The organism is bacterium (assembly GCA_020444065.1).
Taxonomy (GTDB): domain Bacteria; phylum Sumerlaeota; class Sumerlaeia; order SLMS01; family JAHLLQ01; genus JAHLLQ01.
In genome coordinates this window covers 115,343-173,013 of the sequence record JAHLLQ010000004.1, presented here as the reverse complement: position 1 = coordinate 173,013, position 57,671 = coordinate 115,343, and the positions used below count along the sequence as shown (strand labels likewise).

Below are 57,671 nucleotides of genomic sequence, written 5' to 3'. Positions count from 1 at the left end.
ACGATGTGTATTGCGATCTGCGCGTGGACGATCACGAAGAGCCGATCAAAGAACTGCGCCGCATCTTTCACATCTGGAAGTACAACGCGCTCATCATGGAAGGCTATCGCCTCGCGGATGAGAAGGAATTCGATCGCGCTTTCGATATGGGCGACGAGATGATCGCTCTGCAGCCGAAGAATCCGGAAGGCTATTACCACTACGGGTGCTTCCTGTCGAAGGCAGGCAAGAAGTCCGGTGCGCTGGAATTGCTGGGCAAGGCCATTGCCCTGGATGAGCGCTATGGTCCGCGCGCCGCACAGGATCCAGATTACGAGTGGCTGTACAATGACCCCGAATTCAAGAAATTAGTGGGGACGGAGTGAGCAAGAGGCATGTTGCTGTACGATCAGGTTCGCGATGAGCTCAGGCGTCGGCTTCCTTCAGAAGTCCTGGTCGATCGTGTCCGACGTGGAATCTATGCCACGGATGCGAGCCTGTATCAGTTCGAGCCGATCGCCGTTGTAACGCCGCGCTCGGAAGCAGACATCGCGATCGCCCTGGAGATCGCCCGACGCCACCGCATAGCCGTTCTTCCACGCGGCGGCGGGACAAGCCTGGCCGGGCAGGCGACGAACAGCGGGATTGTGCTGGATGTTTCGAAGCACATGAACCGCGTCCTTGAGATCAATCCGTCGGAACGTTGGGCGCGCGTGCAGCCCGGCGTTGTACGCGACGAGTTGAACGCGCAACTGAAGCCTCATGGTCTCGAGTTCGCGCCGGAAACTTCGACGAGCAATCGCGCGAATATCGGCGGCATGATCGGCAACAACTCCAGCGGTATGCGAAGCATCCAGTATGGGCGCACGTCGGAACACGTCATTGCGTGTCGCGTTATGCTGGCATCGGGCGAGTTCGTCGAATTGCGCCAGCGATCGCCGCAGGAAGTTGCCGACTTAATCGCGGGAGATTCCATAGAAGGCCGTCTCTTGCGCGGTATTGGAACGGTGCTGGATCGCCATCGGGAGTTGATCGAAGCGCGTTTCCCGAAGGTCATGCGACGCGTCGGAGGGTACAGCCTGGACGAGTTTGCGCTCGGCCAACCGTGGAATCTTGCCAAGCTGATCTGCGGCGCCGAGGGAACGCTGGCGGTGATGCTGGAAGCCACCGTTGCGATCTCCGAGCCACCCGAGCACGTCGCCGCAGTGGCAATTCATTTTGTTTCGATGGACGAAGCGCTGCGCGCCGTACCTCAGTTGCTCGCGCACGATCCTCTCTCGGTCGAGTTGATGGATGGCGAGTTGATTCGCCTCTCTCAAAACAATCCGAGCACGCGCGATCTCTGCGGATTCATCGAAGGCCGGCCGGAGGCGATGCTGGTCGTCGAACTGAGCGCGGAGTCAGACGAGGCGCTGAAGGCGGTGACGAGTCGCCTGACACGAGACCTGAGCGGTAACGCGATCGGCTATGCGAACCCGGTGATTGTGGATGCAGTGGCGCGCGCCCGACTGACCGAACTACGTCGCAAGAGCCTCGGCGTGATGCTGGCCATGCCCGGCGACGAAAAGCCCGTGCCCTTTATCGAGGATGCGTGCGTTCCCCCGGAGCGGCTTGCGGAGTATCTGCCTCGTGTTGTCCAGATCTGTGCGCAGCGCGGCATCCGGACGCTGCTCTATGGACACGCCAGCGTCGGCGTCGTGCATGTGCGCCCGGTGATGAACATGAAGCGCACCGACCATCGCGAAATGCTCGAGCCAATTGCGCGCGAGACGATGCAGATGGTGAAGGAGTTCGGCGGCTCGTGGAGCGGCGAGCACGGCGATGGAATCTCGCGCGGTGCGTTGAACGAGGAGTTCTGGGGCCCTGAAATGATTGAGGCGTTTCGCGAAACGAAGCGCGTTTTCGATCCGGATGGTTTGATGAATCCCGGCCGAATCTTCGATACACCGGCAATCGGAGAGAATCAGCGCTTCGGTCCGCATTACAACGTGCGGTTGCCCGAGACGTTCTTCCGTTTCTCCGAGATGCGCGGCTTTGCGGGCGCCATTGAAATGTGCAACGGCGTTGGAGCCTGCCGTAAGACGGGCGAGGGAACGATGTGTCCGTCCTACATGGCAACGCGCGACGAAGAACACACGACGCGTGGTCGTGCGAATGCACTACGGCTAGCGATCTCTGGCCAACTTGGCCCGAAGGGACTCGGCGATAAGCGCTTGCACGAGGTGCTCGACCTTTGCCTTGAATGCAAGGCGTGCAAGACAGAGTGCCCCAGCAATGTCGACATGGCGCGACTGAAGAGCGAGTTCCTCGCGCACTGGCACGCGAAGTACGGAAAGACGTTGCGTGAGCGACTATTCGCCGAAGCTCCACGCTCAGGGGCCCTGTTCAGCGGCGGGCTGGCCCCGTTCGCGAATGCCGCGTTGAAGAGTTCCATCATCCGGCGGCAGGTTCTCGATCGCCTGGGCATCGCAACGGAACGCACGTTGCCGAAGTTCGCGCGCCAGCCCTTGCGCGATTGGTTCATGCGCCGGCGCGAACATCTTTCCTCCGACGCACCGCGCGTTGCATTGTTCGGCGATTGCTGGGCGAGCTATCACGAAACTGGCCCAGCGCGTCTGCTCGTGCGTGTACTCGCCGTGTTGGGCTATCGCGTGGAGTTGATTTCCGGGGCGTGCTGCCAGCGCACCCGCATCTCGAAGGGTTTCCTGGATGCCGCCCGGCGCGACGGCGCGCGCACGGTCGAGACCTTGGCGCCGTACGCGGAGGAGGGCGTGCCGGTGCTTGTGCTCGAACCGAGTTGCCTGTCCGCTTTGAAGGATGACTTGCCGGACCTGGTTCCGAATCGCATGACGGCGCAACAGGTGGCGCGCAATGCGTTCGGCGCAGACGACTTTCTGGTGCGCACACTGGAAGCAAGCCGACTCCGTCCCCGGTTTCAGCCCATCCTGCCGGAGTTTCTCATTCACGGGCATTGCCATCAGAAGGCGCTTGAGACGACGAACGCGACACGACGGCTGTTGGAACTCACCTCGCCGGGCAAGCCCCCCGTGATCCGAGAAGTCGATTCCGGGTGTTGCGGCATGGCAGGCTCGTTCGGTTACGAGGCGGAACACTACGAGATTTCAAACGCGATCGGAGAGCGTCGGCTCCTGCCCGCTGTTCGCGAGGCAAACGATCGGACAATCATTGTTGCGAACGGTTTCAGTTGCCGTCACCAGATCGCCGACGGCACGGGTCGCTACGCCATGCATGTCGTCGAAGCTTTCGGGCGCACTGTCTTCGGCCGCTGGCATCGTTAAGGACGGAGTGTGCGAATGAAATTGCACCAGAGAATTCTTGGGTTTCCACCTGTCCGATTGATTCTCATTCTGTTTTGGGCGGCGGTCTTTGGATGGCTGCTCGGCCTTATTCTGGGCTTCCTCCACTCCACGCTCGGGATCCGCTTCGCCCCGGGGGGCGGGCCGTTTCCCGAACTCGGCGCCGGGATCGTTCAAGAATGCGTCATGCTGCTGGCCCTGTTGGGCGCTGTCTGGCTTGTCGCGCGATTCGCCGCGCGGCGCGAGTTAGACGAGTTCAATCCCGACACGGCCACGTCGGAGACGTTCCTTGGAATCGGCATCGGTTTTGGGTTCATCACGACAATCATCCTGTTCGAGATGGCCGCCGGCTGGTACAGGGTAGTGGGGACGAACTTTGGCGACAGCAATGTGATGCCTTACGGGTTACTCGCCACCTTCCTGCTGTTCGTGCTGGTTGCGTTCTTCGAGGAACTCCTTTTTCGCGGCGTCCTCTTTCGGCTGATCGAGGAGATGTTCGGCTCTCCAGTGGCGCTGCTGATCAGCGGACTTCTTTTCGGCTTCGTGCATTATCACAATCCAGGTGCAACCGTCTGGTCGTCGGTGCTCATCGCGATCGAAGCGGGCGTGATGCTCGGCGCGATGTACATGGTCACGGGACGACTGTGGATGGTGATCGGAACGCACCTGGCTTGGAACTTCTGCCTCGGCAGCCTCTACGGTTCACCGGTTTCGGGGCTCAGTCATCTTCCCAAGCTCCTGGTCTCCGAAACGTCCGGCCCGGATTTGTGGACTGGCGGTTCCTTCGGTCCCGAGGCCGGCCTCCCAGCGTTCATCCTGGGGACGCTACTTAGTATAATCCTCCTGTCTGTCGCATGGCGCCGGGGCCGCGTGCACATCCTTCCCGTCTGGTGGACGCATTGGCGGGAACGCCGGCGCCAGAAGCTGTTCCTCGCCGCTCAGGCGGAGGTACTGGCAGAGATTCCCGAGGAACTCGATGAGTCCGAAGAGCCAGAACGGCCGGAATCCTCCCAACTCTGAATGATCGTTGATTCTCCTTGACTCCGCCGGACGGCTTTCGCTTTTATTTCGCCACTGGCAACAAACACATATTCCACCTCGCTTCACAAGGAGAATGCGATGAACTGGACTGAACTCTTGACCTCAGAGGTCAACGACGGCTTTGGCGGAACCAAGGCACTGATGGCGAAGGTGGAGGGGTTGTCGCTGGATTGGAAACCGGCGACGGGGAACAATTGGATGACGATGGGGCAGTTACTACTTCACCTCGCGACGGCTTGTGGAGAGCCGGCGAAGTGCTTCGTCACGAATGACTGGAGCATGCCCGATGGCGCGGACATGAGCGAAATGTCGATGGAGGAAATGATGCCGCCGGCAGAGAAATTCCCCGCCGTCGGCAGCGTGGCCGAAGCGCTGGAGAAACTGGCCGCAGACAAGGAAATGGCGCTGAAGGCGATCAACGATGCCGGCGAGGAGAAGTTGAATTCGCAGCCCGCCCCGGCGCCATGGGATCCGCGTCCGCTGCCCCTCGGCATGCGGGTCATGCAGATGATTCAGCACCAGCAGTCGCACAAGAGCCAGTTGTTCTACTATTTGAAGCTGCAAGGCGTGCCGGTGAATACCGGCGATCTTTGGGGCGGCGAACCCTGCTGAGACTGACTAGCCAGAGCGCGTAGTCAGCACATATCGGCGCGGCCAATCGGCGGCCTTTGTAATGCCGATTCGCGGCGTTGTGATGACGGTTTCTGAATCGTGGAGTGATCCGCGCATCAAGTAGATCGCATCGCCACGGATCGCGTCTGCGCCATTCAGAGACAGATCGACTTCGAGGGCCTGGCAGATCTTGCCAGGCCCATTCAGCATCTGCGCGGCGGGTTTGCCCTGCCAGTTCCGCGAGGCAATCATCAGTTCCGTTCCCTCGATTGCTTCGAGAGCGCGAATCAGCACCGCCTCGCCGCGGCCATCCGGACCGCAGACGATATTCATGCAGTGGTGCATTCCATAGGACAGGTAGACATACAGACGGCCAGGCGGCCCGAACATGATCTTGTTACGCGGGGTCTGTCTTCCAAAGGAGTGGGAAGCAGGATCGTCTTCATCGTAGGCTTCTGTCTCGATAATGCGCGCGACGCGTTTTCCGACGGGCGTCTGGCGCACGAGCAATGCCCCGAGCAGCGACGGCGCGGCTTCGATCGCGGGCAGTGCGATCTCGCGGAGCGTGAGCCGCCCTTTCCCGTTGCCGGCTGCCATCCTTCAGTAAAGCTCCCAATCTCGCACGGATGTGGCGCCCTCGTTCAAATAGCCGGTGAACGAGAGACTTGCGCCACCGTCGGTCTGCACGCCGAAGGTCGCGCCGGTTGCAGGCAGTGATTCCAGTTCCACTTCGATGAGCGAAGAACTCCAGCTCGCGACCGCAAAGGGAGGTGCGCCGTCGATCAGCACCGAACCGCTTCCCTGCGAGGCGCCGAAGTAGTAGCCCTTGATGCTGGCCACGTAGTTCGCGGCACGCGTGGTCGCCGGCCCGATGCGCACGCTCGAGATCGTGGGCGACGCGACGCTGCCGTAGAACTGATGGAACAGATCGTCCCCGCTCATGATGCCGTCGGCACCGAAGCTGACGATCGTGTACATGTCGAAATCGTCCTGATAGTCCTGCAGCACAACAGCGCTCTGCTTGGGGGCAATCAACCCGACCGGCGAATAGAAGTAGTATGGTGTTCCCCACGGATCGAGCGGCGTGCCTTCATCGTAATCGCTCATCACTCCATCCACTCGACCCTGTTGATAGGTGATGTATGGTCCCTGCCATTGCAAAGACGAAGGGCGATTCACGAGATCGACGCGACTGGCCTCGAAACGCCCCTCCGCCATGTCGATCACGAGCGCCCCGCCTTTGTCGTTGATCCAATCGAAATGATCGTCCGGATCGCCGGGCTCAATGGACAGGTCGTTCAGGTTCTCGAGCGTTGTGAAGTAGGTCGTGTCGACAGAGACAAGGACCATCTGCTGCGCCATGGTGTTCATCTCGTCGCGCGCTGCGACTTCGTTCGCGCTTTCGGCCGCGGCAGCACCGCACACGCCAGCAATCATTGATACAGCAAAGGCTCGACGAATGTTCATGACTCTCTCCAACCGAGTGAAACTCCACGCCTCTGCAAGGCGTGCCAAATCCCGCCGGATTACTCCGTAACCCAACCTGAGAAGTGTAGCCCATCCCGGCCGTCTCGCCAAATCGAAATGCTTGCCGTCTCGGGTCAGCGGGAGTCCACCTTGCAGTTCGGCATGGCTTCGCGGAGTTCGAAGATGCGCGCCATGCTCGCATGTCGCGACGTGACAATGAGCCGGCGGAGCGACTTGAATTTGCGAAGTTGCACCTGAACGCGATGGTTAATGGGCGTGTCGAACAGGCTCAACTCGCGCAGGTTCTTGAGGCTTACAAGCTCACCGATCCCATCCGCCGAGATGTCGTTTCCGTAGAGCGTCAGCTCCTCCAGCGCTGGGAATTGCGATAGCATCCGCATTCCGACGTCGTTCATTTCGACACCGGACAGGTCGAGGCGCTTCAAATGCGGCAATTGCGCCAAAGGTTCCAATCCATCCGGGCGAATGTCGGTGTACCCGAGGTCGAGCGATCGAAGTCCCGTCAGTACCGCCAACTGTGCAAGCCCCTCGTCGTTTAGTCGTGTGTGCGCCATACTCAGTTCCATCAGTCCTGGCATCTGTACCAGACTGGAGACTCCGTGATTGCTGACGAGGGTGTGCCCAAGACGGAGAATGCGCAGGCGAGGAAGCTGTGTCAGGGGCTTCAATCCAACATCCGTGTAGTTCGTATCGTCCAGGATGAGTGCTTCCAGGTTGGGCAATTGCGCGAGATGAGGAGCGGATTGCACACCCATGGGCGTATGTGAGAGATTGATCCAACGCAACGTTGTGATCTTCCCGAGGCTCTCGGCGCCGTCATCGCTGACATAGGTGGAATACAGGTTAATTGTCTCAAGCCGCGGCAGAGATGTCAGGTGCTCGACGAAATTGTCGCCGATTCTCGTGTCGGAAACATCGAGCGACTTCAGCGATGTTACGAAGGAGATCGCCGCCCCGTCGGGTTCACGCAATCGCGAGTTGCTCAGATCGAGTGACTGCAATCGCGGCAGACGTCCCAAGTGAATCAGACCCGTTCCAGACACACGCGTCAGCGACAAGTCCAGCGATCTCAGCGCGACCATATCCTTGCAGTAAACCAACCCTTCGTCCGTGACCTGCGTGGGCAGCGCGAGGTCCTCCAGCCGGGGGTGGCTCTTGAGCGATTCAAGGCCCGCATCCGTCACGCGCGTGGACTTCATGTTGAGTTTCTTCAGTGCAAGGAAGCGCCCGATCACGGGCATCGATTCATTGGTCACGTCGAGTGGAAGGTGCAGTTCCTCCAGGCGGTTCAACGAGGAGATCAACTGAATGCCCTCGTCGTCGACTCGCGTCTGCGAAAGATCGAGCCGACGCAGATTCCGCAATGCAACAAGGTGCCGCACGCCAACGCTGGTAATGGTACGCGGTAGGGCAAGCTCCTCCAGATTCTGTAACTGAACTAAGGCTTTCAGGTCGCGATCCGGCACATGCGACAGGATGAGATTCAGGCGGCGAAGATTCTTGAGATCCGAGAGGAACTGAAGCCCACCTTCGTGCAGATCGGTGGAACTGAGGTCGAGTTCCCACAAGCCGGCGAGACTTCGCAGGTTCGCCAGGTCCAGATCGGAGATTTGCGTTCCGGAAAGGTCGAGCGACTGGAGATCATTCGCACCCAACGCCGCCAGTGGCATCAGGTCCTCGGCTCCCTGCGTGTTCACAATGAGCTTCGCAGCCCACCCGGCGGGAATGTCGATATTACCACGCGCATCGCCGCGATCGACCCATCTGATCGTCTCACCGACGTGGTATTCCGCAGTCAGCAGCAGACCAATCGTCCGATCGCTCGGCAAGAGAAGCGTCCTGGTTGTCAGTTCATCCGCACTCTGTGCGTGGGCGCCGCCGACCAGCAACACCATCAAGAGTACAATGCTCCCCCACCACTCCAGACTGCATCGCCTCATGGTCTGTCTCCTTCGCCGTGACTAGCTCGGATTCTAAGCCTTCTCGCTCTCTGCCACGACATCGATCGCGATTCCGCCGCGGATGTTGAAGTGCCCGGTCACACGCATCCATTTGGGACTCAGGAACGATGAAAGATCATCCAGGATACGATGCACAACGTCCTCGTGGAATCCGCGGGTATCGCGGAAAGACCACAAGTAGTTGCGCAGCGACTTGCTTTCGAGCGCCTTCGCGTCCGGCTCGTACTCGATGTCGATCGTGGCGTAGTCCGGCTGGCCCGTCACCGGGCAGTAGCAGGAGAACTCCTGGCAGTGGAATGTCACACGGGTGGGTTGCTTGTGGTGAAACGGAAATGCTTCAAGCTTCCTCGCCGGAGCCCCCTGGGTAGGGTCCCCCAGAACCGTGATCCCGGTGGTATCGGAGATCTTCTCATTGCCTGCCATCTGTAGTTCCCCCTGGTCTGGAGAAGTATGGGACACCTGTGTATGGGTGTCAATAGCCTGCTCAAGATTTGGCCAATCAGATTTCACGCTGGGCAGATGGCCGTGCAAGATGATTGTTCGCGCAAATTGGGCAGGCCCGCGCGTTCCAAACCGTCATCAGAGGCGTTTCCACTTGTCCGAACTTGAATACGCAAGGCATACTGATCGTACAGGGACTGAAACTGGAAAAGCGCAAACAACCTGGGAACATTCAGAGTCCAATCGTTGTCTTGCATCCAGTCGCACCGCCAAGGGGGGAATGCAAAGGAAGTGCTCAGGGGATTCGGCAGATTCGGCTTCTGGCAGATCGCACCCATCGTGCTCGGCGTTTGCCTGCTTGCGGGCTGCGAGCAGGACGCGCATGAGCACGAGGCCGATCCGGAGCAAGTATATGCGCGACTGGCGCCGGCCGATCGCGAATGGCTGCAAGCCCACGACAGCACTCGGGAAGGCTATTTGGGATGGGTCGTGGATGAACTGCACATCCACGACGATGGCTATCGCTACTGGGTGTCCTCCGACGATCTCCTGCACATTGAGAACCCGGACAATGGCCGGAACCTGGAAGTCAACATTACCAAGATGTGGCGCCAGTCGAGGGATGTCCCCGGGCATGAAAAGGCAGAGGAACTCCTTGCGCAGGCACACCGCATGTTGGGGCCGCCGCCAAAGAACAGCGGGCAGCGGATGCTGGCTCATTCGCCGGTTCCCGATGGAGATCGCGCCCAGGAACTGCGCTATCCCGAGTTATACAAAGAACTGATGCGGCGAGATACGGAGAGGACGCTTCAGGATCTGCGGGGCTACATTTATCTCGCGGATGGCGATGAGTCGGTGCGCAGAGAGGTTTCGCAGGCGCTTCAGAGGATCTTCTGGGAACGCTCGCAGACTTTCGGTGCCGCACACCCATCGCTGCGCGAACCCAGCCAGTTGCACGAGATGATTACGAAGCATCCGCTGAGAATCGCCGAGGTTGACGGCGGAACGACGGTTGTCATGATCACTGTCGAAGAGGCGATCAACTGGCCCTTCGGCCAGATTCGACCATATTCAAGTACCAGCACGACGGATGAGGAGAGGGACGTCCAGACTGCGAGCAATCGGTAGGAGTCCTCATCCATGAAAGCAATTGTCACCGGCGCCTCCGGCACGGTCGGTACGGCGCTCTGTTCAGAACTCATCACCCAAGGCCACGAGGTCGTCCGCTACGATCGCGAAAAACTCGGCGTGACGGATTCTGGCGCGATCGAATCCTTCGTGCGCGAGACCGCGCCGGACGTGATCTTTCACCTGGCCACGGCAACGCGCCCGACGGGACTCGAGAACGAAGGCTACATCGTCAGCCAGGTCTGGACGGAGACGCTTGCGCGTGTTGCGAGAGCCGCCGGCGCCGTGTTCGTCTTCACGAGCAGCGTGATGGTGTACTCCGAGAAGACAAATGGCCCATATACACCCGATTCCCCGGCAAACGCGACCGAGGGCTTTGGCCCCGAGAAGATCGCCGCCGAGGCCCGTGCGCGGGATGCAAACGATGAGACCCGTGTCGCACGCCTGGGCTGGCAGATTGGAACGACGCCGGATTCGAACAACATGATCGCGTTCCTGCACGATCGAGCCGCCGGGGGCGCCATTCAGGCCAGTCGCCTTTGGATGCCGGCCTGCAGTTTCCTCGAGGAATCCGCCCGGGCACTCGTGCGAGTCGCCTCCATGCCTCCCGGCACGTACCTGGTAAATCAGAATCGCGAATGGAACTTCCACCAGATCGTGCAAGCTCTGAACAAGCGCCACGGCAAGCAGTGGCCGATCGAAGCCAACAACGACTTCGTCTACGATCAGCGCATGCTGGACGATCGAACGAACGTGCCTCCGTTGGAGGAGAGCCTGCCGGAATTGCGTGAGTTTGGAGGAGAATAAGATGGTGGGCGCACTAGGACTCGAACCTAGGACCAATGGCTTAAAAGGCCACTGCTCTACCGACTGAGCTATACGCCCACAGTGCCGAATTTGACGGCGGCGCCGCGAAAGGCCTTCCCGGCGCGCGGGTAATGCGGCACACAAAGCCGATGCCCGTCAACCCTGAAATCCCCGCGACGGATACGCGCTCCGCTCCAGCAAACTCCCCTTGTCCCCGGCGGCTGCCGTGACCAACCATGCCGCCACGCTGGACCGGGGTCGCTCCGGGACTGGTGGTTCTTTCTCTCGGAGGCTTGGTGGCGCCCATGCAGAAGGTGACAATCCGCACAAAGAAACTGGTCAAGGACTACGGCAAGAACCGTGTCGTGAACCAGGTGAGCCTGGAGGTTTCCACGGGCGAAATCGTGGGGCTGCTGGGACCGAATGGTGCCGGCAAGACGACGACCTTCAAAATGATGGTCGGCTTCACGCCGCCGACGTCCGGCAGGGTCTACTTCCAAAACGAGGACATCACCGGTCTGCCCATCCACCTGCGCGCCCGCAAAGGCATCAGCTATCTGGCCCAGGAAACCAGCGTCTTTCGCAAAATGACCGTGCGCGACAACCTGAAGGCCATCCTGGAAGCTCACGGCCATCCTCGCGCCGCCATCCGCGAACGCATCGACCAGCTCGAAGACGAGCTCGGCATCGGACACCTGAGGCGCCGGATCGCGGATTCCCTCTCCGGTGGCGAGAAGCGGCGTGTGGAGATCGCTCGCGCCCTGACGACTGACCCAAAGTTCATCTTCCTCGACGAGCCCTTCGCCGGCATCGACCCGCCGACAATCGAGGATATTCAGATGATCATCAGCCAGTTGCGCAACCGCGGCCTGGGGATCCTGATCACTGACCACAACGTGCGCGAGACGCTCCATGTGACCGATCGGTCCTACATGCTGCTCGATGGAATCGTCACGGCATCCGGTACGGTGGATGAAGTCTCTGCCGATCCGCAGGTGCGCGCAAAATACATCACCGAGCGCCTGGTCCGCGATCTGGAATCGGACAAGGAACTCCGCACGCGCAGAGAAAAAGAAGCGGCCAAAGACGAGTAGGCGTTATCGCGCAGCCGCTGCCTTTGCTTTTTCCGTAACCGCGATTTTGTTAACCAGCCCGTCGCGGATGTGAACGATGCGGTGGGCGTGCTCTCCGATTTCCGGCTCGTGAGTCACAAGGATCAGCGTGTTTCCGGCGGCATGCACTTCGTCGAAGAGCCGCATGATTTCTTCGCCGGTCTTCGTATCCAGGTTCCCTGTCGGTTCATCGGCGAGCAGAATCGCCGGATCGTTCACGAGAGCGCGCGCAATTGCGACGCGTTGGCGCTGGCCACCGCTGAGCTCGTTCGGCAGGTGCTTCGCACGGTCCTGCAGGCCAACGCGCTCAATCGCAATCGAGGCCTTCTCCTGGCGCTCGTGACGCGACATTCCGGCGTAAATCATCGGCAATTCAACATTCTGCTGCACGTTCATCTGGGGAAGCAGGTTGAAGGATTGGAACACGAAGCCGATCTCGCGATTGCGCGTGTGCGAAAGCTGCTGATCGTCGAGCGAATCGACGCGCCGTCCGCGCAGTTCGTAGGTGCCTTTCGATGGACGATCCAGGCAGCCGATAATGTGCATCAGCGTCGATTTGCCCGAGCCCGAAGGTCCCATGATGGCAATGTAATCGCCCTCTGGGACTTCCAGGTCCACGCCGCGCAACGCATGCACTTGGACGGTGCCCATGCTGTAGGTTTTCTCGAGTCCTGACAGGCGGATGATCATGATTCGCCGCCGCCCCGAGGACCATGAGGCATTCGGCCCTCGGATGGGCCGTTGTGTGGGGGTTCGGCGGCAACCTGCGGAGCCTCAGCGCCATCCATCTCCTGCGGATCGCGCAGCAGAACCTTGTCGCCGACGGATATTTTGCCTTCGACGGCCGCAAAGTTGTCATTCGTCATCTTGACACTCAGCGGAACGAAGTGCGCCCCACCATCGCCATTGCGGATGTACACGCCGCGCTGTCCGTCCTTCATGAACAGCCCATCCAAGGGGATGCGCAAGACATCGTCGGAGTGCTGGACGATGATCTTTGCGGAAGCAGTCATGCCCTGCCGGAACAACTCATTGGAATCCTCGAGACGAATGCGCACCTCGAACTCTCGCACGCCAGTGGACTCGTTTCCGCCCATCCATGGACGTGTCGCGGAATCGCTGATCGGAACGATGGACTTCGTGTCGACCACTCCGGGGAATGTCTGTCCGGGCAAGGCTTCAAGGGTCACTTCCGCCGGCTGGCCCTTTTCAACGCGCGAGATGTCGATTTCGTTGATCGGCACGATGGCAAGCATCTGACTCGTGTCCGGAACCTCTGCGATCGTGTTGCGGCGGTGGACTTCGTCACCTTCGGCGATCTTGCCGACCGTTCCGCTCTTCCAGATATTGAGGTAAGAAATGTCGCCGGGGCTCGGCGCCCGCAGGATGGCGGAATCGATTCGCTCCTGCGCTTCGTCAACGCGCCGCTGGCGATCCTCGAGGCGCAATCTCGCCTGATCGATGGATGTTTGCTTTACGCGAAGATTCGCAGCGAGATTCTCCCGCACCTTCGCAAGATTGATCTGCGCATTTCTCAGATTCAGCTCTTTCTGCAGCAGCGACAACCGCGCTTCCTCGACCTTCGTTTGCGGCGAAATGTCGCGATTGTAGAGGACCAGTTCCGCTTCGTACTTCTGCTTGGCGTCGTCATAGTCGTGGCGGGCGATTTCAACCTTGGTCTTCTCCGACTCAAGGGTCAGCTCATTCTTCTTCTCCTCAAGCTCGTAATCTCTCTTCGCCTGCTCGAGATCCGTCTCGGAAAGGGCCAGTTCTGCCTTCTCGTCCTTCAGGCTCTCTTCGTAGTCGGTGGTTTCGAACCACACGACCGGATCGCCTTCCTCGACGCGCGTGCCTTCCGGGATCAGCTTGACCACCTTGCCCTCAAAGGGGGCGCCAAGGGCAGCGGATTTTGAGGCCTGCAGAACGCCAATGCTTGAGAGTGTGACCTCGAAGGGGCCGCGCTGGACATCATAGGTCGGCGCATTGGCGACCTCCTGGTCCAGGAGGCTCAGTTTGCCCCTGGACATCCAGGCGGCAACTGCTCCGGCAGCGATCAGAATGAAAATGAATGCAATGACAAGGCGCTTCATGCTGGCACATCCCCCTGTTGACGCGACTCGATCCGTGGCGGCGAAGTTTGACCGACCGCCCGAGTCGTCAGTACAACGGCAACCCTAATGCCACATACAGGCGCGCGATGGCCACCTGATAATTCAGGATGGCGTTATTGTAGCGCGTTTCCGCCGCGAACAAGTCATCCTGGGCGAGTCGAACTTCCGTGATGGTCGAGAAGCCGACTTCGAAGCTGCCGTTGATCAGTTCCAGGTTACGGCGGGCCTGTTCGACGGTCTTCCGAAGAATGGTCAGATTCGCCTCGGTCGACAGCACCGAGCGATGGGTCGAGTAGACCTCCTGCATCAGAGAGCGCTCCAGCGAAAGGCGATCCGTCTCTGCCTGTTCGACGCGAAGCACGGCGCGCTTGTGAGCCTCGCGGCGCTGGATGTTCTGCAGCGGAATCCGCAGCGTCAGCCCCGCATCCAGAGTCGAATTGTCCCATTCGTTCGCGCCCCTCAGCGTCGTCTCCGAATCGTAACGACGATATCCGGCGTCGAAATCCAACTGCGGCAAGAGATCGTTGCGCGAAACGCGCTGATTAATCTCGGCCTGGGAGATCGAAATGTCCGACCGCATCAGTTCGTAGCGATTGTTCATCGCGACGGCCACGGCCCGGTCGACCTTCGGAATCTCGATGCGACCGCGATCGCGAAGCTCTTGCGTGATGTCGATCAATGAGATCGGCGTGTCGAGTGGCAGGCCCAGCAGGATGAGAAGACTCTCGCGGGCGTTGTCCAATGACTCCTGGCGATTGATGGCCGTTTCGACTTCCTGCAGGAACTGAATCTGGGCACGCAGAATTTCGGACTCCGCGACACGACCGACATCGAACTTCACGCGCGTTTCATCCAGGAAGCGGTAACGCTCTGTAATGGCGTCCCGGCTGACCATCAACTGCTGCTTGACGGAGAGAATGTCGAAGTACTGCCGAACGACCTGCAGGACCGTATCGCGATGAGAAAGCTGGCTGCCCAGAATCCGATCCATCTCCGAAAGACGGGCCGAGCGCAGGTCTGCGGTTCCGACGTCAAATCCACCGCCGCGCAGAAGAGGCTGCAGGAAACGGACTTCGGCGTCCGTTCCCCAGGGGGAGTTTTTCGTATTGGCGGCTCCGGAACGGGTGCGCGTCCGCGTGTGCGATTCCTCCACGTCAAAGGTCACGCTGCCGCCGCTCGGCAGGTTCACGCCCGCATCAAGGCCCGCGCTCTCCGTGTCCGTCACGGTCGTCACGGTGGCATCCTTGCCATTCGCCCCGACAGCATCTTCGTTACGGTTGTAAGTGATCCGCCCACTGCTGACGAAGTCGACGAAGGGAATGAACTCTGCCTCGGCGCTGCGTGTGTTGCTGCGTGAGATTTCGATGTCTCGTCGGTCGTTGATCAGATCGAAGTTATTGTTCAGGGCGATTTCGACAAGGTCGGGCAACGTCAGAAGTGCGTAGGGTCCATCGGCGGGGACATCGCTGAAGACGACCTGGCTGGTCGCCACATCGCCCTCTAGCAAAGGCACGGTCAGCAGGAAGCGCTCGCGGGCCTCGCGGGCCGTGTCCGCAGGCAACCGCAGATCCTCGTAGCTGGGGATCTTCTCGTCGCGAACAATCGCTTCCAGCCTGCTGACGACCTCATCCTCCTCGGATTCCTGCGCTTGCAGCGGGGAAACGGCCGCCGTCGCTGTTGTCAGGAAGATCGCAGCAGATAGAAATCCAACTCGCCAACTGCCGGTGCCTTTCATGGGAGCCTCTCGGGTGGAAATTCCAGAAAGCGTGCCCCGGAAAGGGGATCCAGGGCACGCCGGAGACAGAGTGGCATCTTGGCCGGTGAGCCGGGGGGAGGCGCCAGGAAATTCTCGCAGTCGCTCCCTCGATGTGCGGTTTCCGCCCCGTCTCATCGGGTAACCGGCCTTCTCTGCGCATTCTACGCGAAAGTCTCCTTGCCCTTCATTTCGCCGATGGGATTTCTGTGGAGTGTTCATGCAGCCACGGCCCGGGCTTACCGGCCGCTGGACTCTACCCCGGGGATCGAGACCGATGGAAGTCATCGAATCTGTCCAGAAAATGTGCGAATTGGGCGCCGCCTGGCGTCGCGACGACGAAATCACCGTCGCCCTTGTGCCCACAATGGGGGCGCTCCATGCCGGCCATGCCCGCCTGATCGAGAAGGCCAAATCCCTGGCAGACATCACGATCGTCAGCTCCTTCGTCAATCCGCTGCAGTTCACCGAGGAAAAGGACCTCGCGGACTATCCACGAACGCCGAAGGAAGACAAGAAGCTCTGCAAGGACCTGGGGGTGGAGTACTTCTTCGCGCCCTCCGGCGAGGACATGTTCCCCCCGGGATTCCTGACGACCGCCAACGTGTCCTACTTGTCGACAAAGCTGGAGGGTGAATCGCGCCAGGGGCACTTCCGTGGGGTCTGCACGGTGGTTTTGAAGCTCATCCACATCACGCAGCCCGACTACGCGATCTTCGGACACAAGGATGCCCAGCAGCTTGTCATCCTGAAACACATGGTCCGCGACCTGTGCATCGATGTGAACATCGAGGCAATCCCGACGGTCCGCGACAAGGATGGGCTGGCGCTAAGCAGCCGCAATGTGTTGCTGTCGGATGAGCAGCGCAAGCAGGCGCTCTGTCTGCACCGAGCATTGAAACGCGTGCATTTCCTCGTCTCGAAGCAAGGCATCCTCCATCGCGGCGAGTTGCTGCAGGCCGTACGTAGCCACATCAACAGTGCCGGCGATCAGATAGAGCTCGATTATGCGAATATTGTATCGCGCACGACGCTCGAGGAGATCGACCTCATCGAGAGTGGCAACACGCTCGTTCTCGTCGCCGCTCGCGTGGGTGGCGTGCGACTGATCGACAATACGCGGCTCTGATCGGAGCCCAACATTATGGTTAGTCGAACGGCCCGAACCAATCATCCGGTTCGGGCCGTTTCCTTTGCCTGGTACTCGATTTCTGCTACCGCTTCAGTTCCTTCGGCAAGTCATCCACCTTGCTGATGCCTGCTTCGCCGATCACCACCTTGCGGCCGCCAAGGTGAAGTGTCACCTGCTCGCCGAGAACCAGTGCGGCTTTCATCTTGGGGAACTTCTTCAGCAGTTCGAAGTATGCGTCGCTCAGGTACTCGACTTTCAGTTCCTTCGCGTCTTCCGGGATGTCCTGCTGAATCCACTGCTTGCCGTTGAAGACGAAGGTCTTGCCGGCGATCTGGCGGACCGTGGCCTTCTTGTCCGCTGCTGCGACCTGCCCCAGGCTCTCTGCCTGCTTCTTCTCGTTCAGCATCTCCGAGAGTTCCACGGCTCCTTCGCCGCTCACGTACGAATCCAATACGAATGCATCGGAAAAACGGAAGAGGTTAGTTGTCGTATCCGTGCTGAACTCGAACGTATCGTTGGTCATCTTGTCGGTCATAAATACAGTGGGATGGTCGGCGACCAAGGGACCGCCCCCACGTCCGCCTTGTGCCGGGGATCCTGCAGGGGCTGCGGGGAGAGTTCTCCGGGCGGGCGCCATGCCTGAAATCCTATGTTGCATGACGAGCGCGGGAGGGCGTTCTGCGAACTCGGAATCATCAGCCACCAGGAAGCTTGTGTATGGCGTGACAAGATTGTGTTCTTTGGCCAGTTCGATCACGGCTTCCTTCAGTTCCGGGTTTTCGCCATGGAGGCGAATCTGGTCCAGCAGGTAACCGACCTTGCGGTTCGCCCAGAGGTCTTCGATGTAGGCCGTCTCGTCGCCGGTCTCGTCGGGGAATTCAGTCTTGCGCTCGATCTCGTATCCATTGTCACCCGCCATGCCGGTCAGTTGGATCCGCGCCTTATCGCCTTCGCGATAACGGCCAAATACCGTCAAGTCCTGCCCCTTGAACAGATCGGGCAGTTCCAGCGGATAAACGTCGTAGGCCCCCACATGGTCGATCGTCAGTTGCAGGTTCGTGAGAACCGGATAAGCGACCGAATCAAAGAAGGTCGAGACCTTGACCTCGAGGTCTTCCTTCGGCTTCACGTAGGTCGAGAGAGCGCGGGTTTCCTCCGCCACGCGGTCCAGCAGGTGCGTATTCACATCGTAGCCGACGCCGAGCGTGAAGATACGCAAACCATTGGAATTATGGGACTTGATTGCTCGCATGATCTGATCGGGAGTCGTCACGCCGACGGTCGGGAGGCCATCGGTCAGGACGACGATCTGGTGCAGGCCGTCGACGTCTTTCTCGCCCAGGGCGTCCATCATGGCCTGGTGGAAGTTCGTCCCGCCGGAGGCGCGGATCTTGTCGATGTAGTCGACCGCGTCATCGATGTTTTCGCGCGTCGCCGCGGCAGGGTGCCGGGGATAGGAATCGACACCGGATTCGAACGTCAGGATTCGGAACTTGTCCTCCGGCCCGAGCGCCCCAAGACACTGGATGAGCGCTGCCTTGGCTTTATCAATCTTGCCCTGCTGGTTCATGGAGCCGCTGACATCGAGAACGAAGGTCACCAGCTTCGGCACCGGCTGGGCCAGGGCACCGACTGTCGGCGGGTGAATCATCAGCAGAAAGGTCCCCGGCTCGTCCTCATCGGGGCGGTTCGTCACCACGTGGATGCCCACGCCCTCTTCCTCCGGCGCGAACAGGATCGTCAGGTCGCGCCCCTCCTCGGGGTGGAAATCGAGCACATCCACGTCAGCCCGGTGGCCGGTCTCAGAGCGCTCGATGTCGATCTGGTGGGTCGGTGAGTAGATCGTACCCAATCTGCTATCCCAGTTGATCGTCGCAGAGAAGGCCGATTCGTCGACCTGGCGAGCGCCGGCGGCCATTTCGCTCCCGAAATCGAGCGCGTACATGTCGCCCTCGCGGCGAAGCGGCTGGGCATAGCTGAGTTCGATCGGCATGTCGCCATCTCCGGGAATCGGGAAAACGCGAACGCGGAAGGTCTGGTGATCGACGAACTCCAGCAGGCCGGGGTCCTTCATCCGGCGGACGATGCTGGTGTAGATCTCCCGAGCCTCGCCGCTCTCGAGGGCCTGCGCGTGAACCTCCTCGCCATTGATCGTCATCACGAAATCGGTGACCTGAGCGTCCTTCGGCAGCGAGATGACGAAGGTGCCTTCCAGATCGCGAGGATGGGGGTTGTGAAACACCTGATAAATATGGGTGCGCGCCACGGGGCCATCAACGCGGACATCGACCAGATTGCTCTTGATTGACAGGGGAGGATATTGATTGTCCGTCGGCATCAGGACGGAGACTGCGGACGCCGCGACCGGCCATGTCAGTGTAAGCGCCAGAATCATCAGCAGGCGGGTGATCTTCATCGTTCAGTCCTCGCTTCCTCGGGGTCGTTTGCTGCGAGGTGTGACAAGAGATAGACACCGATTGTTCCCGACAATCTTGAATGATTCCGCGTTGACAACCCCAGGGTTTAGAGCGTTTTCTAGCTTGGATTCTGACGTATCGTTCCCCGTTTTGCGCCTATGAGTGGCCGGGCGGGGGGATAGTTAGATATAAGCACCGTAGCATAACATCAGAAGGAGGTACCTTAGCCGAATGGAATACATCCCCTATGCCCTGGTGGGGCTCTTTCTCGGGGCCGTACTGGGATACGTAGGTCGAGGATTCTATTCACGGACTAAAGGCGAGAACACCCTGAGTAGGGCGCAGGAGGAAGCCTCCCGGATTCTAGAAACCGCTCAGAAGGACGTCGAGATTCGCCTCGAGAAGGCGGAGATCGAAGCCCAGAAGAAAGTCGAAGAGCGGACAAGGAAGCTGGAGAAGGACCTGGGCAAGCGGCGCTCGGAGATTGATCGCGACGAGAGCCGGCTGCGCAAACGGGAAGAGCAGCTCGACAAACGTGAAGAGCAGCTCGGGCGGCGGGAACAATCCGTCGGCGATAAGGAACGCAACCTCGATGCGAGGACCCAATCGGTCGAGGTGGCATTGGCTGAAGCGGAAGAACACAAGGCGGAACTGATCCGCAAGACCGAGGAAATCTCGGGTTTGACCGCAGAGGAAGCGAAGAAGCTTCTGCTCGAGTCACTGGAAAGCGAAGTCCGCCAGGAGGCGGCCGCGCTGGTCCGGCGAGTGGAAACGGAAACGCAGGACATCGCCGAGAAGAAATCCCGCCAGATTCTCACCCTCGCCGTGCAGCGATGCGCGACGGACCAGGTGAGTGAAACGACGGTCTCGGTGGTTCATCTGCCGAGTGATGAAATGAAGGGCCGTATCATCGGCAGGGAAGGACGCAACATCCGGGCTCTGGAGCAGGCGACGGGAGTTAACATCATCGTCGACGATACGCCGGAGGCCGTGGTGTTGTCCTGTTTCGATCCTATGCGACGGGAAATTGCCCGGTTAGTGTTGGAGAAACTCGTTGCCGATGGGCGGATTCATCCGGCCCGAATCGAGGAGGTGGTCGAGAAGACCGAGCGCCAGGTTCTGGAACAGGCGCGGGAAGCAGGCGAAGGTGCCTGCATCGAACTGGGAATTCACGACATGCACCCGGAACTGATCAAGCTGCTTGGGCGGCTGAGGTACCGGACCAGTTACGGGCAGAATGTCTTGAAGCACAGTGTCGAATGCGCGCATATCGCCGAAATCCTGGCCTCCGAGCTGGGGCTGGACGCCAAGCTGGCGAAGCGAGCGACCCTGCTGCATGACCTGGGCAAGGCCGTGTCTCATGAAATGGAAGGACCGCACGCCGCGATCGGTGCGGAACTCGCCAAGAAGTACCGTGAACGTCCCGAAGTGGTTCACGCAATCGAAGCGCACCACTTCGAGGTCAAGCCAAGAACCTTGACCGCAGTAATCACCCAGGCGGCAGATGCCATTTCCGCCGCCCGGCCAGGGGCTCGAAGAGAAACCCTGGAAAGCTACATCAAGAGACTGGAAAACCTGGAGGAAATCGCCTCCTCGTTTGACGGAGTGGACAAATCCTTCGCGATTCAGGCAGGCCGCGAGATTCGCATTATCGTCGAGCCCGATAAGCTCAATGACAACGAATGCAGTCTGCTGGCGCGAAACGTGACAAAACGCATCGAAGAGGAGTTGCAGTATCCGGGACAAATCAAGGTCGTCGTGGTCCGAGAAACGCGAAAGACCGAGTTCGCCCGCTAGACACAACGCCTCATCCAGACTCGAAAACAACCGCCCCGAGACTTTGGTCTCGGGGCGTTTTCTCTCTCAGAACTCCAACTGCGGACCCGGCGGCAAGGAAACGGGTTGCTCGCCACGGCGGATGCGCAGCGCGTCCAGCGCCGCACGCCACAGCCGATCGGGATGATCGGCCAGGGGTTGCTCGATCTCGGGGTCATAGGGCTCCCAGCCGGTCAGAATCTGCACAGGGTGGCCGGCCTGGAAGGACTCCCCTACCGCCAGTTGCCGGATCGGAACGCCCGCAGGCAAGTCTTCCAGCAGCACGATGTTGAGTCGCTCTGCGGCGTGCCGGAGAGCATCGGTTGTTTCCTCAGGCGCGATCATGTTGAAGCCCATCGCCTTGATCAGATCGAGATCTGTGGGGCCAATCCGGCCGGATAGGCCCACCAGAATAACGGGCCGCCAGCGAATGCCCCCGGGCGAGTGGATGGCACTTTCCAAACGGCCGCCTTGCCAGCGCAATCTCTGCGTCGGCGGATCCGGGATTCCTGTCCAAAACGCTGACTGGAACCGCGCCTGGGCGAGAACCTCCGACTCCGACTGCGCCATCGCGGCGAACCAGCCGAGCCAGCGATCGCGGGATTGGCGGTGTTGCTTCGCCAGGGGAACATAGATGGACCCAATCGCGATTAGCGCCCTGGTCTCGGGCCGCCGAACTCCGTAGTTGGCGGCGACATTCCAGTCTTCTTCCAATTCCCCAAGGAGTTCCTCCCCCGATCGATCATCTTCCATGGGATCGGCCGTGAACGCCCAGGCAGTGAGTTCCAGGTCATGGAGTCGCTCGAAGCGTAGAGCAACGGTCCCGGGTCCGGGCGGCGGACCGAGGGTGCTGAGCGGAAGGGTATGGTTCACTCTGAATTCCGTCAGAATCCGACCAGTTCGAGCCAGCAGACGCGTCGTCGCAGGGTCGGATGCGGATGTCCAGACGGCCTCGGCCTGCCAGGGGACGAGCGAGCGTGGTTCTGCGGGCGGAAGTTGCCCGGTCCATAGAATCTCGCCTGAATCAAGGCTCTCCAGGCGCCATTCGAGGCCCTCAGGAGTGGGCGGCTCAACGGCCGATGACATGCTGGCCAAAAAGAAGAAGGCGATCCCCCAAAGGAGGATCGCCACAGATTTCGAGCCGTTCCCAAGTCGTACGGAGGACGATCCCGGGAGCAGCATGATCACTCGATTCGTCACCAGCGCGTGGTTACCGAATGTTCAGCGTGCCCTCGTACTCGAATTCAGTGTCGGGGGGAATATCGGCGCCGCTATCAGTCACGGGGACCATGGTGGTACGGCCGTCTGCGCCAACCTGCGGGGTCACGCGAGAAGCGTTGCTGGAGGAGTCTTTGTCGTCACTGTTATTCACCGTGACGCTCATTTCAAGACCGCCGACGGCTCGAGCCAGGTTGTCAATCGCCCTGGCGATCTCGCGGTTGGAGTCCGCAACCTCGCGCGTTGCCGCGGCAACTTGCTGGATAGCGGCCGAGTCGGAAAGGTCGGTCCGATCGCCGGCAGGCAGCGTCCCCACGTCCAGCGTTCCGCGCTGAGCAAACAGGTTCAGAGCCAGCAGGACAACCATGGCTGCGAGCAGCAATATCGTATACGAACGTGCGTCGAGCTTTTTGCCAATCATTCTGAGCCTCCAATTGTTGGAAGAAGAGCAGTTCGATTTCGGTAAAGAGAGTGTTCTCTACCTTGTCAGGTGCGTCAAGTCCGTCGTCGCCTGTGAGCGGGTGTTTTGACGCGGTCCAGGTGCCCGGTGGTCTGGCAAATGCAGAATCCTGCTTGCGGCGCGGTATTGCCTTGCTCGTTTCTTGCTGACACCGCAAGATGACTAGAGAGAATAAAAAGCGCCGGCCAGATGCGAAACTGGGCGCGGGCTTCTGGGCGATTTATGGATGTTCAAATGCCACCAGGCCTCACGGCGGACTCGGTCATTGGCCGAGGAGCGATGGGTCGTGTCTATAAGGCGTGGCAGCCGAAGCTCCAGCGGTTCGTCGCCGTCAAGACCTGTAACCTCGCCGAATCGGAAGAACAGGGCATCGACCCGGGGCGCCTTGAGGACGAGGCGCTGACCATCGCGCGTCTCAGTCACCCGAACATTGTTACCCTCTTCGACGTCTATCGCGACGACATTGCAATCTATCTAATTATGGAACTGCTGGAGGGGCAGCCGCTTTCGCGCTTGCTCAGCCAGAAAGTGCCGAAGCAGAAGCTCGGCGCCCTGACCGACGTCGTGGAGACAATTCACGGGCGCACAATTAAGAGCGAGTGGATCTGCGAAATCGGGGCGGCCGTAGCCCGCGCGCTGGAGTATGGACACTCGCGCGGCATCCTGCATCGCGATATCAAGCCGGCCAACATCTTCGTCACACAAGATCGCCACGTTAAGCTGCTCGATTTCTCGATCGCGAAGTCCGAATCCGCCACCGGCAGAACAGCGACAGGCACTGTGTTTGGAACAGTGGCCTACATGTCGCCGGAACAGATTCTGAACCGCGAACTGGACGGACGAACGGATCTGTACGCATTGGGCTGCACGTTGTATCACATGGCGACAGGACAACCGCCCTTCAGCGATCCGAACGACATCACGGTGTGCATGAAGCACGTGAACGAGAAGGCGGAGTCGCCTTACGAGTTGAATCCAGGACTTCATCGTCCTCTCGGCGAAGTCATCATGCGCTGCCTGGCCAAGAAGCCCGGCGATCGATTTGCATCGGCCGGCGAACTGGCCGAGGCGCTATCGACGATTCAGCGCGCCGGGGACGCAGATCTCGTGCTGCTGCCGTCGGGCAAGATCATGCAGGCGGGATTGCCGACTCCGGTGCCCGAAGAAGACACGCCTGAGCCCGAAGATGATTCAGCGCCCGAGATCGAACCGATCCCCGAGGTGGAGTTCCACTGGTCGGCATCCGACCGGCCCGCGACGATTCCTGAAGAGGAACCGGCGGAAGAGAAGCCAGAAGAGAAGGCGGAAGAACGAACAGACAAATCGGATGACGGTCTGGATCCCATCTTTAAGCGGAACCTGATACCGACCGACGAGGAAGAAAAAGAGCCCGAGTCGGAGGAGACGCCAAAGACACCAGTGCCGTCCCCCGAATCGGAGCCGGAATCAGAACCGAAGGAGACGCTCGCAGACTCGGTGGCAGGATACTCGTCCTCGTCTTCGGCTGTCATGACAGGCAGTGTTTCCTCGGGCGTGACGGATTTCCCAACAAGCGGCGATGCAGATTCGGACTCGGGGTACGGTTCTGCAGAAGACTCGGCATTCCGCAATGCGGCGAAGCGCCGTCGCGCGCTGGAAGAGATGGCAGCGGAGGCGGAAGAAAGCAATGGGCTGGATGGCTTCCCGACGCTTAGCATGCCGGGTTCGGGAAGTGGTTCTTCTTCAGGAAGCAGTTCCACGAGTGCGCCGTTCTCGTCGTCGATGCCCGAAGCGATCTTCCCGACGGAGATGCGGGCGGCAGAAAAAGAAGACAACCGCGTGATGCGGTATCTCATCATTGTCGCCGTTGTCGTGATCGCCTTCTTGGTCACTGCGACGGTTGTGTCGGTGATGACGCTGACGAATAACCAAGATGGCGATTCATCCGGAGAAGAGATCGCTCAGGGGAACTCCACCCAGTTGCCCGGACCGCAACCAACGCCGACTCCAGAGCCCGCGCGGCCGACTCCGACGCCAACGCCGCCGCCGACCCCGCTGCCGCTCGAGCCGACGCCGACATTGGCGCCGACATACAATGTCTTCAAGGTCCCGCTGTCAGATAAGTTGGTCCTGAACATGGTTGAGATTCCCGCCGGCAAAGTCTTGATGGGATCGCAGCTTTCCGAAAAAGGTCGCGGGGATGATGAAGGTCCGCTGACCGCGGTGAATCTGACGCAACCGTTCTACGTCAGTGAGTCGGAGATCACGCTGGCCGAATGGCGCCATGTTATGGGCGGTGGATTGGGCGATGAACCCAATCTGGACCATCCCGTTACCGGCGTCTCGTGGAACGAAGCGCAGCAATTCTGTGGAATCCTATCGCGTGAAACAGGAATCACGTTCCGTCTGCCCACGGAGGCACAGTGGGAATATGTCTGCCGCGCGGGCCGCCAGTCGCCCTTCACTTACGGACCCATCATCTCCAGTGAGGTCGTCAATTTCGATGGAACGAAATCGTACCCCGGCGCCGCAAGTTCGACGTACCGAGGCATAACAGTGCCGGTGAAGAGCTTCCCGCCGAATGCCTGGGGATTGTACGACATTCATGGAAACGTCTGGGAGCTGACGCGCGATTACTATGCGCCCAGACTTCCGGGCGGTAACCTGGAGGATTGGACGGGACCGCCGAGCGGCAGCTATCGTGTGATCCGTGGCGGCGGATACAAGTCTTCCGCTGCAGCCTGCCGTTGTGCATCGCGAATGCAGATTCAGCCGGATCAGCAAGAAGCGGATGTGGGATTCCGCGTGGTTGTGGAGCTCTAAGGCTCGACGATATCCAAAGGAGAAGCGAATGTCGGACTCTGCCCGGAAGTTTGCACCGACACGACCGCCGAAACTCGGCCGTGTGACGGGCTCTGCCTTATTTTGGCCGAACGATGAGTCCGGCTGGAAGCATCCGCCGATCTGCCTACCGCGTCCCGTACTGGTGATGTACGTGGATGGGGGCGGCACGCGCGTGGAAACGCCGGAAGGCCAGGTAGTCGCATCGAATACCGACCGGGCGCTGATGCCGTTTCGCTGGACCGATGAGATCTTGAGCGTGCTGGCCGACTCCTGCCAGGGTACGGAACGCCGCCCGATCCTGCGACCGATTCTGCCGATGGCTGCGCTTTCCGTATCGTATGAGTACGGGCGCACGATCAATCCGTACGAACACTGTTTTCCCCATGCAGAGAAATTGGAGGTTCCCGAATTCTTTGCGGCATTCCACACGAGCGGATTCGTTTGGTCGGATGAACGGTGGCGCCTTGTCGGCCGGCCGTTGGGACGCCACACACGGTGGAAGGACTGGCGGCCTCAGCGGGCAGACCTTGAGTGGCCCGCTCCACCCGGGATGCCGCCGGCGATCATGGGGTTATTGGAAGACACGCCGCCTCCCGAAACAGACCGATTCTCCGATCCCATTCCCTGCCTTGATCGCGACGCTCACGCGGCGGCGGTCGAGTGCATTCACGATCATCTTACTGCAGGCGATATCTATCAGGCCAACCTGACGAGTCGCTTCGAATCGCAGACATCCGCAGATGCAGATTCGATCTTCGCCATGGGATTGTCGCAGGGCGGCAATCGCTTTGCGGCGAACTTGCGCGGCCCGTCCTGGTCTGCGATCTCGTTCTCGCCCGAGTTGTTCATCCGGAAGTGGGGTCCGCAGGTCATGACTCGCCCGATCAAGGGTACGCGTCGACGTACCGGACAGGAATCGAGCGATGCGGCGCTTGGATTTGAGTTGCTGGATTCTGAGAAAGACCGTGCCGAGCACATCATGATCGTGGATCTGGAACGCAACGATCTGGGACGAATCTGCGATTACGGAACGGTACGTGTCGAGAAGTTGATGGAGTTGACCTCCCACCCATCGATCCTCCATCTGGAATCGACCATCACCGGACGTGCACGGTCATCGGCTCGGCTTTCGGATTTGTTTGGCGCGTTGTTTCCCGGAGGATCGATTTCCGGAGCGCCCAAACGGCGTGCGCTGGAAATCATTGGGCAGTTGGAGAATCGACCGCGCGGAATCTACTGCGGCGCGTTGGGATGGGTGGATGCGCGCGGCGATGTGGAGCTCAATCTGCCCATTCGCACAGCAGTCCGATTCGACGACGGGCGAGTTCACCTGCACGCCGGCGGCGGCATTGTCGCCGATTCCGATCCCGCGGAAGAATGGGAAGAGATGCAGGCAAAGCTGAAGTTCCTGTGCGATGCGATCCGCTTGGCCGAGATGAAGTGAGTCCCCTGACTGATCGAATTCGACGTGATTTGCTCGATTGGTTTTCCGAACAGCGGCGACCGTTGCCGTGGCGGGAAACGAAGGATCCGTACGCCATCTGGCTGTCGGAAATCATGCTGCAACAAACAACGGTGCGCGCTGTCGAGCCGCGCTGGCGCCGGTTCCTTGAGCGCTTCCCATCCGTCAAAGCTCTCGCCGATGCGAGCGTGGACGACGTACTCGCAGAGTGGTCTGGGCTAGGATACTACGCGCGTGCTCGTCACCTGCATGCGGCTGCGAAGATGACGATTCGAGACTTCGGCGGTCGACTGCCGGAACGTTTCGAACTGCTGCTGGCACTGCCGGGGATGGGACGTTACACGGCGGCGGCGGTGGCCTCGATCGCGTTCGGAGAAGCGATCGCGGCGGTGGATGCAAATGTCGAGCGCGTTGTTGCGCGGCTCGATGCAATGGAGGAAGATGCCCGATCGTCTCGCGGGAGGCAGAAAGTCGAACAGCGCGCGCGAGAACTGCTCGATCCGGCACGCCCTGGCATCTGGAACGAAGCAATGATGGAACTGGGTGCGTTGGTTTGCCTGGCGCGGGCTCCACAGTGCAGCGTTTGCCCGGTGGCGGATCACTGCGCCGCTCGAAAAACGGGACGCCCCGAAGACTTTCCTGTCCTGCGCCCAAAGACCCCGATGAAAGACGTTCGCGAGGCAGCGATCATCGTGCAGAAGGAAGGCAAAATTCTGGTGATGAAGCGGCCGCCGGAAGGATCGTTCGCCGACATGTGGGAAATCCCCCGCAGCGAGGTCGCGAAGGGCGAAGGGGCGAAGTCCGCTGCGGCGCGAGTATTGCAAGAACTAACATCGTTGCAGGCAAGGCCACGAGGGCCAGTCCTGCGACTGCAGCACGTCGTGATGCGCAGCCGGATTCAGTTGCACGTCTTCACGACGGAACATCCGGGCGGGCGCGTCCGGCGGAAATTCCATGTCGCCCACGAGTGGATCTCGCCGAGCGAGTGGATGAAGCGTCCGATCTCGACAACGCAGAAGGACATCGCGCAGTTTCTTGCCGAAGGCAAGGTTCCGCGCCGCCAGGCGCCGAAGCCCAAAATCGCCAGCGACCAGCCGGAACTCTTCGACGAATCTGGAGAATCAACATGACGACGCTGTACCAGGTGGATGCCTTCACGGATCGAGTTTTCGCAGGCAACCCGGCGGCCGTTTGCGTTCTTGAAGAAGCCCGACCGGACGCGTGGATGCAGAACGTGGCGATGGAGATGAACCTGTCGGAGACGGCCTTTCTGCTGCCAGAGAATGGCGCCTATCGCCTGCGCTGGTTCACGCCAGCGAAGGAGGTGGACCTCTGCGGGCATGCGACGCTGGCAAGTGCATTTACATTGTGGCAGACAGGTTGCACGCAGGAAACGCTGCGTTTCAAGACGCGCAGTGGCGAGCTACAGGCTCGGCGCGCGGGCGACTGGATCGAGTTAGACTTCCCGGCGTTGCCCGTGGAGGAAGTCGCCCCCCCCGCGGGTCTGGTCGAGAGCCTTGGCGCGACGCCGGTGCGTGTCGGCAGGCTCCGCTTTGCCTACCTCGCGGAATTTGCCGACGAGCAGGCCGTGCGCAACCTGTCGCCGGACTTCGGACGAATGAAATCGCTTGCGGCGGAGGGGATCGTCGCAACGGCCGTCGCCGACGGGAACGAGTGCGACTTCGTGTCGCGTTTCTTCGCGCCAAACGTGGGGATCGACGAAGATCCCGTCACCGGATCGACGCACTGCGCGCTGGGCCCGTATTGGGCGGTCCGCCTGGGCAAGGAAACGGTTGTCGGTTACCAGGCGTCGCGCCGGGGCGGAATCGTCCGAGTGCGCGTCTCCGGCGACCGGGTCCAATTGGGTGGACAGGCGGTGCAAGTGGCCGAGATTCGATTGGCTGAGTAAGCCGGATTCCCCAAAAACGCTTGCCTGCCCGGGGGGAGATTGCCCACCGTGCTGGGCGTTTTTGGAATGATAAAGGAGCCCTTCTGATGCGTTCAACGATGACAAGCCTATCAATTCGCCGGGTTTTGCGAGTGGCGATTCCGATTCTCTTCGTGGCAGTGTTTGCCGTGGCTTGCGGCAAGCAGACCCCCGACGAGCAACTGGCCGAGGCCCAGCAGCTTCTGAGCGAGCGCCAGACGGCTCGGGGTGTAATCAAGCTGAAGGAACTGATCCGCGACAACAGCGACGATCCGGCAGCGGCGACGGGACGACTCCTGCTCGCCCGCTACTACACTCAGGAAGGCAACGCGCAGAAGGCGCTCGAGCAGCTTCAGGAGGTCGTCGACGCGTATCCGCTGTCCGATCCGAATGCCGAGTTCGCTTTGAACGGAGTGCTTTCGATTCGTCTCCAGATTGGCGATATCGAGGGGGCATTGGCCCAACTCGACAAGGCAATCGAGCAAGCGCCGGACGATCAGAAGAGCGACTGGCTGCTGGACAAAGCGGCGGTTCTGCTGCAGTCCGTCAGAATGACAGAAGAGCCCAATCCGGAAGCCACCGCCAAGGCTCTCGAGATCCTGAACGACCTGATGCTGAACAGTGAGGATGCCCAGGCCCGCGGCCAGGCCCGCGAGCAGCTTGCCGATTATTATCGCTCTCGCGGGGAGTTTGCGAAGAGTAACGAGGTTTATGAGAAGTACCTGGCGAAGTATCCGGACGACAAGGTTCGCGATCACCTGGAACTGGCCATGGCGGTCAACCTGATGAAGGCCGGCGAAGAAGAGAAGGCTCACGAGTTATTCGATCCAAGAATCGCCTCGATGCGCGAAGCGGCCGAGAGCGAATTGGATCAGCAGACCCAGTTGCAGATGCTGCAGGATGTTGCGCGCTACTACGAGGCGATGGGCGACCTGGAGAATGCAGAGGCCGTGAAGAAAGAGCTGATGGGCAAGGTGCCCATGACGAAGATGGCCATCGATACGCAGTTCGACATCGCCATGATGTATGCTCGGGCGGGCAACACGGACCGCGCACTCGAGATTCTGGAGCAGATCAAGGAGGAGAATCCAGAGTCGCAGATTTCAGAGCAAGCGGATGGACTGATTCAGGGCATCCAGAGGCAACTGGAGGCGCTGGCAAATCCGGCTCCGCTGGAAGAAACTCCGGAAGTTCCAATGCCTGGGGCGGGCTCCTGATGGCCAACCAGCTTCGGATTGCGCGCGCTCGATCGAAGGCGGCGGAAGCGGAATTCTGCGAACTTGTGTACCGCCTGCGCGGGCGCGATCCCCATTGGGTACCGCCTCTGCGCCGCGATCAGAAGATTCTGCTCGACCGGATGAAGCACCCGTTCCACGAGCACGCCCAAGTGGAGTACTTTGTGGCGCGCCAGGGGGGCGAGACGATCGGGCGAATCGCCGCGATCGAGAACTACGCACACAACGAAGCACACGGCGAGCGGGTCGGTTTTTTCGGCTTTCTGGATGCCGTGGACGATCCGGAGGTATTCCGCCGTCTGCTGCATGCAGCAGAGGTTTGGGCAACGCGACGCAACCTGACGGCTCTGCGGGGGCCGTGCAGCTTCAGCACAAACGAAGAATGCGGGCTGCTAATCGATTCCTTTCATACAGAACCGTCCGTGATGACGCCGCACAATCCTCCGTTCTACGTGGATCACGTCGAAGCGGCCGGATACGAGAAGGCAGAAGATCTGCTCTGCTACTGGCTGACGCGCGATACGTTCACCGAGCGCATTCCGCGCATGGCCGATCGCGTGCAGAAGCGTCTGCGCGACGCAGGGCACACGGTCAGCGTGCGTCCGCTGGACAAGTCAAACTGGGCCCGGGAAGTCGCCCTGGTGCGCAAGCTCTACAACCAGGGCTGGGAGCAGAACTGGGGCTTCGTTCCGATGACGGACGCGGAGTTCGCGTTCATCGCGAAAGAGCTGAAGCCGCTGGCGGACGAACGATTCATCTTCTTCATCTACCTCGATGACGAGCCTGTCGGATTCACGTTGGCGCTGCTGGATTATAACGTGGTGCTGAAGCATCTGGAAGGGAAGCTCGGGCCGAAGCAACTCGCGCTGTTCCTGATGCTGAAGTCCAACATCAAGGCGATCCGTCTCCTGATGCTGGGGACGTTGCCCGAATACCGGAATCGCGGGCTGGACCTGCTGATGTATCGGGACTTCGCCGCGAGTTGCATCGAACACGGCATCTTCGAGGGCGAATTGTCGTGGATTCTGGAACGGAATCGCTCGATGAATCGAGCCCTGAAGGCGATGGGCGCCAATGTCTATCGCACGTATCGGATCTACGAGAAAAAACTGGCCGAGTAACGCGCCGCTCCCCTATTGGTCCCGGCGGTAAATCGAACGGATCGGAACGGAAGTCTTCTCGCGCAGAAGACGTTCGATCTCCTCCGCATCCTCGAGGGTAATCGTCTTCAGATCCACCGTATCGACGGGCGCAACGCCCCCGTGGTTCCCACGCGAACCCAGGTACCACGCCCGCGGATAAGGACGCCGCGGGGTGTTGAGTTGCACCTCTTCCGGCTGAATCTCATTCACCATTTCCGCCAGGGCTTCGGCTTCGCCGGCGTTGCGCGGCATGAACATGCTCTGGATCACAATACGGCCGCGGAATTCGGGATCGTTGCGCAGGGCCTTGATGCCCTCGACACTGCGGGCCAGAGTCACGCCCGGCGCGGGACGATTGTAAGCCTGGAAAATCTCCTCGGTCGCAGCATCCAGCTTGCAGGCCACGGTCGTCGCATTGCGAAGGCGCCGCCGCGTAGCCGCATCGTGCAGCCAGGTCGAATTCGTCAGAACAAGGGTCGGCTTGTTGTAGGTTTCGGCGATGTGATCGATGACCTCGCCGATGTTGAGCGCCAGGGTCGGCTCGCCGCTGCCGCTGAGGGTGACGATGTCGACATTGTCCCAATCGACGGCGCGCAGGTCCTCGACGACGCGCCCGGTCGGGACGAAGAGGCGCTGCTCCATGGTCACTTGGTGAATATGTCCAAGCTGGCAATAGACACAGTTGAAGGAGCAGATCGAGTCTTCGACGATCAGATCGATGCCCAGCGACTGGCCAAAGCGCCAGGACGGCACCGGACCATAGACGGTGGAGGGCATGGGGAATGTCGGTTCTTTTTGAGTCATCTGTGGGGCCGATCTCGCGGCTTAGCCTGCTGTCGATGCTTTGGAGGCAAACTTCGCGCCGGGCAATGGGAATTGTTGGAGCGTGAGGATTCCGGCGCTTCCAGGTCAATCCCGTCATATTTCCCGACAGCCCTTGCCAACGCCCGGTGCTGGCCCCCAAATCCCTGGCGATTGGCCAATCTTTCGAAAGGCTGCCTCCCCATCCATGCCCAAACGCACGGATATTCACAAGATCCTGATCATTGGATCCGGACCGATTGTGATCGGTCAGGCTTGCGAGTTCGACTACTCCGGGACGCAGGGCTGCAAGGCGCTGCGCGAGGAGGGCTACGAGGTCGTGCTGGTGAATTCCAACCCGGCGACCGTGATGACCGATCCGGGCTTCGGCGATCGAACCTACATCGAGCCGTTGACCGTCGATTTTGTGAAGCAGGTGATCGAGAAGGAGCGCCCGGACGCGTTGCTGCCGACGCTGGGCGGCCAGACGGCGCTGAACCTGGCGATGGATCTGCAACGCGATGGCGTGCTGGAGCGCCTGGGCGTTGAGATGATCGGCGCAAATGCCGAAGCGATCGAGCGCGCCGAGGATCGCGAAGCCTTCAAGAACACGATGGCGGCGATCGGCGCGGACACTCCGCAGTCCGGTATCGCACGCTCCATGGACGAAGCCGATCGTCTCGCCGAGGAGATCGGCTATCCGCTGATCATCCGCCCGGCGTATACCCTCGGAGGCAGCGGCGGAGGCATCGCATACAACAAGACTGAATTCCACGAAATCGTCGAGCGCGGCCTGCGCCTCTCCCCTGTCGGCGAGTTGCTGATCGAGGAATCGATCATCGGTTGGAAGGAATTCGAACTCGAAGTGATGCGCGATCGCGCGGACAACTTCGTGGTGATCTGTACGATCGAAAACGTGGATGCCATGGGCGTGCACACGGGCGATTCGATCACCGTGGCGCCGGCGCAGACGCTGACCGATGTCGAGTACCAGGCGATGCGCGATGAGGGCCGTCGCATCATTCGCGCGATCGGTGTGGAGACGGGCGGATCGAACATCCAATTCGCGATCGATCCGAAGACGGGCCGCCGGATCGTGATCGAGATGAATCCGCGCGTGTCTCGGAGTTCGGCGCTGGCGAGTAAGGCCACCGGCTTCCCGATCGCGAAGATCGCGGCGAAGTTGGCCGTCGGCTACACGCTGGACGAGATTCGCAACGACATTACGCGCGAAACGCCGGCGTGCTTCGAACCGGCAATCGATTATTGCGTGGTGAAGATTCCGCGCTTCACGTTCGAGAAATTCCCGGGCGCGATTCCGTCGCTTGGGACGGCGATGAAATCCGTTGGCGAGACGATGGCGATCGGGCGCAACTTCCGCGAGGCGCTGCAGAAGGCACTGCGTGGACTGGAAACCGGGCGCATGGGACTGGGCAGCGATGGATGCTCGACCTACCGCCCGGAGTCGCTGCTGCGTCACATCAAGACTCCCACGCCGGAACGCATCTTCTACCTACTGGATGCACTGCGCGAAGGGCACACGATCGATGAAGTCTACGAGGCGAGCGGCGTCGATCCGTGGTTCCTGGCCCAAATCGAAGTACTGATCGCAGCCGAACGCGATATTGCATCGAACTCGGGTCTCCACCAAGCCGTTTCGGCCGCATTCGCCGGCGACTCAAAAGTGGGGACGGAGACACCGGAGGAGGTGCGCACGTTCCTCTTCGAGTCGAAGCAGCACGGCTTTTCCGACCGGCAGATCGCCTTTCTGTCGTTGCGCGCGATGAAGGGCGATGCGTGGGCGGATGAGAATCTGCACGCTTGGGAGCGCGGTGTACGTCGGCTGCGCCATGCGTTGCGCATTCACCCCGTCTACAAGTCGGTCGATACGTGCGCGGCAGAGTTTGAAGCGTACACGCCATATTTCTATTCGACTTACGAGGAACGCAATGAGGCGACTCCGACCGACCGGAAGAAGGTGCTGATCCTGGGCGGCGGACCGAATCGCATCGGCCAGGGCATCGAGTTCGACTATTGCTGCGTGCAGGCAGCGTTTGCGCTGCGCGACGACGGGTTCGAGACGATTATGGTGAACTCGAATCCCGAGACTGTCTCTACGGACTACGACACGTCGGATCGATTGTACTTCGAACCTCTGACGGCGGAAGATGTGTTGGAGATTTGCCGGCTTGAGAAGCCGGACGGCGTGATTGTGCAGTTGGGCGGTCAAACGCCGTTAAAACTGGCGCACGAACTGGAAGCCGCGGGCGTTCCGATCCTCGGCACGTCGCCGGCAAACATCGATCTGGCTGAAGATCGCGAGCAGTTCGGAGCATTGCTGAAGCGCCTTGGACTGCGCCAGCCGGAGAACGGTTTCGGCAGATCGTTCGAGGAAGTGAAGCAAGCGGCGAACTCGATTGGCTATCCGGTCGTCGTGCGGCCGAGCTATGTGCTCGGCGGCCGCGCGATGGAAATCGTCTTCAACGAAGATCAGTTGCGAGACTACATGAAGCGCGCTGTCGAGGCGTCGCCCGAACATCCAGTGCTGATCGATCGTTTCCTGGTCCAGGCTGTCGAGGTCGACGTCGATGCGATTTCGGACGGCGAGCAAGTCGTCATTGCCGGCATCATGGAGCACATCGAAGCAGCGGGAATTCACAGCGGCGACTCTTGCTGCGTGCTGCCGACGCGTTCGCTGACGGATTCGATTCTGGAGGAAATTCGCGACGCCACGCGCAGGTTGGGCGAGGCGCTGAATGTGCGCGGTCTGCTGAATATCCAGTTCGCCGTCAAGGACCACCAGCTCTTCGTCCTCGAAGTCAACCCGCGCGCCAGCCGCACGGTTCCGTTCGTCAGCAAGGCGACCGGCGTTCCGTTTGCCTCGCTGGCTGCGCGCGTCATGGGCGGCAAGAAACTATCCGAGTTGGGCTGCACGCGCGAACCGGAACCGGATCATTACTCGGTGAAGGAAGCCGTTCTGCCATTCCATCGTTTCCCCGGCAGCGACGTGTCGCTCGGGCCGGAGATGCGTTCAACCGGCGAAGTGATGGGCATCGACTCGCGGTTCGCGATCGCTTTTGCAAAAGCGCAGATTTCCGCGGGCCTTTTCCTACCTGAATCCGGCGGCGTGTTCTTCTCGATCGCCGATGTGGACAAGCCGGCGTTCCTCGAAGTCGCACGCTCGTTCCATCGCCTCGGGTTCGACCTGCTGGCAACGCCGGGTACACGACGCTATCTCGCGAAGCACGACATTCCTGCGCAGATCGTTGAGAAGATCAGCATCGGCCGGCCGCACGCGTTGGACTACATGATCAACGGCGAGATCCAACTGGTCGTCAACACGCGCAGCGGTCCGCTGACGGCAGACGACGAGCGCGCCATCCGCATCGAGGCGCTGCGGCGCGACCTGCCGCTAATCACGACCATAGCATCTGCGCGCGCCTGCACCGAAGGCATCGAGGCCATGCGTGGACATAAGGCAGGCGTGAAGGCGCTGCAGGATTATCACTGAGAGACCTTGCCGGCAAGATGCCGGCGCTCACAGGAAGAATAGAATCGGCCCCGGACTTCTCCGGGGCCGATTGGCGTTTCAGGTTTGTCCCCGTGATTACATATCGGCGAGGTAGTTGATCGTCAGCCCGACGAGGTAGATCGAACTGTTGTTGGGATCGTCGGCGGCATTGTTACGACGCAGGGTGATGTAGAAGACATCGCCGGCTGCGGCTGCTGCATTGCCATTCCAAGTGTCGCCCGAAACCGGGACGGTAACCTGTGCGGACTGGTTCGCATTGAAGTATGGACAAAGATCGAACGAGTCGCCGGAAACGGTCGGCGCAGATCCATGCACGGTGTAACGCCAAGTCAGCGGATCGCCGGTGCCGGCCAGATCCTGCAGGCGATCGAAGCGAATGTTCAGATTCGCGCGGTCGACATCGAGGCAGTACAAGTGCATCGTGACCGTGAAGTCATTCATGGTCGTACCGGCAAAGTCCATCGGCAGTTGGAAATTGCTGGAAAGGGCGCAGTCAGCGCCGTTCGGCATTTCAGCCAGCGTTATCTGATTCTCAACACCAGTGGTGTAGTTCGGCGTTCCGGTGATCGAGGCCTCACGAAGGAAGAACGCACCAGACGGAATGAAGACCGTCCGCGTGCGATCGATCATGTCGGCATTGGTGAGCGATCCATCCTCAATGTCAGCGCCGACAAGGCTCTCGTCGACGACGGTGGCGGAGGTGACCGAATCGTCCGGCAGATGTCCGTTCACGTCGAGGACAGCGCTCGCGACATTCGCCTCGAAGTAGCTGCGAGAAATCAGATCGCCCGCATTCGGAGCGGTTGTATCGCTGACGTTCACACGGCCGGTCACGTTCATCAGGCCCGTGTCCGGAGCGATGTTGATGTCTTCGCCCGAGGTCGTGTTGAGGTAGGCATTGCCTCCGCTGACGCCCATGTGAAGGGAGCCAACGCCCATCTTCAGGTCGCCGTCAATGCGCGCGTCGCCGACAACGATCAGTTCGCGATCGGTGGTGGCGTTCGCTGCGGCTCCGGTGGCAACGCCGGAAATTGTCAACTGAGTGGCATTCGTGCCGTCGCCGGCGGAGTTGCCGGCGCCACTGATGGTCAGCGAATTCGGCACCGTCACGTCCGCTGTGCCAGCATTGATCGTGAGTGCGTTCGTACCGGCCAGATTCTGGATGGTCTCAACTTCGATACCCGCCTGGAAGTCGATCTCGCCAGTCGAGCTGTCGGCCGCATCGCTGCGCAGGAACGATGTGCTGTCGATCGCATCGAGCGTATCCGCATCCAGACCGGATGTGTTGACCGCGATGCTGATCTGGTCGGACGAAGCGGTTGTCGTGATGTTCGCGCCGCCGACGATGGCAAGCGAATCGGCCTGCAGATCGGCAGTCGTCGGCGTGCCGCCGTCACCGGAGATTGTTGCGTAGAGATTCTGGTTGTCGGAGCCGGAAGCGTGACGATCGGCCGTGTTGGCAGCGACGTCGGGAACGGCACTGACGTCGACCACGAAGTTCGACATCGAGGCGCTGGTCAGGTCGTCGACTTCCGAATCGCTGATGCCGGCGACCGGGATGTGGGCGCCATTGCCGTACGTGCCGGCATGCGCCGTCAAAGCAGCGGCCGTCGCAAAGGCAGTCGAATCATTACCGTCGAGCGTGTCGGCATCCAGGCCGGTCGTGTCGACCGCGATGCTGATCTGATCGGAGGAAGCTGTAGTTGTGATATTCGCTCCACCAACAACTGCAAGCGTGTCAGCCTGCACATCCGCCGTCGTCGGCGTGCCGCCGTCTGCGGAGACAGTGGCATAGAGATTCTGATTATCGGAACCGGAGGCGTGGCGTGCGCCGGTGTTGGCCGTCACATCGGGGTTATTCGAAACTTCGGTATCGAAGTCGGTCACGGAGCTGGCGGTGATGCCGCTGACTTCGGCGTCGGTGATACCACCGGCGGGAATGTGCGCGCTGTTGCCGGTCAAGGCAGCGTGAGTCGCAAGTGAGTCAGTCGTCGCGAAGTCGGTCGAATCCAAGCCATCGAGCGTATCGGCGTCGAGCCCGGTGCCGAGCACATCGATGGTCACTGTATCGCCAGAGACGCTGGTGCTGACATTCGCTCCGCCAAGAATCGACAGCGTATCGGTCTGAATATTAGCCGAGGTGCTGCCCAAATCGCCGGCGACCGTCTCGAACAGGTTCTGGTTGTCGGAACCGGAAGCGTGACGCGCTGCCGTGTTGGCGGTGACGTCTGCGTTGTTGGAAACCTCGGTATCGAAGTCGGTCACGGAGCTGGCGGTAATGCCGCTGACCTCCGCGTCGGTAATACCACCGGCGGGAATGTGCGCGCTGTTGCCTGTCAGGGCTGCGTGAGTCGCAAGCGAGTCAGTCGTTGCGAAATCGGTCGAATCCAAACCGTCGAGCGTATCCGCATCGAGGCCGGCTCCGAGCACGTTGATCGTCAGGATGTCGCCGGTGATCGATGTGCTGGCGTTTGTGCCGCCAACGATGGACAGCGTATCGGCCTGGATGTTGGCAGAGGTCGAGCCGGCGTCGGCAGTGAAAGTTTCAAAGAGATTCTGGTTGTCCGAGTTCGCGACGTGGCGGGCCGCCGTGTTGGCCGTCACGTCGGCGTTGTTCGAGACCTCAGTGTCGAAGTCGGTGACGGAGCTTGCCGTGATGCCGCTGACTTCCGCGTCCGTGATGCCGCCGGCTGGAACGTGCGCGCCGTTGCCGGTCAGGGCCGCATGTGTCGTCAACGCCGTTGAGGTAACAAAGTCGGCCGAGGCCAGGCCCTCGAGAAGGCCCGCGTTGATCGCATACGGAGCGCTGATCAACTTCTGGCGAGGCAACAAGATCTCCGGCGGCGTCGCCGCGATCAGGTCCTCGACGGTGACCTGGACCCAGGTGTCGTCATAGTTGTCGAACGTACTGGCGTTCGGAACGACGACATTGATGAATCCGCGAGAGGCGGAGAGGTCGACCGTGTAGACGTTCGTCTGCAGCACAGTGCCGCCCACGGAGGCGTCGTAGATATCGACGGTGACCTGGACGCTCGACGAGGTAATCGGGTTCCCCGCCGAGTCGGTCAAATAAGCCTGATAGCTGATGTCCTGGGGGACGGCTGAGGCATTCTGGGGCACACTCAGAAGTAGAGCGGCCACAAGTCCTGCGGCGGCGGCACCGGCTGTCCGCTTGCCGAGAATCGCCAGATTGCTCCGAAGGCTGCGCATCACTGACTCGCTTTCCAGCAGCAAGAAGGTTCTGCTGTTTCCTATAGAATTGAGGTGAGCGAGTTTGCCGCACTAAATCAGAGCGGGAGCGGCACCGCACACCCGTAGTGAGTTGTCCTCTTGTACAGATCGCTCCAACCCCAAAAAAGAGCGATAGTCCCCCTGCGGGGGGCGCACTCCTCCTGGTTGGACCGATATTCCTTAATACATTGCTATAGTGCGCTCCCGGCGCACTGTCACGTCAAGAGTCATTTTTCCCGCTGGGCGGGGCAAGAAGACCTTGAGCCGCAGCCGTTTTTTTTGCCCGCGAGGGCCCTTTCGACCGAAACAAAGACACGTGTCTTTCAAATCGATTCGACGATGTGCACGCTGAATCGCCACGAGGTCGACTGAGTTTGGAGCGGGTCCGCCTGCAAGATTCCGCTTTTCCAGCTTGCCCAATAGAGTTATCGATCCCACCAGACTGTGAAGGGATTGGGGGGACAAACCATGAAGAACGTTCGTTTCTTGATCGCAGCGATCATTGGGGTCGCTGTACTTGTCGTTGCCGTGTATTTTCTCCGGAGCAAGCCGGCTCCCGCCCCGGCGACGCCTGTCGCGGCGGTTCAGAAGGAGGAGAAGAAGCCTGAACCGAGGGAATTCAGCCAACCGGCGGAAGCCCCACGACGCGAATCTCGCCCGCAGCCGGCAGCCACGCCGGAACCAACGCCGGAGCGTCGCCCGGATGCGCCGCCTCCTCGCGAGGGCGAACGCCGCCGTCCGCCCGAGATGCCGGAGGGCGAGGTGATTCTTCACGTCGGTCTCGAGGCAACGGTGTTTCATGGCGACGCGCCACGCGACATCACCTACAAGCTGACGCCGATGCGAGGCGGCCGCGGCTTTGACCGGCGCGGCGGCGGCGATCCTCGCCAGCCGATGGAAGCCGAGGCGGCCATCGAAACAAAGGAAACGTCGACAACCATCGTGCTGCAGAGCCTGCCGTCTCAAGTCCTGGTCGAGGCCTTCGCAGACGGCTACCAGTTTGCGTCGCTGACTTTGCGTCCGAGCCCGGGCGACGCCCCGTGCGATGTGGCGACTCGGGAGGTGCGCCTGGACCAGCCGGAAGATATGGGGAGGCGTGGCAGGCGTCCCGGAGGCAATTGGAACTGGGGTGGACGAGGCCGTGGCGGCCTTCAGCAAACGGTCGCGGTATGTGAAATGACCGACGGATCAGGCAAGACTTACATGGAAGGCACGGCCTTCGTGAGCCTGGAAGGCATCGGGTTTGGCACAGTCGAACTCGAGCTGAAGGGGAGTCTTGAGGAGGGCGAGAAGATCCTCTCGTCCGGACTCCGGCTGGCGTCGGCCAGCGAATCCGTTGCGGCTCTGCAGATCGAGCAGGAGGAAGGCCAGGCCGAGGCCTATTACGCGCAAAGCGATATCCTGCATAATCCGCAGAATCAGGAAGTGGAGTTCTTCGACCTGGGCGCCCGAATGACGGGTATCCCGCCCGGTCAGTACATCGGCGAGCTGCGCACGACGTCGGGGCGCCTCGGGTTGACAGAGCCGTTTCTGCTTCACTCCGGCGAGACGGTGAAGCGACTGGTCGAAACCAAGGAAGCGGGCTCGATCAAGGCCATTGTTCTGTCCGAAGGCGAACCCGTGCCGGAGCAAAGTGTGACGGTTTCGATCCAGACGCGGAACTCCGCCAACATGCCGCATATCATCTTCTACAACGAGCAGAACACCCAGACATCGATGTTCGGGCAGACCGAGCAAACGAACGAGCAGGGCGTCGCGATGTTCCTGGGTCTGCAGGAGGGGAGCTATCGCGTCTGGCTGCGCAACCCCGAGAGCGACCGCCCATGGGACGGGACACTTCGTGAAGTGGCACTGGCGCAAGGCGAGGAGCGCGAGGTCCTTTTCGAAGATCCGTTTGCGATGGTCACGGTGCACTTCACGATCAACTGGGATACGGGCGGACCACTGGAGGCCGGCCAGATCACGGCCGGCAACTGGCGTCGTGCCGAGGCGAGAGCCGAGATCGTCGATGGCGAAGCAGAGTTGGAAGCCAGGGCCGGTCCACATATGATTTCGGTCGAAGATACCGAAGGCGAAGAACTGCGTCAGACCATGGTGCAATTCGGCGGCGATGCACCGACGGAAGTGACGCTGACCATCCCGACTTCGCGAGAGTGTCTCTTCATCGTGACGAGCGAAGTGGGCGAACCGCTCGAGGAGGTCGATCTGCGCTACAGTCCGCTCGCGAGCGGATCGATGTTCCGCGGCGGCAATATCCAGACTGACGCAAATGGCCAGGCGACCGATTCGTTGGCACCAGGCCGCTACGCACTGTATCTGCAGGGCGGCGAAGGCCGCTGGAGAACGCCATCGTTCGTGCGCGATTTCGAAGTGCCAGTCAGCGGCGAAGAGCCGATCGAGATCGAGGCCGTTGTCGGGGACTACTCGCTCGAAGGCGTCGTGATCGATGACACGACGGAAGAACCAGTGCGAGGTGCGCGAGTGACCCTCAACGATGTGTCGAAGACGGACTGGGTCGACATGGAAGTGGCCGAGCAAGTTCCGCAGCCAATGGATCGCGTTAATGAGAGCGGCGTGTTCAGATTTAATGAACTCGCCCATCGAAACTTCGGAATGATCGTGCAGGCGAATGACTACGACATCTACGAGATCGACCGGTTGGCCGAATCCGATTTCGATTCGCCGATGGAGGTTCGCCTCACGCGCAAGGGCGGCACGGTTTCCGGAACGATTCGCGATCAGCAAGGGCGTCCGGCGCGCCTGCGGATTCCGTTCATTATCGACAACGATTCCGGAGAGCGTGTTGCCTGTGAAGCGTGGGCGAACGACGAGGGCGAGTACGAAACACCGGGCCTCGAACCGGGCGAGTACACGCTCTGCTTCTACGGCTTCTGGCGAAACATGGACGGCCGGATCTTCACGCCCATGCTCAGCCCGCCGCTCACCGTGCAGGCCGGCGAAGCCACCATCTACAATCCGGTCGCCGAACCAGGCGGCAACCTGACCGTTGTCGTGCAGTCGCCGCAGGGCTTGCCGTTCGCAAACCTGCCGATTCGGATCCTCGATGACGCCGGCGAGGATGCCGACTGGTTGCTGTCGATGATCCAGCCCATGGATCCGGTGACCGATGGTGTCGGCGAGTGGAACTGGGATAACCTCCCCGTTGGCGAGTACCGCATCGTACCGGGCCCCGGCGCGGGCGTGAACTTCGAAAAGCGCGTGCGCGTCGAAGCCGACGAGAGCCGGACTGAAACCGTGGTTGTGGAGTAGCGAAAAAGTCCGCGATTGAGGCTTGTGCCTCGGATGGTGTCGTGGTGGAATGCGGGTTGAGTAAATGGACCGCAAGGGCCGTCAATGGGGGCCTTTGGGGCGTTGGGCAGGCGGGACAAAGCCCTTGACACGTCAGGCCTGTCCACCTTGCCTAGTCTGGAATGCTCAACTGGACGAAGTTGTTGATAATCAATCGATGCAGGAGGAATTCCGCGTGAAGTTTTACGGTCGACTGCTAGTGCTGGTGTCCATCCTGGCTCTGTTCATGGTCGGATGTGAAGATACACAACGCGTTGAAAAGGCGCAGATGGATCGTGAGGCCCTGGTCTCCGCGGTCAGTCGCTCCACAGAGAGGCTCTCCGCTCAGGCCCAGAGTCTGCAGGCCGAAAACGATCGTTTGCGGACCCAGATTCAGAATCTGCAAACGCAGATCATTCTGCAGGAAAAATCCCTCGAAGATATGACCAGTGAAGTGAACAGCCTTCGCGAGTCTGTCACTGGTGCCGCGACGGCCATCCAGAAGGAGCGTGCAGCATCGAGTTCCGAGGGCAACGACATGAACATCCTCGGATTCCTGGTGATTGTGATCGTGGTGATCATCATCATCTACCTGCTCTATCGCGTCCTGCGTCCGTCGCCGATCGAGGATGAAGACGACGAAGATTTCTCGACATTCGACGATGATTTCGGCTTCGAGGATGAAGAGGACTTCGGCGACGAAGGTCTCGAAGAAGAAGACGAAGACAAGAAGTAAGACAGAGTTCGTCCTTCCATCGGAAGGCAAACACAAAGAAAAGCATCGCCCCGGGCCGCTGTCCGGGGCGATTTTCTTGTCTGGCTTCAGCACAACGGCCAACACGCCACCTAAGGGAGACCGATCGTGCCAGCGACCGTTCTTGTCGGATGCCAGTGGGGGGATGAAGGAAAAGGGAAATTCGTCGACGTTCTGTCCGAATCGTTTGATGTCGTCGCCCGCTATCAGGGCGGAAACAACGCCGGTCACACCGTTATTTTCGATGGGAAGAAGTATGTGCTGCACACGCTGCCGTCGGGTGTACTGCGCCCCCAGGTCCACAACGTCATCGGCAATGGTGTGGTCGTTGATCTCCTGTCTCTTGTGGAGGAACTGGACGAGGTCGAATCGTCCGGACTTCAGGTCGAAGGCCGCCTCCTGATCAGCGGACACGCCCACCTGATCCTGCCGCAACACAAGGCACTCGATGCGGCGGTCGAGAAGGCCAGCGGCGCGGCCAAGATCGGGACGACGCTTCGCGGAATCGGATTTGCCTACACGGACAAGGCCCGGCGTGTCGGCCTGCGTGCGTGCGATCTGCGGAACCCGGATCGATTTGCTGCGAAGTACCGCGAGTTGGCCGCCTATCACGCAGAAATCCTGACGAAAATCTTCCAGGTGGAACCGCCCGATACAGAATCGACACTGGAGGAATTGCTGGCCGCAGCGAAACGCATCCGCCCAATGATTGGCGATTCCGTCGGGTACCTGGCTGCCGAGCTGAGCGCCCGCAAGAACGTCCTCTGCGAAGGCGCCCAGGGCATCATGCTGGACATCGATCACGGGACGTACCCCTATGTGACGTCCTCGAGCCCAACGCCCGGCGGAGCATGCGTCGGACTTGGCATTCCGCCGAGCCAAATCCGCCGCGTCATCGGAATCATGAAGGCCTACACGACGCGCGTTGGGGAAGGCCCCTTCCCGACGGAACAACTGAACGCCGACGGCGAGAAGCTACGCGAAGCGGGACACGAGTTCGGCGCAACGACGGGTCGCCCGCGGCGCTGCGGTTGGCTCGATCTGCCTGTCATGCGGCGCGCGATACAGCTCGCCGGCCTGACGGAAATCATTGTCACAAAGTTGGACGTTCTCGATGGATTCGACGAGATTCCTGTTTGCACGCACTACGAATCCGCCGACGGCCAGACTCAGGCGACCCCTTGCGATTCGAGCGATCTGCAGGACTCTACGCCGATTTACAAGAACCTGCCCGGTTGGGATGCCCCGACCGAAGGCGCCTCCACGCCGGATGCGTTGCCGAAGCAGGCGATTGAGTACATTCGCTGGATCGAGCGCGCGCTTGGCCCCCCGATCACGATGGTCAGCACCGGGCCGGACCGCACAGCGACGGTCGCAATGAACGAAACACTGTTCTGAGTCGCCTTCCAATCCATTGAGGTTGCAACGGGGCGTCCCTGACTCTCACGATGCGGGGATTTCGAGACAGGAGGCCGAGTGGCGACCATGATGCGACGTCGTGAACAAATGCTGGAGCAGGAGGAGCGCCATCTGGCGCCGTACGCCGCGAGATCCCGCGCCAGCGAGGGCCGCATCCATGCAGTGAATCCGGATCCCTTGCGGACGGATTTCCAGCGTGATCGCGATCGGATCATTCACTCCAGCGCATTCCGGAAGCTCGAGTTCAAAACACAGGTTTTTGTGGCACACGCCGGCGGCGACTATCACCGCACGCGGCTGACGCACTCCCTCGAGGTCGCCCAGATTGCCCGCACTGTTTGTGGTGCGCTGGGGCTGAACACGGATCTCGCAGAAGCCATCGGGCTCGGCCACGATCTGGGGCACACACCCTTTGGACATGCCGGCGAAGAAGCCATGAGCGAATGCATGAAGGACCATGGCGGTTTCGAGCACAACGCCCAGGGCTTGCGCGTGGTGGAGCTACTCGAGGAGCGTTACCCCAATTTCCCCGGCCTCAACCTGACCTACGAAGTTCGCGAAGGCATCATTAAGCACGACACCGACTACGACACCCCCGATCCGCACCCGGGTTACAAGCCGGGCAAGCCGGCCTCTCTTGAGAGTCAAGTCTGCGACCTGGCCGATGAAATCGCATATAATAATGCTGACCTGGACGACGCGCTGAAGATGGGCCTGATTGTGGAGAAGGACCTGCAGAAGGTCGATTGGGTGTGGGAGTTCTTCGAGGCGGCGCGCTCGAAGGGCGCGAGCGATATTCGGGATAAATTCGTCAAGTTCCGCGCCTTGTCGAAATTGTATGATGCGCACGTCCATGACGCGCTCGATACGTCCGCCAAGCTGATCGAAGAGAGCGGCGTCCAGTCGCTGGAGGACGTCTACAATCACTCCGGGCGGCTGGTGAGCTTCTCGCCGGAGTTCCAGGCCAAAGTAAGAGCCCTGAAGACTTTCCTGATGGAGCGGGTGTACTTCCACCCGCGGATTCTGGTGGCGACGAACAAGGCTCGGCGCTTCGTGCTGGCCCTGTTCGAGAACTACCTGGAGAATCCGCGGCAGATGCCGCTGAAGTTCCAGCGGCGCATCCCGGAGGAGGGCGCCCACCAGGTGATCTGCGACTACATTGCGGGGATGACGGATCGCTACCTGATGGAGCAATACCGGGCGTCCTTCATGCCCGAGGTGGTGCGCTGACCCGTGCTTCGGAATTTCCTGAAGGCCCGATCGATTCTGTGGCTGCTCGTCCGGCGCGAGTTCCAGACGCGCTACGCGGGCTCGACCCTCGGAATCCTGTGGAACGTGATTCATCCGATTGTGATGATCGCGATCTACATCATTGTCTTCTCCAACATCATGCGACACGGCATCGAGGGCGGCAGCAAGCTGGGCTACGCCATTCACCTGACCTCGGGGATTATACCGTGGTTTCTTTTCTCCGAGGTGCTCGGACGCTGCACGACGACACTGGTCGATAACGCGGGCTTCCTGAAGAAGATGGCGATTCCGGAAGAAGTCCTGCATGTCAGCATTCTGGTGAATTCCGTCATCATTCACACGATCAGCATGTCGGCGCTGATCGCACTCCTGATCGTCACCGGCAATTCACCGGGGCCGGAGGTAATCTACGCATTTCCAGTAATGTACGGCCTGGGAGCCCTGGCGATGGGCGTCGGGATGCTGCTGAGTGTAATGCACCTGGCGATGCGGGATGTCGGCCAACTCGTCACGGTGGCACTGCAGTTCCTGTTCTGGCTGACGCCGATTGTTTACTTCGTGTCGATCTTGCCGGAACGACTGCGGATTCTGCCTCGGTTGAATCCAGCAATGAGCTACGTCTCGCTGATCCAGCGGCTCTTCGGGTCTCCCGATCCTGCTTTCCAGAACGACAGCTACATTGTCATCGTGGTTCTGCCTTTTGCGGCGATCCTGATCGGGCTATCTTTTCTCCGACGGCACCGGTCCGATATTCTGGACGAGCTGTGATTGGGCGCTTGCAGCTTGACGGCTTCTTGCCCGCGGGAACAGATTCCACCCACCTGATGTCCAATGACCGAGAGCCCCCAACTTCGTGAATGAGGTAGATGGTATATGTTGAAGAGGATTTCACTCCTGGGAGGGGGAGGACTCCTGTTGTTTATGCTTCTGGCGATCCCGTTCATGGCGTTCGCGCAAGCTGAGGATGCCGAGCTGAATGGACCGCAGTTGATGAAGGACAAGGACTACTTCGCCGTCCTGAACACGACGAAGGGCCAGATCATTATCCACCTGTTCACGGACAAGACACCAATCGCCGTGCGGAACTTCGTCAATCTGGCGGAAGGTTCCAAGCCCTGGCGAGATCCGAACACTGGCAAGGCGGTTCGGGAACGTTTCTACGATGGACTAACTTTCCACCGGGTGATTCCAGGATTCCTGATCCAGGGGGGAGATCCGCTGGGGACTGGAAGCGGCGGACCAGGATACGCCATCGAGGACGAGATCGATCCGGATCTGACTTTCGACAAGGATTTCATGGTCGCGATGTACAACGAAGGCCCCGGGACCAGTGGATCGCAGTTCTTCATCACCGACAAGCAAAGCACACCGACGCATTTGAACGGTCGGAACACAATTTTCGGCCGGGTTGTCGAAGGATTCGATGTCGTCAGCGCAATCGCCAAGGTTTCGCGCAATGAAATGGACCGGCCCATCGAACCCGTCGTGATCGAGTTTGTGCAGATCATCCGAATCCCGGCGGGACAGGACTTTGCCGGACGCCCATGGCAATACGTTGTTGAGGACACGCCTCCTCCAGGAAAGAAAAGGCGTGTTTTTGGGGCCACGGAAAAGGAAAAGCCGGTGAAGAAATTCGAAGGCAGGCAACTCGACGAGAGGCAGACGAGGGAAGCAACCAGACCCGTCCCCTCGCTGCAGCGGAAGATCAAGCCCTTCAAGGCCCCGGGCTCCGGGTCCTAGAAGTGAGAGTCGCCGACGGATCGCGGGGCTGATGCACTTGACGAATCGGTGCCGTGGTGCGAAGATTTGGTAAAAGAATCAAGAACCGGGAAGGTTCGGGAGAACACTTGTGAGAATGCGTCGAACACTGCTGGCAATCCTGGCAAGCGCCTGCTTCCTGGCGCTGACAACTCTGGCGGTTGCCGATGCCGTCGTCACGCTCAACGGTCGAACAGTGCAGGGGGAAATCACGTTCGAGAATGAGGACGAGATTCGCCTGAAGACCGAGCGCTATGGCGAGTTGCGATTCCTGAAGATGAACCTGAAGCAGATCATTCGCGGTTCCGGAACTGCTGGCGGCTTTGGCGGCAACACAGGCGGCTTCGGCGGCAATAACGGAGGAGGCAACAACCCCTTCGGCGGCGGTTCGGCAGGCGATAACCCGTTCGGCGGAGCGAGTGGCGGAGCAGAAGGCGACGACGTGAGTGCCCTGTGGGGCGGCGATTCGGCGGGAGACAATCCCTTTGCTCCGGCATCGGATACGCAAGTGGCCTCTGCGGCAGCGACGAGCCCGAAGCAGGGCACCGGCGGCGGAATCCCCGAGTTCAAGCGTTCCGATGTGGTCGCGCCAGAAGTGCCGTTCGGATGGGATGCGGTCGTCTTTGGAATTCCTGAGGACATGGCGGTTCAGGTCAAAGCGGAACCTTCCATGACTGATTTTCAGGCCGTATCGACCGATACCAATCTGCGCTCCGGCGCCGAGGTCATGACGGCGGATGCCCAGGCACGCCTGACTGTCCGCACGAATAAGGACATCGTTCGTCTGCCTCGCCATTCTCACATCGAGTTGGCGACGCTGACCGACGACAATGTTACGATCAACCTGAAGCGCGGTAAGATCTGGTGCGAAGTCGAGGATCGCGGCGGCAAAGGACAGTTCATTGTGCGCACACCGAATGTGACCGCCGGTGTGCAGGGTACGATCTTCCGCGTTTCCGATGACTTGGGGCAGGGAGTCAACGTGGCCGTCCTCGATGGCTCGGTGCGAGTGGCATCGACCAAGGCCCAGATTGCGACAAACGTCCCGGGCGGCAAAATGGTGACGGTTCTTCCGAACGGGCAGATCTCGGCCCTGATGCCTCTGAACGAAGCGATCGTCCGGGAATACAACAACTGGGACGCGTGGGCTGACGAAGCAGTGGCGGGCCTCGGTGGAGTCGGCGGTGGAGTCGCGGAGGGGATGATCCGCGATACGGCTGCTCAGAACGCCGCGTGGGCGGGCCAGATGGCGGCCGCGAATTACTACATCTCGCGCAATAAACTGGGACAGTACATCGATTCTGTCGCCGATGCATTCCGGCGATACGCCGCGGACACGGGGCACGTACCAACGACCGAGGAAGGTTTCTCTGTGCTGCGCGAGAACATGGGCAACTGGCCGAACTACAATGGACCGTATTGGGACGACGCTCTGCCTCCCGTCGACAGTTGGGGCCGTCCACTGCGCTACATCAAGCGCATCTCAGAGCGCTCCGGCAACACAGTCGGCATCGTCTACAGCGTTGGTGAGGACAACCGGGACAACGAAGGATCTATCTCTGGCGATATTCCGAGCATGATCCTGTTCAATCAAATACCCGCCATCAGCGAGAATCCGGTCTACAATCCGGAACGCTTACTGCGCGAGTTGCAGCAGGAGCAGGAACAAAACCGTCGCCGCAGATAAGGATCGCGAATCCTTGGGATGAAGCTCCGATTCCTTACAGATGAAGGCAGTCTTTTTCGACCCAGTCATCCCGATGACTGGGTCGAGCGTCATGCGGGACTTGTCATCGCGCTGGCTGTCGGAATCGGGGCGTGGGTGCTGCTCGCAACAACACCGCTGACGATCTCGATCCCGGAACCCGAAATCCCGATGAAGATTGTCCTGAAGCCGGCCGTCCCCGAGCCTGAGCCCGAAATCGCGCCGGAGGAACTGCAGCCCGCCGAGGTCGCTGCCACCACGGTGACCCCGGTCGAAGAAGCGCCACTGGAAGTGGCCATGCTGATGGAGGACACGCCGCTTGAGGAAGTGGATGATTCGCCGCGCTCGTTGGTCGACTGGGCGCCGCGGACAGAAGCCGAGCGCCAGGCCTTTCAATCGATGGTCAGCAAGGTCGCCGATGCACGGGATCGTTTGGAGAAACGGCAAACAGACCTGGAAGGCCAGGTCGATCGGATCGCCATCGAAGCCGCGGGGCGCGAGTTCCTGCTGAACAGCGATGGCGGACGGGAGGGGATTATCCGGACGCTCGATACGAGCGGCTTCCCGGACGACATCGTGATCCCGTTGTTTGCTCGCTACGGCATCACTGTCGAGTACCGCAACGTGCGGCCTCAGGGGAACCGCAAGTTCCTCAACTCCGCCACAACGAGCGAAGGCACGTTCACGAATGTCGAGCGCGAGGGGTACTATGAAGTTTTCGTGATGTCCACCAAGGCCGTCTCAATGATGGCCTCAATGGAAACGACGGCCCTGATGGAGCGTGGCTACGATCCAATCCACAGCCGCATCCGGAAGGTTGTTTTTGGTATCATCAAGGACGAGATGGATGAGTACTCCCTTGGCGTGACAGACATCGAAATCGAGCGGATTCGCTAGACAAAGCAGCCAAACGCATGCGCCAGACAGTCGGTCCGCTTGGATGTCGGCGGGATGAATGCAGGAATCCGTCTGATCCCTGACAAAACCCATTGCCGTCGTGCGCTGCGCTTGCCCATGCAGGACACCCACCCGATGTTGAACGAGGAACCAACGCTCATGAACAAGTCACTGAAGATTCTGCTGCTGATCCTTTTGACCGTTTGCCCGCTGGCCGCCGGAGCCCAGGGCGAACGGGAATCCCTCGGAACGCTGCAACCGCAGGCAAAGTACGAAGCGACGACGATTTGCGTCGCAGCCTTTGGACGCCAGGGCGGCGCGCCCGTCGAGTTCGACACAATCCCGCGCGTCATCCGCCGCGATCTGGAACTGACGGGCTTCTTCAAGATGCCGGAGAACCAGCAACTGGCGAACACGCAGAACATCTTCGATGTGAAGAAGGGCGCCGTAAACTTCGAGGCCTGGCAGGACATGGGCGTCGAGCACTATGTGATGGGCGAAGTGATTCAGGATGCTCCCGGCAGCCTGCGCGTTCGGGTGATCTTGTACGATATCGGATCTCAGAAGCTGATCTTCAGCCGGTACTTCGAGGGCACAACGAGCGAAGTCCGTGTGCTGGCTCATAGCATCTCGGACGAGATCGTGCGATACCTGAAGTTCACCGAGGGCTTCGCCAGTACCAAGCTGCTGTTTGTCAGCTCGCAAGTGCCGGGCATCAAGGAAGTGGCCGTGATGGATGCAGACGGCTTCAACCAGCGCAACGTGACACGCTACAATAAGATCTGCACAACGCCGTGCTGGGGTGCCAACGGCACGGAGATCTACTACACCTCGTATCACGGCAATCGCGCGAACATCTACGGCCAGATGCTGAGCAGCGGCACGACGTGGACGATCGCGGCCTATGGCGGAACGAATCACGCCCCGGCCTGGTCACAACCGGCGGGCAAGCTTGTCATGGCCCTCAGCAAGGATGGAAACACGGAAATCTACTCATCGGGTCGCGACGGCAAGAATCTGAAGCGCCTGACCACGACCCGTGCGACCGACGGCAGCCCGACGTGGTCGCCGGACGGAACACGGATCGCCTTTGCCAGCGATGAAGCCGGCGGCGTCCATATCTTCACGATGAACGCGGACGGTTCCGGCAAACGTCGCCTGACAACTCGCGGTTCGTGGAACGACGCGCCGGACTGGTGCCCGGACGGTCAGCGCATCGCTTTCGTGTCGCGCATCGACGGCGAGAACGACATCTATCTCCTGGATGCCAGCGGCGATCCGAACTCGTACCGTCGCCTGACGCAGGGCCAGGGAAACAACGAAAGCCCCAGTTGGGCACCGAACGGCCAGCACATGGCGTTTGCGAGCGATCGCTCTGGCCGCTGGCAGATTTACATCATGCTCGACGATGGTTCCAACCAACGCGCGCTGACGACAACCGGTAGCAATATCCTGCCCGATTGGGGTCCGGCACCGAAGTAATCCGGCCGGCAAGGCGTTTTTCCGCTTGTTTCAGCGGGACCGAGCCTTCTAGCTTCACGGCTCTTCTTGACGCGGGCGGCGCGAATCGCCGGTCAGGAGATGCAGACGACTCTCAAATGGAGGTTTACGCGGCCGATGGGCAGTGTTATCAAGAAGCGCCGGAAGAAAATCCGGAAGCACAAATACAAGAAACTCCGCAAGCGGATGCGTTATAAGAACCGCTAACGGGGTTGCAGGGCGCCCTTTTCGCGCCCTCCCCCGCTTTCATCGATATTCTTCGTGAAATCATCAATCCCGACGTTCCCGGAGCCCAAACAGGCTGCGGGACGGCGGGATTCTTGTATTTTCGAGAACCCAATTCCAGCTACGGCCGCGTCTGGCGGATCGCTTCGTAGAGCCCGACGGCAGAGGCCATCGCGAGGTTCAAACTGCGCGTGTGAGGGTTCAAGATCGGCATTCCCACCGAGCTCTCTCGCAATTCCTCGCGCATGTTGTCGGGAACGCCGTGGTTCTCGTTCCCGAACATCAGGACATCGCCACTCTGATACTGGACATCGGTGTAGAGGCGTTCGGTGTGCCGCGTAAAGAACCAGATGCGCCGATCGCCGAGCCAGTCCTTGCAGGCCGGCCAGTTGTCATGAAGGTGCAGTTCGACGTGATCCCAGTAGTCCATCGCCGAGCGCTTCAGAGCCTTGTCATCCATCGGGAACGTGATAGGACGAATGACATGCATGACCGTGCATGTGGCGGCGCAAAGACGACCAATGGCGCCGACGTTCTGGGGAATACGGGGTGAGTACAGGACCAGGTGCAGATCGCTCATAGTCCTCAGGTTTGTCAGATCCGCCGGACGAGGCAAGCGCCATTGGCCCTGGGTTGGGGCAATTCTGAGAGACGGAATCTAATCTGAGTCAGAAAGCAAGGAAAGAGCAGCGTTACATCTGTTCTTTTGGTCGTGTTCTTTGGCTATCCTGGCATGTTCGGCAGCGAAACGCTTGCTCTCCAACCGGGGCGGGTGCTTTTTTTCGCGGAAGTGAATATCCAGCCGCACGGCGCGTAGGGGCGTTGAGTGGCGTTGAGGTCGCCATTGAGTGAGTTTGCGACAGAGAATGGGCAACCACCGTTCGATGAGAAGGCGTTACTTCTGAGAGCCCGAAAGGGGGATCGGAAGGCTTACGGGCTGATCGTGGAGCACTATCGCGAGAGGCTTTACTGCGCGGCACTGGGGATTCTGAGGAATCACGAAGACGCGCGAGACATGAGCCAGGACGCCTTCGTTCGAGCCTTTAAGGCCCTCGATCGATTCGAGCTGAAACGGCCCTTCTACCCGTGGTTGTACCGGATTCTGCGCAATCGCTGTCTGGATTACCTGGAACGTCACGGCCCTCGCCGGAAGCTGTCGCTGGATTCGCTGGTCGACGAGAGTCACATGAAATTCGCCGCGGAGGAAGAAGATCCCCGCGAGCGGATTCAAAAGCAGGAGATGGCCGAGCATTTGCATGCCGCCATCGAAGAGCTGAAACCGGAGTTCCGCGAGATCATTATCATGAAGCACCTGCAGGAAATGCCCTACAAGGAAATCGCTGAAGCCCTGGATATCCCGATGGGAACCGTGATGTCGCGCCTGTTTCACGCTCGCAAAGCACTGGCGAAACTGATGGAGCCGCACCGTCCCCGCTGAGGCGGGACCGCGGAGAGAGAACAATGGCACGATCCGAACCGATGCCGGACATTGCCATGGCTTACCTGGATGGCGAAATGTCGCCCGAGGAAGTCGAGCAGTTCGAGCGCCTGCTGGAACAGCATCCGGAATGGCGCGAGGAACTGGCCGAAATGGCCTCCGTGGTGGAGGCGACGGATGCACTTGCCTTCGCCCCTCCCCCGGCGGAAGTGTGGGATAATTACTGGGAAGAAATCGACTCGCAGCTCAGCAAGCGCACCGGTTGGCTGTTGGCGGCTGCGGGCGGTGCGATTCTGGCCGCGGCGGGCATCATCAAGATCCTGCTGCTGACCGAGAGTCTCTGGATTCGAGTGGGGCTGGCGCTGGTCGTCGGCGGCCTGCTGTTGCTCTTCATCAGCGTGCTGCGAGGGCGATTGCTCGAGATTCCGAACGATCGATACCGGAAGATCCGAAAATGATTCTCTGCACAACAGACGAAGTTCCTGGCCGCGAAATCGACGCCTGGGTTGGACTGGCAAAAGGCTGCGCCGTTCGCGGCGCGCACGCTGGCGACGACTTGGTCGCCCGCATGAAAGGCGCCGTCGGCGGTGAGGTCCACGAGTACACGCAGGTCCTGGCCGCGACGCGCGAGCAAGCGCTGGATCGCCTGATGGAAGACGGCCGCCGGATGGGCGCCGATGCGATTGTCGGTCTGCGGCTCTGCTCGGCAGAGATCGATGCAGGCGCGGCCGAGGTGATTGCCTACGGCACGGCGGTGACCCTGAAGAAAGAGCCGAACGACTGAGCAGCAGGCCGAAATCCCCAATCAGCACTCCCGGCCGGCGGACGATTCGCCGGCCTTTCCCTTTCATGGATAGCGGCGCCGGCAAATTCGCCATTGCCGGTCCGGGGCGACGAGCCCCATCCTTCTGACGGCACTTTGACCGAGGCGTCTGGAGCTTCTTCCCATGGCAAGGCTGGACTACGACGAGATCAAAAAAGGGCGGCGTCGCGATTGGGATAAGCTGCAGGATCCCGAGGTGGTGAAACAGCGCGAGCGCGACGCCAAGGAAGAGGAACGCAAGAGGCGTGAATCACTCCTGCGCCGCAAAGAACGCGAGCGCAAAGAGAAGAACGAACTTGAGCTGAAGACCTGGGAGCAAACGAAGCGCGAGCTGAAAATCTACGGTTTGATCTTCGCAGCCGTCGTCGTCGTGTACGTGGGTTTCAAGGTCACGACAGCCACGATCAGAAAGGCGCACACGGCAGCGCGCTTCCGCTCCGTTGCGGCGGAGGTCGAATCGCCAGGGCGATACTTCGATCTCTCGGATCCCATCGGTGCGTGGGGCAGTTGGCGGAACGCGTGGTATCGTCGCAATATCCGCGATCTGTACATGATGTCGTCCATTGGACGCCAGAACTCCGTGCGGGGCACGCGTCGCGATGAAGCGACGTACATGGAGGAAGAGCAGCAGAAGATGGATGAGGGCCGGCTGTCCGCGGACTTGAGCGTTGCCCTGCAGTTCGATGATCCGGAAATCGTGCGCGCTCCTCGCCACCCGAATGAGGGCGATCTGGCCGTCTTCAAGAGCCAGCCGATTATTCGCGAGGCAGTCATCGAAAACCCGACGCAATGGACCGTCGCATTCGCGTGGAGCAAAGAGAAGAATCAGTGGCAACTGGTAGACGTGCGTCAGGCTCAATACTGGCGGGATAAGTGGTCGGATGTCGGCGATATCAAGGCGGTCGTGTACAGGCCGGCACAGCGGCAATCCCTCCTGGACTAGGATGATTCGATGAGTTTTGCAGAATTCGGTTTGAGCGCAGAACTGGCGCGGGCGGTGGCGGATCTTGGATTCGAGACGCCGATGCCGATCCAGAAGCGTGCGATTCCGGAAATCATGGCCGGTCGCGATGTGCTCGGCAAGTCGCAGACAGGAACGGGCAAGACAGCGGCCTTTGGCTTGCCGATCCTGCATCGGTTTCTGGCAACGCCGTCCCAGCGCATTCGTCTGCTGGTAGTCGCTCCGACACGCGAACTGGCGATCCAGGTTCACGAGCATCTGACAGCGCTCGCGGCTCACACGAACCTGTCCGGCTTTACGGTCACGGGCGGCGCTCGCTCGAACGAAGAGGAGCATCGCTTTCGCACCGGTGCCGACTGGATCTGCGCGACGCCGGGACGACTGCTTGATCATCTGGGAAAGGATTACGTGGACTTCCAGGCGCTGGAAGTGCTCGTGCTGGACGAGGCGGATCGGCTGTTCGAGATGGGCTTCCTTCCGGATGTGCGCCGCATCGTCAGTTACCTCCCGGAACGCCGCCAGACGTTGATGTTCTCCGCAACTCTACCGCCGGAAATGCAGGAACTTGCGCGCAAGGTTTTGAACAACCCCGTGCGCATCGATATTGGAGAGACGACCTCGGCCGACAAGGTGCGCGAGGAAGTCTGGCCCGTTGCACATCACCAGAAGTTCGACCTACTGGTGGAGTTGATGAAGCGACGCGAGATGGAATGCGTTCTTCTCTTCACACGAACGAAAGCTCGCGCGGAGAAGGTGGCCGATCGATTGCGGCGTGCGGACTTCGCGACTGCCATGATGCACGGCGATCGCCCGATGGAAGAACGCCGGCGTGCCCTGAACGAATTCCGTGCAGGGAACGTTCGCGTACTGGTTGCAACCGATCTGGCCGCGCGCGGTCTGGACATCGACGGCATCTCGCACGTCGTGAATTTCGATGTGCCGGAAGCGCCGGAAGACTACATTCATCGCGTCGGGCGCACGGGGCGCGCGGACGCCCAAGGCGATGCGCTGACGTTCTGCTCGCCATCGGAATTGACCGATCTGGTAAAGATCGAGCACATGACGCGCAAGTCGCTGCCCGAGCATCGTCTGGATGGATTCGATTACGAAGAGGAAATCCCGCAACAGGCGCCTCGCAAGAAATCGCGCTCGCGCCAGGCCGGCGATTTCTCCACACGCGAACCGGGAAAGGGCCCGAAGGAATCGCCGTTCACCAAGAGCGGCAAAGTCCGCCGCGGCTTCGAAGTGCCCGATCCCGAGAAGGATCGCCGGAAGAAGAAAAAGAAGCGCCGGATAAAGAAACGCCTGCCGCACGAGCGGTAGATCGTACCGATTCTTACATCCTGTAGTTCACAATTTGTGACGCGATGCGGGCACCGAGGAGGGCGACCTTGTCGAGGCCCTCGGCATTGATGGTATCAACACGGTCTTCGGGCGTGTGGTACTCGGGGTGGAAGCCTGTGAAGAAGTCCAGCACGGGAATGCCGATGTCGCGGAATGAATCGCCGTCGGACCGCCAGGGATTGCTGTTCCATTTCCGAACGTCGAGCCGAAGATCTTTGTTCGCGGTGGTCACAAAGCGGCGCCATGTGCTTTCGTCCTGCGTGATATTCAGGAAAAGGCGATCGTTTCGCAGGCGCCCGACCATGTCGAAGTTCATGTAGGCCATGATGTCTGTACGCGGGATGGGCATTTCCTCGGTGAATTGCTTCGATCCCAGGAGCCCCAGTTCCTCGCCTGACCAGAAGGCCAAAACCACGCCGCTGCGTCGCGTTCGATGTGAGAGATACTCCCCCGCCGCCAGGATCGCCGCACAGCCCGATGCGTTGTCGTCGGCACCCAGGTGCGGCAACGATCGACGAGGTGCGGCTTTGGCCAGAGAGAGATTCGGCAGGCCCGATCCAATATGATCGTAGTGGGCACCCATGATCAGTACCATCGATGACGCGCCATCGGCCGGCGAGACGTTTGGCGGCAACATGCCGACCACATTGCGTGCAGAGACTTCGTATTCGCGAATGGCCGTGGAGAAGCTTCCCTGCAGTGCACCCATCTGCGACAGGAAGGTCAACTCGCCACCGGCCTTCTGACTAAGCGAGGCGATCGGAATCCCAAGTCGGCCGTCTTCCCAGATTCGCTTTGGCGCAATTGCCCACGTGTCTGAAACAAACAGGATCCCCACCGCACCGGCTTCTACGAGCGGTTGGGCAAACTCACGAAGCGTATCATCCGGGATTTCTGTCAGAGTGCTCGTGAAGCGGACTTCCTCTGGCCGCGGATCGAAGACGACGACAATTGCTCCGGCAATCTGATCGGGCGCGGCCTCGTCCTCGAAGACGATCGGACCAGAGACTTCGGCTTCGCTGGTGAAAGAAACCGCGCGAAGAGCCTGCCCGCCCTCCCAGTCGTAGTTCGGAACACCAACCGGATCGCCGCGATAGACTCGCAGTCGCGTTCCTTCGTCGTCGATGACGTCGCGGCGCTGAAAGAAATGAAAGAAGCCTTCGCTGCCGGGCAGCGGTTGCGCTCCGATCCGGCGAAGTTGCGAGGCAATGTAGTCGGCGGCCAGCGCTTCGCCTTCCGTCTCGGTCTGGCGGCCTCCGAATTCGGGCGAGGCAAGGACTTCAACGTGCCGAATTGCGTGTTGCGCGACTGCCGATGTCGCGAGAAGCAGCAAAACGACGGAAAGCAGGATGGTCTGGCGAAG

45 protein-coding genes and 1 tRNA gene (2 of these 46 running past the window's edge) are annotated in these 57,671 nt (G+C 60.2%); 31 read left to right on the top strand and 15 right to left on the bottom strand.

Going from position 1 to position 57,671, the window contains the following annotated elements; translation table 11 throughout:
- The 4 genes from KQI84_11935 to KQI84_11920 all read left to right on the top strand — a co-directional run.
- Positions 1 to 365: the end of a DUF1028 domain-containing protein gene (locus KQI84_11935; protein MCB2155587.1), read on the top strand. It extends 625 nt beyond the left edge of the window; only the last 365 of its 990 coding nucleotides appear in the window; its start codon lies beyond the left edge, outside the window; its stop codon occupies positions 363 to 365.
- Positions 366 to 374: 9 nt separating this feature from the next.
- Positions 375 to 3,278 (top strand): FAD-binding protein, encoded by a 2,904-nt coding sequence (locus KQI84_11930; protein ID MCB2155586.1) that lies wholly within the window; start codon positions 375 to 377, stop codon positions 3,276 to 3,278.
- Positions 3,279 to 3,293: 15 nt separating this feature from the next.
- Entirely contained in the window at positions 3,294 to 4,316 is a 1,023-nt protein-coding gene (locus tag KQI84_11925; GenBank protein MCB2155585.1) for a CPBP family intramembrane metalloprotease, read from the top strand.
- A 99-nt stretch (positions 4,317 to 4,415) separates the two neighbouring features.
- Complete coding sequence (locus tag KQI84_11920; GenBank protein ID MCB2155584.1) at positions 4,416 to 4,949, top strand: DinB family protein; 534 nt, start codon at positions 4,416 to 4,418, stop codon at positions 4,947 to 4,949.
- Between the two features lie 6 nt (positions 4,950 to 4,955).
- Here the strand turns inward: KQI84_11920 and KQI84_11915 are convergent, their stop codons facing one another.
- The 4 genes from KQI84_11915 to queF all read right to left on the bottom strand — a co-directional run bounded on the left by KQI84_11915 (position 4,956) and on the right by queF (position 8,821).
- Positions 4,956 to 5,546, bottom strand: a complete 591-nt coding sequence (locus KQI84_11915) for a DNA-3-methyladenine glycosylase (protein MCB2155583.1) — start codon at positions 5,544 to 5,546, stop codon at positions 4,956 to 4,958.
- Positions 5,547 to 5,549: 3 nt separating this feature from the next.
- Positions 5,550 to 6,416: a hypothetical protein gene (locus KQI84_11910; protein MCB2155582.1), complete on the bottom strand. Its 867-nt coding sequence runs from the start codon at positions 6,414 to 6,416 to the stop codon at positions 5,550 to 5,552.
- Between the two features lie 134 nt (positions 6,417 to 6,550).
- The gene (locus KQI84_11905; GenBank protein MCB2155581.1) at positions 6,551 to 8,377 is read right to left on the bottom strand and encodes a hypothetical protein; all 1,827 of its coding nucleotides are present in this window, start codon (positions 8,375 to 8,377) and stop codon (positions 6,551 to 6,553) included.
- 33 nt (positions 8,378 to 8,410) lie between these two features.
- On the bottom strand, positions 8,411 to 8,821 hold the full coding sequence (queF, locus tag KQI84_11900; GenBank protein ID MCB2155580.1) for a preQ(1) synthase: 411 nt from the start codon (positions 8,819 to 8,821) through the stop codon (positions 8,411 to 8,413).
- A gap of 309 nt (positions 8,822 to 9,130) precedes the next feature.
- Here queF and KQI84_11895 point away from each other — a divergent pair, with 309 nt between their 5' ends.
- Both KQI84_11895 and KQI84_11890 read left to right on the top strand, forming a co-directional pair.
- On the top strand, positions 9,131 to 9,967 hold the full coding sequence (locus KQI84_11895) for a hypothetical protein (protein MCB2155579.1): 837 nt from the start codon (positions 9,131 to 9,133) through the stop codon (positions 9,965 to 9,967).
- Positions 9,968 to 9,979: 12 nt separating this feature from the next.
- The gene (locus KQI84_11890; GenBank protein ID MCB2155578.1) at positions 9,980 to 10,774 is read left to right on the top strand and encodes a sugar nucleotide-binding protein; all 795 of its coding nucleotides are present in this window, start codon (positions 9,980 to 9,982) and stop codon (positions 10,772 to 10,774) included.
- Between the two features lie 2 nt (positions 10,775 to 10,776).
- On the opposite strand, the gene KQI84_11885 is transcribed toward KQI84_11890, so the two are convergent.
- Positions 10,777 to 10,852 (bottom strand) — tRNA-Lys (locus tag KQI84_11885).
- Positions 10,853 to 11,088: 236 nt separating this feature from the next.
- Between KQI84_11885 and lptB the strand changes: the two genes are divergently transcribed.
- Positions 11,089 to 11,868 carry an LPS export ABC transporter ATP-binding protein gene (lptB, locus tag KQI84_11880; protein ID MCB2155577.1) on the top strand — a complete coding sequence of 260 codons (780 nt, stop codon included), beginning with the start codon at positions 11,089 to 11,091 and terminating at the stop codon, positions 11,866 to 11,868.
- Positions 11,869 to 11,871: 3 nt separating this feature from the next.
- On the opposite strand, the gene KQI84_11875 is transcribed toward lptB, so the two are convergent.
- From KQI84_11875 to KQI84_11865, 3 genes are all read right to left on the bottom strand, one after another.
- Entirely contained in the window at positions 11,872 to 12,573 is a 702-nt protein-coding gene (locus KQI84_11875; GenBank protein ID MCB2155576.1) for an ABC transporter ATP-binding protein, read from the bottom strand.
- Positions 12,573 to 13,976, bottom strand: a complete 1,404-nt coding sequence (locus tag KQI84_11870) for an efflux RND transporter periplasmic adaptor subunit (GenBank protein ID MCB2155575.1) — start codon at positions 13,974 to 13,976, stop codon at positions 12,573 to 12,575. Before KQI84_11870 ends, KQI84_11875 begins: the two co-directional genes overlap by 1 nt.
- A gap of 67 nt (positions 13,977 to 14,043) precedes the next feature.
- Positions 14,044 to 15,732 carry a TolC family protein gene (locus tag KQI84_11865; GenBank protein ID MCB2155574.1) on the bottom strand — a complete coding sequence of 563 codons (1,689 nt, stop codon included), beginning with the start codon at positions 15,730 to 15,732 and terminating at the stop codon, positions 14,044 to 14,046.
- Between the two features lie 295 nt (positions 15,733 to 16,027).
- On the opposite strand from KQI84_11865, the gene panC reads away from it, so the two are divergent.
- Positions 16,028 to 16,879 carry a pantoate--beta-alanine ligase gene (gene panC, locus KQI84_11860; GenBank protein MCB2155573.1) on the top strand — a complete coding sequence of 284 codons (852 nt, stop codon included), beginning with the start codon at positions 16,028 to 16,030 and terminating at the stop codon, positions 16,877 to 16,879.
- Positions 16,880 to 16,964: 85 nt separating this feature from the next.
- Here panC and KQI84_11855 read toward each other — a convergent pair whose 3' ends face one another.
- The gene (locus KQI84_11855) at positions 16,965 to 19,298 is read right to left on the bottom strand and encodes a VIT and VWA domain-containing protein (protein MCB2155572.1); all 2,334 of its coding nucleotides are present in this window, start codon (positions 19,296 to 19,298) and stop codon (positions 16,965 to 16,967) included.
- Between the two features lie 232 nt (positions 19,299 to 19,530).
- Here KQI84_11855 and rny point away from each other — a divergent pair, with 232 nt between their 5' ends.
- Complete coding sequence (gene rny / locus KQI84_11850; GenBank protein MCB2155571.1) at positions 19,531 to 21,096, top strand: ribonuclease Y; 1,566 nt, start codon at positions 19,531 to 19,533, stop codon at positions 21,094 to 21,096.
- Between the two features lie 66 nt (positions 21,097 to 21,162).
- On the opposite strand, the gene KQI84_11845 is transcribed toward rny, so the two are convergent.
- Positions 21,163 to 22,302: a hypothetical protein gene (locus KQI84_11845; GenBank protein ID MCB2155570.1), complete on the bottom strand. Its 1,140-nt coding sequence runs from the start codon at positions 22,300 to 22,302 to the stop codon at positions 21,163 to 21,165.
- Between the two features lie 22 nt (positions 22,303 to 22,324).
- Positions 22,325 to 22,753 carry a hypothetical protein gene (locus KQI84_11840; GenBank protein ID MCB2155569.1) on the bottom strand — a complete coding sequence of 143 codons (429 nt, stop codon included), beginning with the start codon at positions 22,751 to 22,753 and terminating at the stop codon, positions 22,325 to 22,327.
- A gap of 273 nt (positions 22,754 to 23,026) precedes the next feature.
- On the opposite strand from KQI84_11840, the gene KQI84_11835 reads away from it, so the two are divergent.
- The 6 genes from KQI84_11835 to KQI84_11810 all read left to right on the top strand — a co-directional run bounded on the left by KQI84_11835 (position 23,027) and on the right by KQI84_11810 (position 31,360).
- On the top strand, positions 23,027 to 25,594 hold the full coding sequence (locus KQI84_11835; GenBank protein ID MCB2155568.1) for an SUMF1/EgtB/PvdO family nonheme iron enzyme: 2,568 nt from the start codon (positions 23,027 to 23,029) through the stop codon (positions 25,592 to 25,594).
- 28 nt (positions 25,595 to 25,622) lie between these two features.
- Positions 25,623 to 27,059 (top strand): anthranilate synthase component I family protein, encoded by a 1,437-nt coding sequence (locus KQI84_11830; protein ID MCB2155567.1) that lies wholly within the window; start codon positions 25,623 to 25,625, stop codon positions 27,057 to 27,059.
- Entirely contained in the window at positions 27,056 to 28,207 is a 1,152-nt protein-coding gene (mutY, locus tag KQI84_11825) for an A/G-specific adenine glycosylase (GenBank protein ID MCB2155566.1), read from the top strand. The genes KQI84_11830 and mutY overlap by 4 nt, the downstream gene beginning before the upstream one ends.
- Complete coding sequence (locus tag KQI84_11820; GenBank protein ID MCB2155565.1) at positions 28,204 to 28,986, top strand: PhzF family phenazine biosynthesis protein; 783 nt, start codon at positions 28,204 to 28,206, stop codon at positions 28,984 to 28,986. The genes mutY and KQI84_11820 overlap by 4 nt, the downstream gene beginning before the upstream one ends.
- An 86-nt stretch (positions 28,987 to 29,072) precedes the next feature.
- On the top strand, positions 29,073 to 30,221 hold the full coding sequence (locus KQI84_11815; protein ID MCB2155564.1) for a tetratricopeptide repeat protein: 1,149 nt from the start codon (positions 29,073 to 29,075) through the stop codon (positions 30,219 to 30,221).
- Complete coding sequence (locus tag KQI84_11810; GenBank protein ID MCB2155563.1) at positions 30,221 to 31,360, top strand: N-acetyltransferase; 1,140 nt, start codon at positions 30,221 to 30,223, stop codon at positions 31,358 to 31,360. Before KQI84_11815 ends, KQI84_11810 begins: the two co-directional genes overlap by 1 nt.
- 12 nt (positions 31,361 to 31,372) lie before the next feature.
- On the opposite strand, the gene KQI84_11805 is transcribed toward KQI84_11810, so the two are convergent.
- Positions 31,373 to 32,185, bottom strand: coding sequence for a radical SAM protein (locus KQI84_11805; GenBank protein MCB2155562.1), 813 nt, complete (start codon positions 32,183 to 32,185; stop codon positions 31,373 to 31,375).
- 205 nt (positions 32,186 to 32,390) lie between these two features.
- Between KQI84_11805 and carB the strand changes: the two genes are divergently transcribed.
- A complete protein-coding gene (carB, locus tag KQI84_11800) occupies positions 32,391 to 35,693 on the top strand; it encodes a carbamoyl-phosphate synthase large subunit (GenBank protein ID MCB2155561.1) in 3,303 nt (1,100 codons plus the stop codon).
- Positions 35,694 to 35,789: 96 nt separating this feature from the next.
- On the opposite strand, the gene KQI84_11795 is transcribed toward carB, so the two are convergent.
- Positions 35,790 to 38,924, bottom strand: a complete 3,135-nt coding sequence (locus KQI84_11795; protein ID MCB2155560.1) for a hypothetical protein — start codon at positions 38,922 to 38,924, stop codon at positions 35,790 to 35,792.
- Between the two features lie 489 nt (positions 38,925 to 39,413).
- Here KQI84_11795 and KQI84_11790 point away from each other — a divergent pair, with 489 nt between their 5' ends.
- From KQI84_11790 to KQI84_11745, 10 genes are all read left to right on the top strand, one after another.
- Positions 39,414 to 42,215, top strand: coding sequence for a hypothetical protein (locus KQI84_11790; GenBank protein MCB2155559.1), 2,802 nt, complete (start codon positions 39,414 to 39,416; stop codon positions 42,213 to 42,215).
- 214 nt (positions 42,216 to 42,429) lie between these two features.
- Entirely contained in the window at positions 42,430 to 42,969 is a 540-nt protein-coding gene (locus tag KQI84_11785) for a hypothetical protein (GenBank protein MCB2155558.1), read from the top strand.
- A gap of 126 nt (positions 42,970 to 43,095) precedes the next feature.
- A complete protein-coding gene (locus KQI84_11780) occupies positions 43,096 to 44,385 on the top strand; it encodes an adenylosuccinate synthase (protein MCB2155557.1) in 1,290 nt (429 codons plus the stop codon).
- Between the two features lie 87 nt (positions 44,386 to 44,472).
- A complete protein-coding gene (locus KQI84_11775) occupies positions 44,473 to 45,636 on the top strand; it encodes a deoxyguanosinetriphosphate triphosphohydrolase (protein MCB2155556.1) in 1,164 nt (387 codons plus the stop codon).
- Between the two features lie 3 nt (positions 45,637 to 45,639).
- Complete coding sequence (locus KQI84_11770) at positions 45,640 to 46,425, top strand: ABC transporter permease (GenBank protein MCB2155555.1); 786 nt, start codon at positions 45,640 to 45,642, stop codon at positions 46,423 to 46,425.
- Positions 46,426 to 46,647: 222 nt separating this feature from the next.
- A complete protein-coding gene (locus tag KQI84_11765) occupies positions 46,648 to 47,397 on the top strand; it encodes a peptidylprolyl isomerase (GenBank protein MCB2155554.1) in 750 nt (249 codons plus the stop codon).
- 115 nt (positions 47,398 to 47,512) lie between these two features.
- The gene (locus tag KQI84_11760; protein MCB2155553.1) at positions 47,513 to 49,102 is read left to right on the top strand and encodes a FecR domain-containing protein; all 1,590 of its coding nucleotides are present in this window, start codon (positions 47,513 to 47,515) and stop codon (positions 49,100 to 49,102) included.
- Between the two features lie 18 nt (positions 49,103 to 49,120).
- The gene (locus tag KQI84_11755; GenBank protein MCB2155552.1) at positions 49,121 to 50,017 is read left to right on the top strand and encodes a hypothetical protein; all 897 of its coding nucleotides are present in this window, start codon (positions 49,121 to 49,123) and stop codon (positions 50,015 to 50,017) included.
- Between the two features lie 159 nt (positions 50,018 to 50,176).
- Positions 50,177 to 51,499, top strand: a complete 1,323-nt coding sequence (locus KQI84_11750) for a hypothetical protein (protein ID MCB2155551.1) — start codon at positions 50,177 to 50,179, stop codon at positions 51,497 to 51,499.
- A gap of 135 nt (positions 51,500 to 51,634) precedes the next feature.
- The gene (locus tag KQI84_11745; GenBank protein MCB2155550.1) at positions 51,635 to 51,724 is read left to right on the top strand and encodes an AURKAIP1/COX24 domain-containing protein; all 90 of its coding nucleotides are present in this window, start codon (positions 51,635 to 51,637) and stop codon (positions 51,722 to 51,724) included.
- A 139-nt stretch (positions 51,725 to 51,863) separates the two neighbouring features.
- Here the strand turns inward: KQI84_11745 and KQI84_11740 are convergent, their stop codons facing one another.
- A complete protein-coding gene (locus KQI84_11740; GenBank protein ID MCB2155549.1) occupies positions 51,864 to 52,322 on the bottom strand; it encodes a tRNA (cytidine(34)-2'-O)-methyltransferase in 459 nt (152 codons plus the stop codon).
- A 264-nt stretch (positions 52,323 to 52,586) separates the two neighbouring features.
- Between KQI84_11740 and KQI84_11735 the strand changes: the two genes are divergently transcribed.
- From KQI84_11735 to KQI84_11715, 5 genes are all read left to right on the top strand, one after another.
- Positions 52,587 to 53,180 (top strand): sigma-70 family RNA polymerase sigma factor, encoded by a 594-nt coding sequence (locus KQI84_11735; GenBank protein ID MCB2155548.1) that lies wholly within the window; start codon positions 52,587 to 52,589, stop codon positions 53,178 to 53,180.
- 23 nt (positions 53,181 to 53,203) lie between these two features.
- On the top strand, positions 53,204 to 53,638 hold the full coding sequence (locus KQI84_11730) for a hypothetical protein (GenBank protein MCB2155547.1): 435 nt from the start codon (positions 53,204 to 53,206) through the stop codon (positions 53,636 to 53,638).
- Positions 53,635 to 53,964, top strand: a complete 330-nt coding sequence (locus KQI84_11725; protein MCB2155546.1) for a YbjQ family protein — start codon at positions 53,635 to 53,637, stop codon at positions 53,962 to 53,964. The genes KQI84_11730 and KQI84_11725 overlap by 4 nt, the downstream gene beginning before the upstream one ends.
- 163 nt (positions 53,965 to 54,127) lie before the next feature.
- Positions 54,128 to 54,946 carry a hypothetical protein gene (locus KQI84_11720; protein MCB2155545.1) on the top strand — a complete coding sequence of 273 codons (819 nt, stop codon included), beginning with the start codon at positions 54,128 to 54,130 and terminating at the stop codon, positions 54,944 to 54,946.
- A 9-nt stretch (positions 54,947 to 54,955) separates the two neighbouring features.
- Positions 54,956 to 56,287: a DEAD/DEAH box helicase gene (locus KQI84_11715; GenBank protein MCB2155544.1), complete on the top strand. Its 1,332-nt coding sequence runs from the start codon at positions 54,956 to 54,958 to the stop codon at positions 56,285 to 56,287.
- A gap of 13 nt (positions 56,288 to 56,300) precedes the next feature.
- Here the strand turns inward: KQI84_11715 and KQI84_11710 are convergent, their stop codons facing one another.
- Positions 56,301 to 57,671: the 3' portion of a M28 family peptidase gene (locus KQI84_11710; protein MCB2155543.1), read on the bottom strand. 9 nt of this gene lie beyond the right edge of the window; 1,371 of the gene's 1,380 nt are visible here — the last part of the coding sequence; the start codon falls outside the window, past its right edge — the gene reads right to left on this strand; the stop codon is at positions 56,301 to 56,303.

Coding starts and splice junctions, on each gene's coding strand:
- KQI84_11805 (MCB2155562.1), bottom strand. CDS start 32,185: ATGACTCAAAAAGAACCGACATTCCCCATGCCCTCCACCGTCTATGGT.
- KQI84_11830 (MCB2155567.1), top strand. CDS start 25,623: ATGTCGGACTCTGCCCGGAAGTTTGCACCGACACGACCGCCGAAACTC.
- KQI84_11720 (MCB2155545.1), top strand. CDS start 54,128: ATGGCAAGGCTGGACTACGACGAGATCAAAAAAGGGCGGCGTCGCGAT.
- KQI84_11810 (MCB2155563.1), top strand. CDS start 30,221: ATGGCCAACCAGCTTCGGATTGCGCGCGCTCGATCGAAGGCGGCGGAA.
- KQI84_11815 (MCB2155564.1), top strand. CDS start 29,073: ATGCGTTCAACGATGACAAGCCTATCAATTCGCCGGGTTTTGCGAGTG.
- KQI84_11715 (MCB2155544.1), top strand. CDS start 54,956: ATGAGTTTTGCAGAATTCGGTTTGAGCGCAGAACTGGCGCGGGCGGTG.
- KQI84_11840 (MCB2155569.1), bottom strand. CDS start 22,753: ATGATTGGCAAAAAGCTCGACGCACGTTCGTATACGATATTGCTGCTC.
- KQI84_11915 (MCB2155583.1), bottom strand. CDS start 5,546: ATGGCAGCCGGCAACGGGAAAGGGCGGCTCACGCTCCGCGAGATCGCA.
- KQI84_11855 (MCB2155572.1), bottom strand. CDS start 19,298: ATGAAGATCACCCGCCTGCTGATGATTCTGGCGCTTACACTGACATGG.
- KQI84_11755 (MCB2155552.1), top strand. CDS start 49,121: ATGAAGCTCCGATTCCTTACAGATGAAGGCAGTCTTTTTCGACCCAGT.
- KQI84_11795 (MCB2155560.1), bottom strand. CDS start 38,924: ATGCGCAGCCTTCGGAGCAATCTGGCGATTCTCGGCAAGCGGACAGCC.
- KQI84_11760 (MCB2155553.1), top strand. CDS start 47,513: ATGCGTCGAACACTGCTGGCAATCCTGGCAAGCGCCTGCTTCCTGGCG.
- carB (MCB2155561.1), top strand. CDS start 32,391: ATGCCCAAACGCACGGATATTCACAAGATCCTGATCATTGGATCCGGA.
- panC (MCB2155573.1), top strand. CDS start 16,028: ATGGAAGTCATCGAATCTGTCCAGAAAATGTGCGAATTGGGCGCCGCC.
- KQI84_11835 (MCB2155568.1), top strand. CDS start 23,027: ATGCCACCAGGCCTCACGGCGGACTCGGTCATTGGCCGAGGAGCGATG.
- KQI84_11890 (MCB2155578.1), top strand. CDS start 9,980: ATGAAAGCAATTGTCACCGGCGCCTCCGGCACGGTCGGTACGGCGCTC.
- KQI84_11905 (MCB2155581.1), bottom strand. CDS start 8,377: ATGAGGCGATGCAGTCTGGAGTGGTGGGGGAGCATTGTACTCTTGATG.
- KQI84_11765 (MCB2155554.1), top strand. CDS start 46,648: ATGAAGGACAAGGACTACTTCGCCGTCCTGAACACGACGAAGGGCCAG.
- KQI84_11730 (MCB2155547.1), top strand. CDS start 53,204: ATGGCACGATCCGAACCGATGCCGGACATTGCCATGGCTTACCTGGAT.
- rny (MCB2155571.1), top strand. CDS start 19,531: ATGGAATACATCCCCTATGCCCTGGTGGGGCTCTTTCTCGGGGCCGTA.
- KQI84_11740 (MCB2155549.1), bottom strand. CDS start 52,322: ATGAGCGATCTGCACCTGGTCCTGTACTCACCCCGTATTCCCCAGAAC.
- KQI84_11750 (MCB2155551.1), top strand. CDS start 50,177: ATGAACAAGTCACTGAAGATTCTGCTGCTGATCCTTTTGACCGTTTGC.
- KQI84_11910 (MCB2155582.1), bottom strand. CDS start 6,416: ATGAACATTCGTCGAGCCTTTGCTGTATCAATGATTGCTGGCGTGTGC.
- KQI84_11925 (MCB2155585.1), top strand. CDS start 3,294: ATGAAATTGCACCAGAGAATTCTTGGGTTTCCACCTGTCCGATTGATT.
- KQI84_11920 (MCB2155584.1), top strand. CDS start 4,416: ATGAACTGGACTGAACTCTTGACCTCAGAGGTCAACGACGGCTTTGGC.
- KQI84_11790 (MCB2155559.1), top strand. CDS start 39,414: ATGAAGAACGTTCGTTTCTTGATCGCAGCGATCATTGGGGTCGCTGTA.
- queF (MCB2155580.1), bottom strand. CDS start 8,821: ATGGCAGGCAATGAGAAGATCTCCGATACCACCGGGATCACGGTTCTG.
- KQI84_11745 (MCB2155550.1), top strand. CDS start 51,635: ATGGGCAGTGTTATCAAGAAGCGCCGGAAGAAAATCCGGAAGCACAAA.
- KQI84_11865 (MCB2155574.1), bottom strand. CDS start 15,732: ATGAAAGGCACCGGCAGTTGGCGAGTTGGATTTCTATCTGCTGCGATC.
- KQI84_11820 (MCB2155565.1), top strand. CDS start 28,204: ATGACGACGCTGTACCAGGTGGATGCCTTCACGGATCGAGTTTTCGCA.
- KQI84_11930 (MCB2155586.1), top strand. CDS start 375: ATGTTGCTGTACGATCAGGTTCGCGATGAGCTCAGGCGTCGGCTTCCT.
- KQI84_11775 (MCB2155556.1), top strand. CDS start 44,473: ATGATGCGACGTCGTGAACAAATGCTGGAGCAGGAGGAGCGCCATCTG.
- KQI84_11870 (MCB2155575.1), bottom strand. CDS start 13,976: ATGAAGCGCCTTGTCATTGCATTCATTTTCATTCTGATCGCTGCCGGA.
- KQI84_11725 (MCB2155546.1), top strand. CDS start 53,635: ATGATTCTCTGCACAACAGACGAAGTTCCTGGCCGCGAAATCGACGCC.